This window comes from Mesorhizobium sp. B2-8-3 (genome assembly GCF_006440815.1).
GTDB lineage: Bacteria > Pseudomonadota > Alphaproteobacteria > Rhizobiales > Rhizobiaceae > Mesorhizobium.
Window position 1 is genome coordinate 1 of record NZ_VFTW01000039.1, and the last position, 41,173, is coordinate 41,173.

At 64.4% G+C, this 41,173-nt stretch carries 39 protein-coding genes and 1 pseudogene; 13 read left to right on the top strand and 27 right to left on the bottom strand.

What is annotated here, in order from left to right:
• Positions 1-175: 175 nt before the first annotated feature.
• From FJ418_RS30330 to FJ418_RS30340, 3 genes are read right to left on the bottom strand one after another with little or no spacing between them, the layout of a single operon-like run.
• A complete protein-coding gene (locus tag FJ418_RS30330) occupies positions 176-592 on the bottom strand; it encodes a cupin domain-containing protein (protein ID WP_140871898.1) in 417 nt (138 codons plus the stop codon).
• A gap of 4 nt (positions 593-596) precedes the next feature.
• The gene (locus tag FJ418_RS30335; protein ID WP_246683280.1) at positions 597-1,499 is read right to left on the bottom strand and encodes a phosphoenolpyruvate hydrolase family protein; all 903 of its coding nucleotides are present in this window, start codon (positions 1,497-1,499) and stop codon (positions 597-599) included.
• Between the two features lie 12 nt (positions 1,500-1,511).
• Complete coding sequence (locus tag FJ418_RS30340) at positions 1,512-2,708, bottom strand: Tm-1-like ATP-binding domain-containing protein (protein WP_140871900.1); 1,197 nt, start codon at positions 2,706-2,708, stop codon at positions 1,512-1,514.
• Between the two features lie 156 nt (positions 2,709-2,864).
• Between FJ418_RS30340 and FJ418_RS30345 the strand changes: the two genes are divergently transcribed.
• The 7 genes from FJ418_RS30345 to FJ418_RS30375 all read left to right on the top strand — a co-directional run bounded on the left by FJ418_RS30345 (position 2,865) and on the right by FJ418_RS30375 (position 9,594).
• Positions 2,865-3,548: a TetR/AcrR family transcriptional regulator gene (locus FJ418_RS30345; RefSeq protein ID WP_140871902.1), complete on the top strand. Its 684-nt coding sequence runs from the start codon at positions 2,865-2,867 to the stop codon at positions 3,546-3,548.
• A gap of 354 nt (positions 3,549-3,902) precedes the next feature.
• Positions 3,903-5,219 carry an ABC transporter substrate-binding protein gene (locus FJ418_RS30350; protein ID WP_140871904.1) on the top strand — a complete coding sequence of 439 codons (1,317 nt, stop codon included), beginning with the start codon at positions 3,903-3,905 and terminating at the stop codon, positions 5,217-5,219.
• 70 nt (positions 5,220-5,289) lie between these two features.
• Entirely contained in the window at positions 5,290-6,195 is a 906-nt protein-coding gene (locus FJ418_RS30355) for a sugar ABC transporter permease (protein WP_140644644.1), read from the top strand.
• A gap of 3 nt (positions 6,196-6,198) precedes the next feature.
• Positions 6,199-7,158 (top strand): carbohydrate ABC transporter permease, encoded by a 960-nt coding sequence (locus FJ418_RS30360; RefSeq protein WP_140644643.1) that lies wholly within the window; start codon positions 6,199-6,201, stop codon positions 7,156-7,158.
• Positions 7,155-7,391 carry a hypothetical protein gene (locus tag FJ418_RS30365; protein ID WP_140644642.1) on the top strand — a complete coding sequence of 79 codons (237 nt, stop codon included), beginning with the start codon at positions 7,155-7,157 and terminating at the stop codon, positions 7,389-7,391. The genes FJ418_RS30360 and FJ418_RS30365 overlap by 4 nt, the downstream gene beginning before the upstream one ends.
• The gene (locus FJ418_RS30370; RefSeq protein ID WP_140644641.1) at positions 7,388-8,491 is read left to right on the top strand and encodes an ABC transporter ATP-binding protein; all 1,104 of its coding nucleotides are present in this window, start codon (positions 7,388-7,390) and stop codon (positions 8,489-8,491) included. Before FJ418_RS30365 ends, FJ418_RS30370 begins: the two co-directional genes overlap by 4 nt.
• Complete coding sequence (locus FJ418_RS30375) at positions 8,491-9,594, top strand: ABC transporter ATP-binding protein (RefSeq protein WP_140871906.1); 1,104 nt, start codon at positions 8,491-8,493, stop codon at positions 9,592-9,594. Before FJ418_RS30370 ends, FJ418_RS30375 begins: the two co-directional genes overlap by 1 nt.
• On the opposite strand, the pseudogene FJ418_RS30380 reads toward FJ418_RS30375, so the two are convergent.
• Both FJ418_RS30380 and FJ418_RS30385 read right to left on the bottom strand, forming a co-directional pair.
• A pseudogene (locus FJ418_RS30380) lies at positions 9,572-9,990 on the bottom strand (DUF4437 domain-containing protein). The gene FJ418_RS30375 and the pseudogene FJ418_RS30380 sit on opposite strands and share 23 nt — an antisense overlap.
• Positions 9,991-10,094: 104 nt before the next feature.
• Positions 10,095-11,063 carry an AraC family transcriptional regulator gene (locus FJ418_RS30385; protein WP_140871908.1) on the bottom strand — a complete coding sequence of 323 codons (969 nt, stop codon included), beginning with the start codon at positions 11,061-11,063 and terminating at the stop codon, positions 10,095-10,097.
• Positions 11,064-11,234: 171 nt separating this feature from the next.
• Between FJ418_RS30385 and FJ418_RS30390 the strand changes: the two genes are divergently transcribed.
• On the top strand, positions 11,235-12,452 hold the full coding sequence (locus FJ418_RS30390) for an MFS transporter (RefSeq protein WP_140871910.1): 1,218 nt from the start codon (positions 11,235-11,237) through the stop codon (positions 12,450-12,452).
• A 69-nt stretch (positions 12,453-12,521) separates the two neighbouring features.
• Here the strand turns inward: FJ418_RS30390 and FJ418_RS30395 are convergent, their stop codons facing one another.
• Complete coding sequence (locus FJ418_RS30395; RefSeq protein WP_140871912.1) at positions 12,522-12,869, bottom strand: GFA family protein; 348 nt, start codon at positions 12,867-12,869, stop codon at positions 12,522-12,524.
• A 118-nt stretch (positions 12,870-12,987) separates the two neighbouring features.
• Here FJ418_RS30395 and FJ418_RS30400 point away from each other — a divergent pair, with 118 nt between their 5' ends.
• Entirely contained in the window at positions 12,988-14,283 is a 1,296-nt protein-coding gene (locus FJ418_RS30400) for an amidase (RefSeq protein ID WP_140871914.1), read from the top strand.
• 72 nt (positions 14,284-14,355) lie between these two features.
• Here FJ418_RS30400 and FJ418_RS30405 read toward each other — a convergent pair whose 3' ends face one another.
• The 4 genes from FJ418_RS30405 to FJ418_RS30420 all read right to left on the bottom strand — a co-directional run bounded on the left by FJ418_RS30405 (position 14,356) and on the right by FJ418_RS30420 (position 18,232).
• On the bottom strand, positions 14,356-15,336 hold the full coding sequence (locus tag FJ418_RS30405) for a hydroxyacid dehydrogenase (protein ID WP_140644635.1): 981 nt from the start codon (positions 15,334-15,336) through the stop codon (positions 14,356-14,358).
• Positions 15,337-15,398: 62 nt separating this feature from the next.
• Positions 15,399-16,115 carry a FadR/GntR family transcriptional regulator gene (locus tag FJ418_RS30410; RefSeq protein ID WP_140644634.1) on the bottom strand — a complete coding sequence of 239 codons (717 nt, stop codon included), beginning with the start codon at positions 16,113-16,115 and terminating at the stop codon, positions 15,399-15,401.
• 2 nt (positions 16,116-16,117) lie between these two features.
• Positions 16,118-17,287 (bottom strand): mandelate racemase/muconate lactonizing enzyme family protein, encoded by a 1,170-nt coding sequence (locus FJ418_RS30415; RefSeq protein WP_140871916.1) that lies wholly within the window; start codon positions 17,285-17,287, stop codon positions 16,118-16,120.
• A gap of 57 nt (positions 17,288-17,344) precedes the next feature.
• Complete coding sequence (locus FJ418_RS30420; RefSeq protein ID WP_140654407.1) at positions 17,345-18,232, bottom strand: sugar phosphate isomerase/epimerase; 888 nt, start codon at positions 18,230-18,232, stop codon at positions 17,345-17,347.
• 399 nt (positions 18,233-18,631) lie between these two features.
• On the opposite strand from FJ418_RS30420, the gene FJ418_RS30425 reads away from it, so the two are divergent.
• The 3 genes from FJ418_RS30425 (at position 18,632) to FJ418_RS30435 (ending at position 22,091) form a co-directional block, all read left to right on the top strand.
• Positions 18,632-19,687, top strand: a complete 1,056-nt coding sequence (locus FJ418_RS30425) for a sugar phosphate isomerase/epimerase (RefSeq protein WP_140644631.1) — start codon at positions 18,632-18,634, stop codon at positions 19,685-19,687.
• 145 nt (positions 19,688-19,832) lie between these two features.
• A complete protein-coding gene (locus FJ418_RS30430) occupies positions 19,833-21,020 on the top strand; it encodes a Gfo/Idh/MocA family oxidoreductase (protein WP_140784563.1) in 1,188 nt (395 codons plus the stop codon).
• Positions 21,021-21,239: 219 nt separating this feature from the next.
• Entirely contained in the window at positions 21,240-22,091 is an 852-nt protein-coding gene (locus FJ418_RS30435; RefSeq protein WP_140871918.1) for a sugar phosphate isomerase/epimerase, read from the top strand.
• Between the two features lie 224 nt (positions 22,092-22,315).
• Here the strand turns inward: FJ418_RS30435 and phnE (FJ418_RS30445) are convergent, their stop codons facing one another.
• The 12 genes from phnE (FJ418_RS30445) to phnG all read right to left on the bottom strand — a co-directional run bounded on the left by phnE (FJ418_RS30445) (position 22,316) and on the right by phnG (position 33,042).
• Positions 22,316-23,674: a phosphonate ABC transporter, permease protein PhnE gene (gene phnE, locus FJ418_RS30445; protein ID WP_181167153.1), complete on the bottom strand. Its 1,359-nt coding sequence runs from the start codon at positions 23,672-23,674 to the stop codon at positions 22,316-22,318.
• A 7-nt stretch (positions 23,675-23,681) separates the two neighbouring features.
• The gene (phnE, locus tag FJ418_RS30450; protein WP_140803369.1) at positions 23,682-24,635 is read right to left on the bottom strand and encodes a phosphonate ABC transporter, permease protein PhnE; all 954 of its coding nucleotides are present in this window, start codon (positions 24,633-24,635) and stop codon (positions 23,682-23,684) included.
• A gap of 58 nt (positions 24,636-24,693) precedes the next feature.
• Positions 24,694-25,602 carry a phosphonate ABC transporter substrate-binding protein gene (phnD, locus tag FJ418_RS30455; protein WP_140644626.1) on the bottom strand — a complete coding sequence of 303 codons (909 nt, stop codon included), beginning with the start codon at positions 25,600-25,602 and terminating at the stop codon, positions 24,694-24,696.
• A 140-nt stretch (positions 25,603-25,742) separates the two neighbouring features.
• Entirely contained in the window at positions 25,743-26,600 is an 858-nt protein-coding gene (phnC, locus tag FJ418_RS30460; RefSeq protein WP_140654418.1) for a phosphonate ABC transporter ATP-binding protein, read from the bottom strand.
• A gap of 116 nt (positions 26,601-26,716) precedes the next feature.
• Positions 26,717-27,427 carry a DUF1868 domain-containing protein gene (locus FJ418_RS30465; protein WP_140871922.1) on the bottom strand — a complete coding sequence of 237 codons (711 nt, stop codon included), beginning with the start codon at positions 27,425-27,427 and terminating at the stop codon, positions 26,717-26,719.
• 115 nt (positions 27,428-27,542) lie between these two features.
• Positions 27,543-28,154 (bottom strand): DapH/DapD/GlmU-related protein, encoded by a 612-nt coding sequence (locus tag FJ418_RS30470; protein ID WP_140871924.1) that lies wholly within the window; start codon positions 28,152-28,154, stop codon positions 27,543-27,545.
• Positions 28,151-28,858, bottom strand: coding sequence for a phosphonate C-P lyase system protein PhnL (gene phnL, locus FJ418_RS30475; protein ID WP_140871926.1), 708 nt, complete (start codon positions 28,856-28,858; stop codon positions 28,151-28,153). Before phnL ends, FJ418_RS30470 begins: the two co-directional genes overlap by 4 nt.
• Before the next feature lie 68 nt (positions 28,859-28,926).
• Positions 28,927-29,703 carry a phosphonate C-P lyase system protein PhnK gene (gene phnK / locus FJ418_RS30480; RefSeq protein ID WP_140544515.1) on the bottom strand — a complete coding sequence of 259 codons (777 nt, stop codon included), beginning with the start codon at positions 29,701-29,703 and terminating at the stop codon, positions 28,927-28,929.
• On the bottom strand, positions 29,700-30,599 hold the full coding sequence (locus FJ418_RS30485) for an alpha-D-ribose 1-methylphosphonate 5-phosphate C-P-lyase PhnJ (protein ID WP_140871928.1): 900 nt from the start codon (positions 30,597-30,599) through the stop codon (positions 29,700-29,702). Before FJ418_RS30485 ends, phnK begins: the two co-directional genes overlap by 4 nt.
• A gap of 253 nt (positions 30,600-30,852) precedes the next feature.
• Positions 30,853-31,968: a carbon-phosphorus lyase complex subunit PhnI gene (locus tag FJ418_RS30490; protein ID WP_140871930.1), complete on the bottom strand. Its 1,116-nt coding sequence runs from the start codon at positions 31,966-31,968 to the stop codon at positions 30,853-30,855.
• Between the two features lies 1 nt (position 31,969).
• On the bottom strand, positions 31,970-32,581 hold the full coding sequence (gene phnH / locus FJ418_RS30495; protein WP_140871932.1) for a phosphonate C-P lyase system protein PhnH: 612 nt from the start codon (positions 32,579-32,581) through the stop codon (positions 31,970-31,972).
• Positions 32,581-33,042, bottom strand: a complete 462-nt coding sequence (gene phnG, locus FJ418_RS30500; RefSeq protein WP_140709566.1) for a phosphonate C-P lyase system protein PhnG — start codon at positions 33,040-33,042, stop codon at positions 32,581-32,583. The genes phnH and phnG overlap by 1 nt, the downstream gene beginning before the upstream one ends.
• Before the next feature lie 135 nt (positions 33,043-33,177).
• Between phnG and phnF the strand changes: the two genes are divergently transcribed.
• Complete coding sequence (gene phnF / locus FJ418_RS30505) at positions 33,178-33,912, top strand: phosphonate metabolism transcriptional regulator PhnF (RefSeq protein WP_181167154.1); 735 nt, start codon at positions 33,178-33,180, stop codon at positions 33,910-33,912.
• Positions 33,913-34,207: 295 nt separating this feature from the next.
• On the opposite strand, the gene FJ418_RS30510 is transcribed toward phnF, so the two are convergent.
• The 5 genes from FJ418_RS30510 to FJ418_RS30530 all read right to left on the bottom strand — a co-directional run bounded on the left by FJ418_RS30510 (position 34,208) and on the right by FJ418_RS30530 (position 40,810).
• Positions 34,208-35,227 (bottom strand): zinc-binding alcohol dehydrogenase family protein, encoded by a 1,020-nt coding sequence (locus FJ418_RS30510; protein WP_140871936.1) that lies wholly within the window; start codon positions 35,225-35,227, stop codon positions 34,208-34,210.
• A gap of 70 nt (positions 35,228-35,297) precedes the next feature.
• Positions 35,298-36,263, bottom strand: a complete 966-nt coding sequence (locus tag FJ418_RS30515; protein WP_140644615.1) for an ABC transporter permease — start codon at positions 36,261-36,263, stop codon at positions 35,298-35,300.
• The gene (locus FJ418_RS30520; protein WP_140871938.1) at positions 36,260-37,813 is read right to left on the bottom strand and encodes a sugar ABC transporter ATP-binding protein; all 1,554 of its coding nucleotides are present in this window, start codon (positions 37,811-37,813) and stop codon (positions 36,260-36,262) included. The genes FJ418_RS30515 and FJ418_RS30520 overlap by 4 nt, the downstream gene beginning before the upstream one ends.
• Before the next feature lie 159 nt (positions 37,814-37,972).
• Complete coding sequence (locus tag FJ418_RS30525) at positions 37,973-38,968, bottom strand: ABC transporter substrate-binding protein (protein WP_140871940.1); 996 nt, start codon at positions 38,966-38,968, stop codon at positions 37,973-37,975.
• A gap of 336 nt (positions 38,969-39,304) precedes the next feature.
• Positions 39,305-40,810 carry an altronate dehydratase family protein gene (locus FJ418_RS30530; protein ID WP_140871942.1) on the bottom strand — a complete coding sequence of 502 codons (1,506 nt, stop codon included), beginning with the start codon at positions 40,808-40,810 and terminating at the stop codon, positions 39,305-39,307.
• Positions 40,811-41,173: the final 363 nt, after the last annotated feature.

Here is a 41,173-nt window from a genome sequence, read left to right on the forward strand (position 1 = left end):
AGCCATCGCATCAAGAAATGCGCCTGGAACGACGACTATCTCATCAATGCGATCACTCATATGCGATAGCCCTGCCCCGAGGGGAGAGGTGCGGGTGGCGCCGGCGCCACCCTCTTCTCCCCTCGGGAGAAGGTGGCCGCGAAGCGGCCGGATGAGGGGGCTGCGACGCTGAAGATTATTTGCCCGCCGGCAGCAGCTTGAAGTCCGGCAGGTCGCGTAGCGCGAGTTCCGGTCCGGCTGGGGAATAGACGACGAAAAGCTGCATCGGCTGGTCGCCGGTGTTGAGCGTCGAGTGGAAGCGGCTTTCCGGCACGTAGATGGTGCAGCCGGGACCGACCTTGGCCACCACAGGATTGCCGTTCTCGTCCTCGACCATCTGCTCGCCATTGCCGGAGATGACGAAGATGATTTCTTCGGCGCCCGGATGGTTGTGCCGGGTGTGACCCTTGCCCGGCGGCAGGTCGACGACGCCGCCGGAAAAGCGGGCGGCGCCGTTCACTTCCGGCGCGACGGTCAGCGACAGCTTGCCCCAGTCGAAACCGAAGGCGCTGACATCCTTCGGGTAGACGAAAACCTTGCTCTTGTCGGCCATTGCTTCATCCCTTCCTTTTCGTTTTTGTCGGGGCATCGGATTTCCCCAAAACCGGCTTCCACTTTTGGGTCCGATGCCCCAGCGCGACCGCCTTGAAGTCCGCCGTCTGCCTGGCGATTGCTGCCTCGGCCGGCAGCCGCTCCATCGAGCTTGCGCCATAGAAGCCGTGCAGCCCCTCGCAGCGCTCGAGGATGTAGCGCGCATCGTCGGGCATCGAGATCGGCCCGCCATGGCAGAGCAGGATGACGTCCTTGCGCACCGAGCGCGCGGCGTCGGCGATGGCGTCGATCTCCTTCACGCAGGCGTCGAGCGTTTTCGCCGAGGTGGCGCCGATCGAGCCGCCGGTCGTGACGCCCATATGGGCGACGACGATGTCGGCGCCGGCCCGCGTCATGGCGCGCGCTTCGTCCGGATTGAAAACGTAGGGCGTGGTCAGGAGATCGAGCTTGTGCGCCTCGGCGATCATGTCGACCTCGAGGCCGAAGCCCATGCCGGTCTCCTCGAAGCTTTGGCGCATGGTGCCGTCGAACAGGCCTACGGTCGGAAAATTCTGCACGCCGGAAAAACCCATCGTCTTCAGTTCGACCAAAAGCAGCGGCATGATGACGAAGGGGTCAGTGCCGTTGACTCCGGCCAGCACCGGCGTCTTCTTCACCACCGGCAGCACTTCATAGGCCATCTCCTTGACGATCTCGTTGGCGTTGCCATAGGCAAGCAGGCCGGCGGCCGAGCCGCGCCCGGCCATGCGGTAGCGACCGGAATTGTAGATGATGATAAGGTCGATGCCGCCGGCTTCCTCGGCCTTGGCCGACAGGCCGGTGCCGGCGCCGCCTCCGACGATCGGCACGCCGTCGGCGATCATGTTGCGGAATTTTTCCAGGATCGTTTTGCGGGGAATGGCGGCCATGCTTGTCGTCTTTCAGTTTTGGGCGATGTTGAGGAACGCCTCGGCGGCAGCCTTGGCGAATGCGGGGTCGTTGATGTGCAGCGGCAGGCGCGTCACGGTGCGGTCCGTGGTCGGCTCGATCGTGCGCTCGATGGCGTCGAACAGTGTCGCGTCCGCGTCCGGATCGAAGAAGGCGCCGCCTTCTATATCCAGCGCCGACACGCCCTTTTCCGGGATCAGGAAACGGACCGGGCCGTCGCACCGGGCGAGGCGGCCGCCGATCCATTCACCGATCCTGCGGCATTCCTCGGCCGTGGTGCGCATCAGCGTGACGTTGGGGTTGTGCTCGTAGAACAAGCGTCCGCGATAACGATCGGGGATCGTGGCCGGCGCCCAGAAATTCACCATGTCGAGGGCGCCCACCGAGCCGACATAGGGCAGCTTCGCGCGGGCAATCGCGCCGAAGCGATCCTCGGTCGCGGGCAGCACGCCGCCGAACAGGAAGTCGCAGACTTCGGTCGTGGTGATGTCGAGGACGCCGGCCAGCAGACCGCTGTCGGCGAGCTTCTCCATCGAGCGGCCGCCGGTGCCGGTGGCGTGGAAGACCATGCAGTCATAGTCGGCGCGCAATCGATCGACGATCGCGGTCACGCAGGGCGTGGTGACGCCGAACATGGTGAGCCCCAGCGCCGGCTTGCCGGCGGCGGCCGGGGCGGGCTTCGCGGCCATGCCGGCGATAGCCTGGGCGGCATTGTGCAGCACCGTGCGGGAGAGCCTGTTCAGTCCCGCCATGTCGGTCACCGACGGCATCATGACGATGTCGGAGACGTCGACGTAAGGCGCGGTATCGCCGGAGGCCAGCGTCGAAACCATGAGCTTCGGCAGGCCGAGCGGCAGCGCGCGCATGCCGGCGGTGACGATCGACGTGCCGCCGCCGCCGCCGATGCCGATGATGCCGGCGATGTCGTTGCGCGACCGGATGAAATTGACGAAGGCGGCGCCCATGCCGGCGACGGCGGCGCCGCGGTCATCGAGGCCGAGAACCGCGCCGGCTCCCTTGGCATGATGCGTGGCGACCTCGCTTGCGGGGATGTCGACCGGGACGGTCGCGCCGCGCGTGCCGATATCGACACGCATGACCGCGCCGCCGGCCTTGGCGACGGCATCGGCCAGGAAGACGAGTTCCTCACCCTTGGTGTCGGCGGTGCCGACCACATAGATGCGCCCCATCGGTGGTTCCCCGTCATCCGGCATGTCCGGCATCGCCGTCCGCCTCTTTTGCCCCACCCTTAAGCTCCTCGGCAAAAGCCTCGTCGCTGGTGGGGACCCCATTATCGCCTGGCGTTGCGCCATTGCAAATTTTTGAGACGCGCGTATCGTATTGATATGGATGTCTCACGTCAACAAGCCACCTCCAACGATGATGCCGCCCAGGCGCCGGCCGTCGAGAAGGGGCCGCGCGCCCGCACAAAGCGACTGATGCTGGAGACGGCGACGAGGCTGATGCAGTCCGGCATGACCCCGTCGGTCAGCGAGGTCGCGGAGGCGGCGGAGGTGTCGCGCGCGACCGCCTACCGCTATTTCCCGAGCCAGGCGGCGCTGGTGCAGGCCGTGGTCGACGAAGGGCTCGGCCCGATCCTGACCTGGAAGTCGGCGTCCGACGATGCCGAGCGGCGCGTGGCGGATCTCTTCGCCACCGCGATGCCGCGCATCGAAGCCTTCGAGGCGACCTTCAAGGCGGCGCTGAAACTGTCCCTCGATCAATGGGCGCGGCGCGAGGCGGGCACGCTCGGATCGGAACCGGCCTTAAAGCGCGGCCATCGCGTCGACTTGCTGAAGGATGCGATCGCGCCGCTCAAGGGGCGCTTGAAGCCGCGCCAGCTCAAGCGCCTTGCCCAGGCGCTGTCGCTGGTGTTCGGCGTCGAGGTGGTCACGGTGTTGAAGGATATATGGGGGCTGGACAGCGCCGAGATGATGTCGGTCGCGCAATGGGCGGCGGGCGCGCTGGTGCGCGCCGCGATGGCGGAATCGGAGGCGAAATCGGCGATGTCCAAGGCAACAGCGGCCTAAATCTGGTTCGACCAGATTAAGGGGACAGTTTGGAATGTTAATTGTGATGGGCAGCCTGTGGCAAGGGCCCTGCATATCAAGGAGTAGGAAAAGCAAAGGAAAACAGGCAGATATCGTAATGTTTCGCTTTTTCGGCTACCGCTGGCCGCTCAAGAAAGCGCTTGACGCCAAGCCGGAATTGGTAATACCAGATCAAGACAGATAAAGCGGATCAAAAAGTGAAGGCTGCGATCCATTTCCGGCAGGGCGACGAGGCCTGGAACCGGAGAGGCGCCATCACAGGAGGAACTACCAGGGCCGGCTTTCGCTGCCAGCCCGCATGAGACGGTAGAATGCGCACAAGGGAGGTAAACTATGCGCAAGTTAGTGACCAGCGTGCTTGCTGGTGTCGGCCTGGCGCTTGCCTGCGGGACATCCGTGCACGCGCAGGAAAAGTCGCTCACCATCTTCTGGGCGGAATGGGATCCGGCCAACTACCTGCAGGAACTCGGCAACGAGTATGAGAAGGAAACCGGCGTCAAGATCACGGTTGAAACCACGCCGTGGTCCGACTTCCAGACCAAGGCATTCACCGAGTTCAACGCCCATGGCGACGCCTATGACCTCGTGGTGGGCGACTCGCAGTGGCTCGGCGCGGGCTCGACCGGCGGCCACTATGTCGACCTGACCGACTTCTTCAACAAGTACAACCTCAAAGAAGTCATGGCGCCGGCGACGGTCAAATACTACGCTGAATATCCCGGCAACAGCGGCAAGTACTGGGCAATCCCGCTCGAGGGCGACGCCGTCGGCTGGTCCTATCGCAAGGACTGGTTCGAGGACCCGAAGGAAAAGGAAGCCTTCAAGGCCAATTATGGCTACGACCTCGACGTGCCGAAGGATTTCAAGGCGCTGCGCGACATCGCTGAATTCTTCTACCGGCCGGACCAGAAGAAATACGGCATCGCCATCTACACCGACAATTCCTATGACGCGATGGCGATGGGCTTCGAGAACGCCCTGTTCTCCTACGGCGGCGAGCTCGGCGACTACTCCACGTACAAGGTCGACGGTATCGTCAACTCCGACAAGGCCGTCGCGGCACTGGATGCCTACAAGGAACTCTACAAGTTCACGCCTCCGGGCTGGGCCAAGTCGTTCTTCGTCGAGGACAACCAGGCGATCACCGAGAACCTCGCGGCGATGAGCATGAACTACTTCGCCTTCTTCCCCTCGCTGATCAACGAGTCGTCAAACCCGAACGCCAAGAACACCGGTTTCTTCGCCAATCCTCCGGGACCGAATGGCGACCAGTTCGCGGCTCTCGGCGGCCAGGGCATCTCCATCGTCTCCTATTCGCAGAAGCAGGACGAGGCGATGAAGTTCCTGGAATGGTTCATCAAGGACGACACCCAGAAGAAATGGGCGGCTCTCGGCGGCTATACCTGCAGCGCCGCGGTGCTGAAATCGCCGGAATTCCAGAGTGCAACGCCGTACAACAAGGCCTTCTACGAGACCATGTTCAAGGTGAAGGACTTCTGGGCTGTGCCGGAATATGCCGAACTGCTGCAGCAGCTCAACCAGCGCGTCTATCCCTACATGATCGGCGGCTCGGGCACGGCCAAGGAAACGCTGGACGCGCTTGCCGCCGACTGGAACGCGACCTTCAAGAAATACGGCCGCGTGAAGTAACCGACATGCCTCACGGAGGAGGCTTCTCATGCCTCCTCCGTTTGCTTTTTTGAGAATCCGGAGCAGGGTTTTGGCGAGCACGATGATCACTACGCTGGACAGGTCCTCGCGGGCCGCAGCGCGCGGCCTCAGCGACATTTCGATCCGCAATCTCTTCATCATCCCGACGATCCTGTTCCTGATCGTCTTCAACATCTTTCCGTTGATCTATTCGCTTGGCTATTCCTTCACCGATTTCCGCGCGTCGACCAACGCGCCGGCTAATTTCGTCGGACTGCAGAACTATCGCGATCTGCTCAACGACCCCTATGTCTGGTCGAACTTCGCCATCACCGCGAAATACGTGATTGTCTCGGTCGTCGGACAACTGCTTGTCGGCTTTGGCGTGGCGATGCTGCTCAACCGGGATATTCCGCTCAAGGGCCTTATCACTACGCTGCTGTTACTGCCGATGATGCTGTCGATGGCCGTCGTCGGCCTGTTCTGGAAACTGCTTTACGACCCGTCATGGGGCGTCATCAACTATGCGCTCGGGCTCGGCAATTTCGAGTGGCTGGCAGACCCGAAGATGGCGCTCTATGCGGTCGCCTTGACCGATATCTGGATGTGGTCGCCCTTCGTCATGCTGCTGTCGCTGGCCGGCCTCTCGGCGGTGCCGAAACATCTCTACGAGGCGGCGGCGATCGACCGCGCCGGCCCGTTCTACACCTTCTTCCGCATCACCCTGCCGCTGGTCGCGCCGATCCTGATGATCGCGGTCATTTTCCGCACCATGGAAGCGTTCAAGACCTTCGATCTCGCCTACATCCTGACCAGCCAGCCGACGGCCGAACTTATCTCGATCCGGCTCTACAAGATGGCTTTCCAGGAATGGCAGACGGGGCGCTCCTGCGCCATGGCCTACATCGTGCTGATCATGGTGCTGGCGATCACCAACATCTACGTCAAATACCTCAACAAAGTGAAGGAGCGCTGACAGATGGCCGCCGTCCGCACTTCTTCAGAAATCACCTTCAACCGCATCGCCATCGTCATCGTTCTGCTGGTGACGATCATTTTCCTGGCGCCAATCTACTGGATCGCCTCGACGGCATTCAAGCCGCGCGCCCTCGCCACCACCATCCCGCCGACGGTCATCTTCCAGCCGGAGATATCGCCCTTCGTGAAGCTGTTCACCAAGCGGTCCCAGATGCGCAATCCGCCGACGCCGGAAGAATATGCGGCCGCCCCATGGTGGGAGCGCGTCGTCTTCGACGGCGGCGAAAAGATCGTGCGCGACGGCAAGGGTGAGGTGCAGTGGTCGGGCTATCCGAGCCGCTTCCTGAACTCGCTGATCGTGGCGATCACCTCGACCGTGCTCGCAGTCGGCATGGGCACGTTCACAGCCTACGGCTTCTCGCGCTTCAAGGTGAAGGGAGAGGCGGACCTGCTCTTCTTCATCTTGTCGACGCGCATGCTGCCGCCGGTGGTGGTCGCGATCCCGATGTTCCTGATGTACCGGGCCGTGGGGCTGAACGATTCCCATCTCGGGCTGATCATCCTCTACACCGCCTTCAACCTGTCCTTCTCGGTCTGGCTGATGAAAGGCTTCATCGACGAGATCCCGAAGGAATATGAGGAGGCGGCGCTCGTCGACGGCTACACGCGCATGGAAGCCTTCTTCAAGATCGTGCTGCCGGAGGCCGCCACCGGCATCGCCGCCACCGCCGTGTTCTGCTTCATCACGGCGTGGAACGAATATGCCTTCGCGCTGATCATGACCAACCGCCGCGCGCAGACCGCGCCGCCCTTCATCCCGAGCCAGGTCGGCTCCGGCCTGCCCGACTGGACGGTGATCGCCGCCGGCACGTTCCTGTTCCTGCTGCCGGTCGCGATCTTCACCTTCCTGCTCCGCAACCATCTGTTGCGCGGCATGTCCTTCGGAGCGATCCGCAAATGAGCTTTCGCGCGATCAACGAGAAATATCTGGAGCCTGGATCGCAGATCCTGATGGTGCTCGGCATTGTCGCGCTCTGCCAACCCTGGAACATGCCGCTCCACACTTACGGCGTGACGATCATCCTGATCGGCCTGATCGGCTTCAACGTCACCTCCAAGATCCCACGCGAGGAGCAGGCCGGCACCGGACACGGAGCCGACCAGCAGGCGCGCAACGCGGGGGCACAGCATTGACCCAGATCGAGCTTCGCGGCGTCCAGAAATTCTTCGGCGCCGTCCAGGTCATCAAGGACCTGAACCTCAAGATCGACGACAACGAGTTCATCGTGCTGCTCGGACAGTCGGGCTGCGGCAAGACGACGACGCTGCGCGCCATCGCCGGGCTGGAGACAATCGACCAGGGCGACATATTGATCGACGGCAAGCCGGTGCAGCATCTCAAGGCTGCCGACCGCGACATCGCCATGGTGTTCCAATCGTTCTCGCTCTATCCGCATATGAACGTCTACGAGAACATCGCCTTTCCGCTGCGCGCGACGCGCAAGAGCAGGAGCGAGATCGACACCGAGGTGCGCTCGGTAGCCAAGACGCTGCAGATCAGCGATCTTCTCAACAAGAAGCCCTCGGCGCTGTCGGGCGGCGACATGCAGCGCGTGGCCATCGGCCGGGCGCTGGTGCGGCGCCCGAAGGCGATGCTGATGGACGAGCCGATCGGCGCGCTCGATGCCAAGCTGCGCGAGGAAATGCGCGCCGAGATCAAGCGGCTGCATATCAAGCAAGGCTCGACCAGCATCTATGTCACGCACGACCAGATCGAGGCGATGAGCCTCGCCGACCGCATCGTCATCATGCATGAGGGCGTGCTGCAGCAGGTCGGCACGCCGGACGAGGTCTATTCGCATCCGGCCAATCTGTTCGTCGCGCAGTTCGTCGGCAGCCCGGTGATGAATGTGGCTGAGGCGACGGTCGCCGAGAATGCGTCGGCAGCTTCCGTCTCCGTCGGCGGCGCGGCCACCGGCTTCGAGTTTCCGCGCGCGCTGCTTTCCAAGCTCAACGGTCATGCCGGCGGCCAGCTGACGCTCGGCATCCGGCCGGAAGGCGTGCTGGTGCGCCGCGAGGCGACGGACGGCTTCCTGCCAGTCGAAACGCAGATCGTCGAGCCGCTGGGATCCTTCGATATCGTCGATCTCAAGGTCGGCTCCAAGATGCTGCGCGCCCGCACCAAGAGCGGCTTCATCGGCGGTGCGGGCGAAAAGGTCTATGCGCGGATCGATCCTTCGCAGGCGCATTTCTTCGACGCCGCGAGCGGCAAGTCGCTCGGAGTGAGATTGTAATGGCCCATATCCAGCTGAAGAACATCTCCAAGACGTTCGGCACCCACACGGCTCTGTCCAATCTCGATCTCGACATCGCCGACGGCGAATTCTTCGTGCTGCTCGGCGAGACGGGCGCCGGCAAGACGACGACGCTGAGGATGGTCGCGGGCCTTGAGAAGCCGACCGAGGGCCAGGTCTTCATCGACGGCGTCGACGTCGCCGACTGGGGCGCTGCCGAACGCGACGTGGCGCTGGTGCTGCAGCAATATTCGCTCTATCCGCGCTACACGGTGCGGCAGAACCTCGAATTTCCGCTAAAGCCGAAGATCCGCCGGCTGCCGGATGCCGAGATCAAGGACCGCGTGGCGCGCGCGGCCCGCACGCTCAGGATCGAGCACCTTCTCGACCGCAAGACGGACCGGCTTTCCGGCGGCGAGATGCAGCGCGTGTCGATCGGCCGGGCGATCGTGCGCAAGCCGCGCGTGTTCCTGATGGACGAGCCGCTGTCGGCGCTCGACGCCAAGCTGCGCGAGGCGCTGCGCACGGAATTGAAGAACCTGCAAATGCAGCTCGGCGCCACATTCCTGTTCGTCACGCATGACCAGATCGAAGCCATGTCGATGGGCGACAAGGTCGGCGTGCTCAACCATGGCCGCATCGTCCAGACGGGCACGCCGCATGAGATCTACAACAATCCGCGCGACACCTATGTCGCGAGCTTCGTCGGTTCGCCGCCGATGAACCTCATCGACGGCAGGCTGGTCAACGACCGCGCCGTGATGGCGCCGATGAATTTCGAGCTGCCGCTGACAGTTGGGGCCAAGACTTTTGGCGGGGGCAGGACGAGTGGCGCGACCGACGGTCGGCCACTCGTCTTCGGCATCCGTCCGGAGGACGTCTACCTGGAGAGCGGCGCGCCGGTCGAGGCGCGCGTCCACGACGTCGAGAACCACGGTGTGGAGAAGATCCTGACGCTTAGGGTCGGCGAAACGATGCTGCGGGCAACCGTGCCGGCCAGGACCGATGTCGCGATCGAACAGCCGGTGCGCTTTGCCTGGAACCCGGACAAGGTGGTGCTGTTCGACAAGGGCAGCGGCGTCAGCCTGCGGCACGCCGGATAGCGGTCAGCAGGATCACGCGTTCGGTGTCCGACAGGCAGGCATCGTCATGCATTTCGTCGGCCTTCTGGGTCCAGTAGGAGCCGGCGGCAACTCGACCCTGTTGGCTTCGCCGCCCTGCATCTGCCAATGCGCCCAGAGGCCCTTGATGACCACGGCGCGGTAATCGGCGGTGTGGGCTTGGACGGGCGCGCGCCAGTTGCCGGGAACCTTCAGCAGCGTGCCGGCCGGGCCTTTCGTTCGTTCGCCCCATAGCGGACCGAGGCGCTGTGGCTGGCCCGGCGCTTCGACGGCGTAAGGGATCTTGTCGGCGGGCAGGTAGCTGTCCTCGAGCGCGAAAGCCGGGCTTGGCAGGATGGCGAGCGCGGCAAGCGCAAGCGATGCAAGACGATTGGGCATGGCGGTTTCCTCCGCCAGCCAGCTTATGCGGCCTCGGCCGTCGGGGAATGGCGAGTTGTCCAAAAGACTTGGCATTCCTCCAGCTCGGCGGCCGGTTAACTGCTCTAGGAGTGTTCTTCACTGCTGCTGTTGCGGAAATGACTTGGCGCCACGCCCATCACCCGCTTGAAGGCGCGGCTGAAGGAGGCCTCCGAATCGTAGCCCAGCCTCGATGCCGCCACCGAAACCCGCATGCCGTCGCGGGTGAGCCATTGCCGCGCCTGGTGCATGCGCACACGCAGCACATATTTGGCCGGCGTCTCGCCGACCACGATGGCGAAGCGCTGCGCAAAGGCGGAGCGTGAGGCGCCCATCATCCTGGCCAGCGCCTCGACCGTCCAGTCGCGCTCCGGCTGCAGGTGGATAGCGGCAAGCACCTTGCCGACATCCGGGTTGCGCACGGCGGCGATCCATCCGGTGGCATCGCCGCAGCCATTCTCCACCCAGGAGCGGATGATGGTGGCCGCGAGCACGTCGGCCAGGCGGGCGAGGATGCCGCCGGAGCCGACGCGGTCCATCGTCACCTCGCCCGCCATCGCGTCGAGCAGATGCTGGATGCCGGGCGCGTTGGCCATCAGCTTATGCGCCTGCATCAGGTCGGGCATCATCTCCAGCAGCGGATGCGAGCCGTCGAGGTTGAAATGCATGCTGCCGCAAAACAGCAAGGTCTTGCAGCCGTCGCAGCCGTTCGAGACGTCGTAGATGTTCTCGCACACCGGCTCGATCGTGTAGCGGCCGATCGGCACCGGCGGCACGCCGGGCGCGCTCGCCAGCACATGCTCGTCGCCGCGCGGGATCAGCAGCGCGTCGCCCACCGAGAGCTTTATCCATTCCTTGGCCGGCGAGAACAGCCAGCAGCCTCGCTGTCCGATGAAATGGAAGCGCGCCGCCTTCTGCGCGGGGAAGGAAACGGCCCACGGCTCGCCAAGCACGCAGCGGCCGTAATCGACGCCGTCAAGGCGCAGGCCGCGCAACATGTCGGTCAGCGGGTCGCCGGAAGCCTGCAGAATGGTTTTGGACGAATTGTAATTCATTTCGGCGTTTCTAGCATGGAAACTCCAGCCGGTCACTCCCTATGTTGCGCTGCAGCCAAATGTTGCGCCGCAACCAAATCGAACTGACAGAGCCGCCCGCCGGCATGTAACGGGTGGAGTCCGATCTGGTCATCTCTTGCGTGGCGCCGCAAACAGATCGGAGATTTTGCCATGACCGAACCCGCAACGGGCGCCGTCGACGCCACTATTCTCGACGCAAGCGAGCCGGACGAACGAACCGAACCGGCCTGGGGAGCGGTGGTCTCGCTGGCGCTCGGCGTTTTCGGCCTGGTGACCGCCGAATTCCTGCCCGCCAGCCTGTTGACGCGGCTGGCGCAGGACCTCGGCGTCAGCGAAGGCGCCGCCGGCCAGGCGGTGACGGCGACGGCCGTCGTCGGCGCGATCGCGGCGCCGACCATGGCGATCGTCACCAAGCGGCTCGACCGCCGGCTGGTCATGTGGATCCTCTCCGTCCTTTTGATCGTCTCCAACCTCGTCGCCGCCTTCGCGTCCTCGCTCACCATGCTGCTTCTTGCCCGCGTGGTGCTCGGCGTTGCGCTTGGCGGTTTCTGGTCGATGTCGGCGGCCATGGCGCTGCGGCTTGTGCCGATGCGGCTGATGCCGCGCGCCATGTCGATCATCCTGACCGGCGTCTCGGTCGCCACGGTCACGGCGGCTCCGGTCGGTGCCTATGTCGGCGATATCTGGGGCTGGCGCACCGCCTTCATGATCGCGGCGGTCGTCGGCGGGCTGGCGCTGCTGGTGCAACTCGCCACCTTGCCAAGCCTGCCGCCGACGGCAGTCGCGAGCTTCCGCACGCTGGCCGAGGTGCTGAAGCGGCCGATGATCCGCATCGCGCTGCTGGTCGTTCTCTTGGTCGCGTCCGGACAGTTTGCCGGCTTCACCTATGTGCGGCCGTTCCTGGAGACGGTGCCGGCGATGCCGATCGAAACCATCTCGCTGGTGCTGCTCGCCTATGGCATCGGCGGCTTCTTCGGCAATTTCGCCGGCGCCTTCCTGGCCGAGCGCAACCTGAAGATGGCGGTCGGCCTGGCGCCGCTGCTGATCGCCTTGTCGGCGGCGGCGCTGCTCGTGCTCGGCGCCTCGCCGATAACGGCGGCGGTCGCGGTCACCGCCTGGGGCTTTGCCTTCGGCGCCGTTCCGGTCGGCCTGCAGACCTGGCTGGTGCGCGCCGCGCCTGACCAGGCCGAGAGCGCCGGCGGTCTGATGGTCGCGACCTTCCAGGTGGCGATCGCGCTTGGCGCCGTCGTCGGCGGTCTTCTGGTCGATCATGCCGGTGTCGCCACAGCCTTCGCCTATAGCGGCGTGGCGACCTTGCTCGCGGCGCTGGTGGCCTTCCTGATGGGACCGAAGCAGGCTGCCGAGTAGCTAAGATTGCTTGCCTCCCAGGCATCGGCCCGGCGGCCCTCACGGGCGCCGGGCCGATAATTTTCAGCTTCAGGCCGAGCGGCCGTCGAACTCGAACACTTCGACGGTCTTGAGGTCGACGCCGTCGAGGCAGTTGATGTTGACATAGGCGGATCGTTCGTTGCCCTCGCTGACATCCTCGGCGAAAGGGTGCATGCCGCAGGTGCGGCAGAAGCGATGCGTGATCGCGCCTTTGCCGAATGTGTAGCGGCCGAGGTCGTCGCCCCAGGCGACCAGATTGAGCTTCTCATGCGGCACGGCCCACAACAGCGCGCCCTTGCGCCGGGAGATCGAGCAATTGCAGCGCACGGCCATGCCGAGCTCGCCCTCGACCTCGAACGCCACCTTGCCGCAGTGGCAGCTGCCTTTGTACAGCATCAGCATCTTCCCATCGCTGGCAGGGTGCAAAGGCACGCTTGCCGGTTTATCTCTTGGCTGGCCCAACATCAGGCCGTGCCTAAAAGACGTTGCAACTTTGCAGGGCCCGACATCGAAAATGCAATCCGTTCGCGACCGTCTTGAAATCATCCTGTCACGTCTTGCCAATCGCGCGGCCGACGAGAAGGTCTATACGAAGCTCTACGCCGAGGCGGCGCGCGCAGCCGCTGATGCGGCCGATGCCCGCCGCAAGGCCGGTGTGAGCCTCGGACCGCTCGACGGGCGCATCGTCTCGATCAAGGACCTGTTCGATGTCGCAGGGGAGCCGACGACGGCCGGGTCGCTGATCCATGCCGAGGCCTCAGCCGCTGCGCGAGATGCGGCGATCGTGCGGAGGCTGCGCCAGGCGGGAGCCGTTATCCTCGGCAAGACCAACATGACCGAGTTCGCCTTCACCGCGATCGGCGACAATCCGCATTACGGCACGCCGGGCAATGCCGCCGATGCAAGCCTGATCCCGGGCGGGTCGTCATCGGGGGCGGGCGTTGCGGTAGGCGAGGGCACGAGCGACATCTCGATCGGTTCGGACACCGGCGGCTCGGTGCGCATCCCGGCCTCGCTCAACGGCGTTGTCGGCTTCAAGCCGACGGCGGGGCGCGTGCCTTTGGTAGGCGCTTTTCCGCTGTCGATGACGCTGGATTCGATCGGGCCGCTTGCCCGCAGCGTCGCCGATTGCGCGATCACCGATGCGATCATGGCGGGACAAGAGCCAACGGCGCTTCGGCCGGTCCCACTCGCCGGCCTGCGCATCGGCATCCCGCGCGGCATCTTGTTCGGCGAGACGCAAGCGGAGGTCGCCGCGGCCTTCGAGGGCTGCATCGATCGGATCGGGCTAGCAGGCGCCCGCGCTGCCGATTTGTCCATCGACGATCTCATCGCCGAGATGCGCGCCGCCACCAAACGCGGCACGATCGCCTCCATGGAAGGCGCGGAAGTGCATGCCGACTGGCTGGCGAGCGGCGCTTCGGTACCGGCCGATCCGCATGTCACCGGGCCGTTGTCGCGCGCGCTGGCCGTTCCCGCTTCCGCCTATATCCGCACGATCCGCCGTCGCGGCGAGCTTGTGGCAGCCATGGCGGAACGGCTGGAGACAGTCGATGTGCTGGCCTTGCCGACCGTGCCGATGGTCGCGCCTTCCATTGCCGCAATGGCTGGCGACGAAGCGCTGCGCGACAAGACGGAAGGGCTGCTCCTGCGCAACACGCAGGTCGCCAACCAGTTCGCCCTGTGCGCGATCTCGCTGCCGATGCCCGGCATGAAGCTGCCGGCTGGTTTGATGCTGGTGGGCAAGCACGGGCACGACAGTCATCTGCTGCGCATTGCTGCCGCGGTCGAGACCTTGCTTGGCCGTTGATAGGGCGCGGCGAACCGGGGGGCGCTGTCCCGCTGTCATCTCTGGCTGCATCGTCGCGATGGTCGCCGGGAACTAACCGTCGGCCGGAAAGCGCCGCCGGTAGTGCTCGACGACTTCCGGATTGCGCAGATTGACCGGCAATTTGCCGGCGAGCACCAGCAACGCCTCGCCGGCGGCGCCGACCCCCATGCGCATCATCGATTCTTCGGTGATGCCGGCCATATGCGGGGTGACGATGACATTGTCGAAGCCGAAATAAGGATGGTTGGGCGGCAGCGGCTGCGTGGAAAAAACGTCCAGCGCGGCGCCGCCGATGCGGCCCGCTCGCAACGCTTCGATCAGCGCCTCGTCGTCGACCACCGGGCCGCGCGAGACATTGATCAGCAGCGCGTTGGGCTTCATGCGGGCGATGCGCTCGCGGCTGATCAGGCCGCGCGTCTCCTCCGTCAGCGGGCAGCAGAGCACGATGATATCGCTCTGCTCGACCAGCGCGTCGATCGACAGGAAGCCGACACGTTCGGGCGCCGGACGCAGGCTTCGCGTGGTCGCCACGACATTGAGGTCGAAGCCATGCGCGGCGATATGGCCGACGGCCTGGCCGACCGCGCCGAGGCCGACGATGCCGATGGTCTTGCCGGCAAGCTCGCTGGTCGAATTGGCATGTTCGCGCCCAGCAAGCCAGCCCTTGGCGCGCAGGTCGCGGTCCATCGTTCGGAAGCGCCGCAGCAGCGCAAGGGCCACGAACATCACATGCTCGGCGACCGAGCGGGCATTGACGGCGGGCACATTCGCCACCAGCACGCCGGCGGCGGTCGCGGCCTCGACGGGGATCATGTCCAGCCCGGCGCCGTGGCGGATCGCGGCGCGCAGGTTCGAAGCACCCGCAAACAGCTCCGGCGGCAGCGGCGCGCGCACGATGACGATGTCGGCGTCGCTCGCTTCGGCGGTCAGAGTCTTGGGATCGAGCGCGGAAGCGACGGCCAGCCGCCCGGCGCCCGCCAGCATGGCCGTGGCGCGCGGATGCAGCGGATGCGTCGACAGGATCTTGCGCATGAGGTTTTGTTTTTCTCCGCATTTCTGCGACGCCAAGCGATAACGCTTGGCTGCAAAATGCTCTAGGCCTTTTCGAGCGCCGGGCTTTTCGGCTCCATTCCGCGGCCTTCGATGATCCCCTTCCAGTAGCTCTCGGCGCCCTGCAAATGGGCGTTCATCAAGGCCTGGGCGAGGTTGCCGTCGCGGCGCAACAGCGCCTCGTAGATCTGGATATGCTCGGCATGTGAGCGCACGCTGCGTTCGGGATCGTTGAAATAGATCGGCAGGCGCTGCTCGCCCATCAGGTAGTAGACGCTGCAGATGTTGTGGAAGACGCTGTTCTTGGTCGCGCGCACGATCTCGAGGTGGAACTCGCGGTCCTCCTTGGCGAGGCCTTCGCCGGCGGCGATGCGCTCTTCGGAGGCTTTCAGGATCTCGCGCAGGCGTTCGAAGTTTTCTTCCGTGGCGCGCGAGCAGGCAAGCTCGGCCGCCTTGATCTCGTGGATCTTGCGCAACTCGACCGTCTCGTAGATCTGCACCGGATCGAGCGGCAGGCCGGCGCGGGCGAAAAGCGCCAGCGCTTCCACGCTCGCCTGCTTAGTGTCGATATAGATGCCGGACTTGGCGCGTCGCTCGACGATGCGCATGGCTTCCAGGATGGCCAGCGCTTCGCGGATCTGGCCGCGGCTGACGCCGAAATGCTCCGCCAGCTCGCGCTCCGAGGGCGTGCGGCCGGACTCCTTGTCCGAGTTGGCGAAGAGGTAGGCGGCAAGTTCCGCGAGAAGGTTCTTTTCTTTCATCGTCAAATACGTTGCGCGTGCGCCTCCAGGAATCGCTCGGAGATGGTGAAACCCAATCCAGGCTTTTCAGGGATCGCTACCATACCGTCCTTCGCTTCGACAGTCTCCTCGACAAGGTCGTGGATCATCGGGTTGGCGCCGAGCGAATATTCGATGATGAAGCTGGCGGGCGAGGCGGCACAGACATGCAGCCCGGCAAAGAAGCAGGGCGCGCCGGCCCACAGGTGCGGCGCGAAGCGCAGGTTGAAGGCGCTGGCGATGGTGCCGATCTTCATCGCCTCGCTGATGCCGCCGCAAAACGCCGGATCCGGCTGGAAGATGTCGGCCGATTTCAGCACCGCCAAGTCGCGGAAGGCGTAGCGCGTCGCCTCGCTTTCGCCTGTCGCGATCGGCATCGCGCCCGAGGCGCGCACTTCGGCCATGCCCGGCTTGTCGTCGGCGATCACCGGTTCCTCGAACCAAGCAAGGTCGAGATCGGCGGTGAGCCTGATGAAGCGCTTGGCCTCGGCGACGGTGTAGGTGCCATGCGCGTCGACCATCAGATCGACATCGGGCCCGATCGCCTGCCTTGCGGCGCGCACGCGCGCGGCCGAGACATGCGGGGAACCGTCCATGGCGCCGACGCGCATCTTCAGCGCCTTGAAACCACCCTTGGCGATATAGGATTTCAACTGCTCGCCGATGGCGTCGGCGGAGGCCCAGCCGCCCGAGGCATAGGCCTGCATCCGCTCGACCTTACGGCCGCCGAGCAGCCGCCATACCGGCTGCCCCAGCGACTTGCCGAGAATGTCCCAGAGCGCGATGTCGACGGCGCTGATCGCCGCGACGCTCATGCCGCGCCGCGCCAGCTGCGGCATGGCATGGCCGGCATGCGCGGCCGTCTCGTACCGCACACCGTTGTAGAGCATTTCCCAGATGATGCCGATGTCGGCCGGATCGTGGCCGATGAGCTGTGGGCCGATCTCGTGGTTGAGCATATGGACGAGCGCGCCATAGCTGCCGGCGCTGCCGGCGGCGTTCTTGCCCTCGCCCCAGCCGACCAGGCCATCGTCGGTTTCGATGCGCAAAATGGCGGCGTCGAACGTCGTCACCTGACCGAAGTCGCTGCGATGCTGCTTCGCGACTTCGATCGGGATACGAACCCACCAGGCCTGGACGCGTTTGATGCGCATGTTTTCCCTTCGGCCCCTCCGCCCGCCGGGTGGAAGGGATAGGTTTCAATCGGAGGCCTACTTGATCAGCGGCAGCAGCGTTTCGGCGGTGATGCGCATCTGGTCGGTGTAGAATTTTTCCGTGAGCACGCTGGAGCCGTGGTCCTGGATGAACTTGAGCTGCTCGGGTGAGATGTCGACCGGATTGCGCTCGACCATCTCCGGATAGGGCGCCGCGGGCGTGCGGTCGACGGGCGCGACGAACTCGTTGGTCAGCGCGCCGTCGTAGCCGACTTCCTTCAGCGTGCGTACGATCTTCGGCCAGTCGATCTGGCCAAGGCCGGCGGCGAAGCGGTTGTTGTCGGCGACATGGAAATCGAACAGGCGCTTGCCGACCTGGCGGATCGCGTCATAGACGTTAAATTCCTCCATGTGGATATGGTAGGCGTCGAGGCAGACGCCGCATTCGGGGCTCACCGCATCGGCGAGCGCCAGCGCCTGGGCGCCGCGGTTGAAGAGATAGGTCTCGAAGCGGTTGAGCGGCTCGACGGCGATCCTGACGCCGACCTTCTTGGCATGGGTGAAACACTCGCGCGTGGCGTCGACCACCCAGCCCCATTCCTCCGCCTCGGTGCCGTCCGGCACGACCTTGCCGACAGTCGCGGGCACCAGCGTGATGATCTCGCCCTCGAGCTCGCTCACCATGGTGAGCACGTCCTTGACATATTGGACCGAGCGCTCGCGCTGGCCCTGGTCCTTGGCGGCGAGGTTGCGCTCGCCCAGCATCAGCGTCACCGAACCCCAGCAGCGGATGCCGTGCTCCTTGAGCAGCGCACGCGTCTCCTTGGTCTTGTACTGCTCGGGCTCGCCGGAAATCTCGATCGATTCGTAGCCGAATTTCTTGATGCGCTTGAGCGTCACCTCCAGCGGCTCCGCCCGCATCCAATTGTGCGTCGAAAGATGCATGGTCTATCCTTCCCAGAATTCGCCTGTCACGTTTTACCCGCGACGGCTCCGATAGAAGCGGTCGCACGTTTCCTCCCCAAGGCGTTGCCAGCATTTTTCTTGAAACTGGTTCGACCAATTGGGCCTTCCATGACCTCTACAGCAAATTTTCATGCACGGCAAGAAGTGGACGACGGAAGCCGTGCAGGTTAAGCAATAGGCTGATTTCATAAGGTAATTTGGCTCGCTTGTTTCAAAACCCGGCCCATCTTCGCGGTTTTCGACCGCTTGACCGAATTACGGGATTTGGTAATACCAGAATGGCGCAACGCATAGACGCCGACAGTATTGACCAAACAGGCTGGCCCTCACTTCAATCGGCGCTATGCTTGGTCGCGAAAACAATGAGGGAGGATGCCGATGCCGACGACGATGAAGGGCCCCGGCCTGTTTCTGGCGCAGTTCGCGGGCGATGCCGCGCCGTTCAATTCGCTGGCTTCGATCACCAAATGGGCGGCCGGGCTCGGCTACAAGGGCGTGCAGATCCCGACCTGGGACGGGCGCCTGTTCGACCTCAAGAAGGCGGCGTCGTCGAAGGCCTATTGTGACGAGGTGAAAGGCATCTGCGCCGATGCCGGCGTCGAGATCACGGAATTGTCGACGCATCTGCAGGGCCAACTGGTCGCCGTTCATCCAGCCTATGACGCGCAGTTCGACGGCTTCGCGCCGGCCGAGGTGCACAACAACCCCAAGGCGCGCCAAAAATGGGCGGTCGAGCAGATGAAGTTCGGCGCCAAGGCATCGAGGAATCTCGGGCTGAATGCTTCGGTGTCGTTCACCGGCTCGCTGGCTTTCCCCTACCTTTATCCGTTCCCGCAACGGCCGGCCGGGCTGATCGAGGAGGCCTTCTCCGAACTCGGCCAGCGCTGGAAGCCGATCCTCGATGTCTACGAGGACAATGGCGTCGATGTCGGTTATGAGATCCACCCTTCCGAGGACGTGTTCGACGGCGCCACCTTCGAGATGTTCCTCGACGCGGTCGGCGGCCACAAGCGCTGCAACATCAACTACGACCCGTCGCATTTCCTGCTGCAGCAGCTCGATTATCTCGAGTTCATCGACATCTACCACGAGCGGATCAAGGCGTTCCACGTCAAGGATGCCGAGTTCAATCCGACCGGGCGACAAGGCGTCTATTCCGGCTACCAGGGCTGGGTGAACCGGGCGGGCCGCTTCCGTTCGCTGGGCGACGGGCAGGTCGATTTCAGCGGCATCTTCTCCAAGCTCACCCAGTACAACTACGATTCCTGGGCGGTGCTGGAGTGGGAATGCTGCCTGAAACATCCCGAGGACGGGGCGGCCGAAGGTGCGCCCTTCATCCAGCATCACATCATCCGGGTGACCGAGAGGGCCTTCGACGATTTCGCCGGCGGCACCAGCGACAAGAAGCTGTTGCGGGCGATGATGGGGATTTGACCTACGAACTCTGCTTGAGGAGGTTCGGCCACAGGTCCGGGTGGGTTGGATCCCAAGTCGCAGCGGACTCTTATACCCCAACCCCGACGCTGCGCGTCGACCTTCCCGCAAGGGGGAGGGTGAGGAGCTAAAGAGAGGACAAGAAATGGTCGGCGCATCGAAGTCGGAAGCGGGAGGCGGCCCGATCCGCTATGGCATGGTTGGCGGCGGGCAGGGTGCCTTCATCGGCGCGGTGCATCGCATCGCGGCGCGCATGGACAACGACTTCGTGCTGGTGGCCGGCGCGCTGTCGTCGGATCCGGTGCGGGCGAAGGCATCGGCCGAAGAACTCGGACTCGATCCCGCGCGCAGCTACAGCTCCTACGCCGAGATGGCGAAGGCCGAGGCCAAGCGCCCCGACGGCATCGAGGCGGTGGCGATCGTGACGCCCAACAATGTGCATGTGCCGGCGGCCAAGGCCTTCCTCGAGGCCGGTATCCACGTCATCTGCGACAAGCCGCTGGCGACTTCGCTGGCCGAGGCGAAGAAGCTCGCGGCCCTTGTCGAGAAGACCGGCAAGGTATTCGTGCTGACGCACAACTACACCGCCTACCCGATGATCCGGCAGGCCCGCGAGATGGTGGCCAAGGGCCAACTCGGCGACATCCGCATCGTGCAGTCCGAATATCCTCAGGACTGGCTGACCGAGGACCTCGCCGCCACCGGCCAGAAGCAGGCCTCGTGGCGCTCCGACCCCAAGCAGGCAGGCGCCGGCGGCGCACTGGGCGACATCGGCACGCATGCCTACAATCTCGCCCGCTTCGTGTCCGGGCTGGAGCTAGATTCACTTTCGGCCGATCTCGATGCGTTCGTGCCGGGGCGCCAGCTCGACGACAATGTCAACGTCATGCTGCGCTTCAAGCCGGTCGGCAACAAGCATCCGGCCAAGGGCATGATCTGGGCAAGCCAGGTGGCGCCCGGCCACGAGAATGGGCTGAAGCTGCGCATCTATGGCTCCAAGGGTGGGCTGGAATGGGTGCAGGCCGACCCGAACTATCTCTGGTACACGCCGTTCGGCCAGCCGAAGCAGTTGCTCACCCGGGCCGGCGCCGGCGCGATGCCGGTCGCGGCCCGCGTCAGCCGTGTGCCGTCTGGCCATCCGGAGGGCTATCTCGAAGGTTTTGCCAATATCTACCAGGAGGCCGCAAGGGCCATCCGCGCGGCGCGCCGGAAGGGCGGCAAGCCAGGCAAGGACGTCGTCTTCCCGACGATCGCCGACGGCGTCGAAGGCATGGCCTTCATCGAGGCCTGCGTGAAGTCGTCGAAGAAGAATGGGGCGTGGACGAAGCTCTAGGGACGGCCGCGTCGTCCAAGGGAGTCCCCCCTCACCCGGATTGCCAGCCGAATTGCGAAGAGCAATTCGGGGCAATCCGACCTCTCCCCGAGGGGAGAGGAGACAAGCGACGCCGGCGCCGACCTCCCCTCGGGGAGAAGGTGGCGGCGAAGCGGCCGGATGAGGGGGAGTGTGGCCGGCCAACGCAAAGGGTTGGCCGCAAGCGGGGAGGGGGCGTCGATGAAAATCGGCATGTGCATGTTCTTGTGGACGACCAGCGTCTCGAAGAAGCACGAGGCGCTGCTGAAGGACATCAAGGCGACCGGCTTCGACGGCGTCGAGATACCGGTCTTCGTCGGGGTGCCCGACGACTACAAAAAGCTCGGCGAAATGCTCGACCGAATCGGCCTTGAGCGCACCGCGGTCTCGGCGATGGGCGATCCGGCGATGAATCTGATCTCGCCGGATGCGGCGACCCGCAAAGCTGGCATCGACTATATGAAATGGGCGGTCGACTGCAGCGCCGCGCTCGGCGCGGACACCCTCAGCGGGCCGCTGCATTCGACGCTGGGCGCCTTTTCCGGCAGCGGGCCGACGGCGGCCGAGAAGAAGCGCTCGGTCGCCTCGCAGCGCGCCATCGGCGACCATGCCGGCAAGAAGGGCGTGACCATCGGGCTCGAAGCGCTCAACCGCTTCGAATGCTATCTCGTCAACACCATGGCCGACCTGTCGGAGCATATCGACGCGATCGACCGGCCGCATATCAAGGCGATGTACGACACCTTCCACGCCAACATCGAGGAGGCCGATCCGATCGGCGCCTATACGAAGCATCGCCGAAACGTCGTCCATATCCACATTTCGGAGAATGACCGCGGCGTGCCGGGGCGCGGCAACATCCCCTGGAAGGAGACTTTCGCGGCGATCCGCCGGACCGGTTACGACGACTGGCTGACGATCGAGTCGTTCGGACGCTCGCTGAAGGACCTGGCTGCGGCGACGAAGGTGTGGCGCGATTTCGCGGAGAGCCCGGAGGCGGTTTATCGCGAGGGGTATAAGCATATCAGGGACGGGTGGAAGAAGGCGGCTTAGGGTGCACCGTCCGGCGGGCGTCGCGATCCTTCGCGCCCCCCTCTGTCCTGCCGGACATCTCCCCCACAAGGGGGGAGATTGGCGGCTTCGGCGTTCCGCTCAATCCTGTTGGGCGATTGGCGAAAGCCGCGATGACGGCTGATCTCCCCCCAAGTGGGGGAGATGCCCGGTAGGGCAGAGGGGGGCGCTGTCCCGCCGACCTCTCCTTAGAAGCAGCAGTCCAACTACCCCCGCTCGGCCTGCAGCCTGTTGTAATCATGCAGCGTGCGGCTCAGCCTTCGGCGCAGGAAATTCGAGATGTTGTCGAAGATGAAGACGACGAGCAGCGTCAGCAGCACCATGTAGAAGACGTTGGCCCAGTTCGAGTTGGTGCGCATCGCTTCCCATAGTTTCAGACCGATGCCGCCAGCGCCGACGGCGCCGATGATGGTCGCGCCGCGGGTGTTGGATTCCCACTGGTAGAGCGTCTGGCTGATGAAGACCGGCACCACTTCCGGCATCACGCCGTAGCGCTGCACGAGCAGGCCGTTGGCGCCGGTCGAGAGTACGCCTTCGCGCGGCTTGTCGTCGATGTTCTCCAGCGCCTCGGAATAGGTTTTGCCCAATGTGCCGATCTCGGTGAAGAAGATCGCGGCACTGCCGGCCAGCGGTCCGGGGCCGAAGGCGCGGGTGAAGAACAGTGCCCAGATCAGCATGTCGACCGAGCGCATGAAGTCGAAGAAGCGTTTCAGCACCTGGCTGAGCAGGCCGCTCGGCGTGATGTTGCGGGCGGCGAAGAAGGCGAGCGGGAAGGCGACGATACCGCCGAGCAGCGTGCCGAGGAACGCCATGACGATGGTCTGCAGGAGTTTCGTCCAGACATCGCCGTGCTGCCACTGCGCGTTATTCCAGATGTTGTCGGCGGCCAGAGCGAGGTTCGACGTGCCGGGCTGAAGCTCAGGCCCGGAGACGATCAGCGAGATGACCTCGCCGGCCGATTTGCCGAAGAAGGGCGAGCGCGTGTCGAAGACGAAATTGGCCCAGCCGAGGAAGCGCTTGCGAACCTTGACGCGGTCGACGGTGACGCGCACCTCGCCGGCGAAGCCCATCTTGGCGACGATCTCGTCGTCATGGACGGTCACCCAGTCGGGCACCGGACCTGTGACCACCGGCTTGCCGGCGGTCAGCGCTATCGGCACGGTCACGCCATTGGCCGTGATCGCCGCTCTGGTCTTGTCGAAGGTAACGGATTTCGCATCGCCGTCGATCCGGACCGTGAAGGTGCCGTCGGGGTTCCTGACCACCCAATCGGGATTGGGGTTCTCGCCGAGCGCCGAAAAGCGCGGATATTTCGGCGTGATCTGCGGCTGGTCGAGACGGAATTCCGGCTGCAAATCGTAGCTGATCCATTGCGACAGGAAGAGCGGCAGGCGTTCCCAGTGCGACTCGCGCAGCACCTGCGGCAGGCTGAAGAACCAGAGCGCATAGGCAAGATAGAATACCGTGCTGGCGATCAGGAGCAATGGCCAGAAACGCTTGTAGGCCGGACGATGGAACACCTGCGGGTAGCGGCTTTCGATGGCGCTTAGTTCGTCGGCGGTCATAGCCATATCAGGCGCTCATCAGGAAAGCCTGCTCGCCGACAAGCTTGCGGCGCAGCCAGGCGGAGAACTGGTCGACGAGGAAGATGGTGATGAAGAGCAGGAGCACCAGCGCCAGCGTCTTGGCGCCGAAGCCGCGCGAGATGGAAAGCTTCAGCTCTTCGCCGATACCGCCGCCGCCGACCGCGCCCATGATGGTCGAGATGCGCACGTTGATCTCGATCCGGAGCAGCGTGTACGACATGAAATTGGGCAGCACCTGCGGCAGGTCGGCGAAGCGCACGCGCTCGAACCAGTTGGCGCCGACGGCGCGCAAGCCCTCCTCCGGGCGCATGTCGATGTTCTCGTTGATCTCGTAGAACAGCTTGCCCAGCGCGCCGATCGAATGCAGGCCGATGGCGATGATGGCGGCGACCGGACCGATCGAGACGATGGCCGCGAACAGGCCGGCAATGACGATCTCGGGGAAGGCACGCAGCAGTTCCATGAAGCGCTTGACGACGAGCCGCAGGATCGGGTTCGGCGTCAGGTTGCGCGCGGCGATGAAGGAGAAGGGAACGGCGAAGACGAAGCCGATGAAGGTCGAGACCAGCGCCACGTTCACCGTGGTCAGCATGAGCTCGAAATATTCGGGGATGTAGAAACCGCCCCAGACATAGACGCGGCCGAGCGGGAAGTTGAATTCCTGCGTGCCCTTGTCGTTGGGTGAGGCGATGTCGAACAACGCCCGCCAGACGTCGTTCCAGTCCTTCGGGACCAGCCAGCTCAGGAAATCGAGGATATGCGGCAGCCGGTCGAAGAAGTGGCCGGCATTGGCCTCGTCGGCGAACCACATGGTGGCGAACATGGCGACAAGCAGCAGCCCGACGCCAAGCGCGGTGTAGAAGCGGCGCAGCGAGGTCTGGCGCCGCCAGGCGTCGGCCTGCTGGCGGGTGGCGTCGGAATGGAGTGTCGCTGATGTCATGATCGGGACATGCAAAAAGGGCGGTGCTGGAGGCACACCGCCCTTTCTGATCTTGCCATTAGCCGCCGATGGCGGCTTTGCGGGCTTCGACGATGACGTTGTAGAATTCCGGCTTCACAGGCACGTAGCCGGTGAAGTCGCCACCCTCGACGCCTTCGAAGCAGGCCTTGTCCTTGGCCGGCAGGGCGGTGAAGAAGGCGGTGAGCTTGGCGGTCATGTCGTCGCCCAGCGCGGTGCGCACGACCAGCGGACCGTTCGGGATCAAGCCCGAGCGCCACACTTCGACGAAGTCGTTCGGGTCGACGGCGCCCTTGGAGACTTCCTTGTGGAAGGTGCCGGAGGTGTAGCCGTTCTTGAAGTCGCCGATACCCGAGGAATCGTCCACGGCAACGTCGACCTTGCCGTCGCGCACGGCCAGCACGTTGTTCTCGTGGCCGCCGTTGAACTGGGTCGAGGCGAAATAGGTCTCGTTGGAGGCGCCGGTGTCCTTCGGAATCTGGGTCAGCGGGATCAGGTAGCCCGAGGTCGAATCCGGATCGGCGTAGCCGAGCTTCTTGCCCTTTGCCGACTTGATGTCGGTGATGCCGGAAGTCTTGAGCGCCAGGCCGATCGAATAATAACCGGTGGACCCGTCGGTCTGCTTGGTCGTGAGGATCGGGGTGACAGCCTTCGGATCCTTGAGATAGACGCTGGCATAACCGGACGCGCCGAGTTCGGCGAAGTCGAGCGTGCCGCCGAGCAGGCCCTGGATGACGCCGTCATAGTCGGCGGCGGGGAACAGCGAGACCTTCTCGAAGCCGAATTCCGACTTCAGGTGGTCGGCCAGGCATTGGTAATTGCGCAGGCGGTCGGTCTCGTTCTCGCCGCCGAGGATGCCGACGCGGAATTCCTTGATATCAGCGGCATGCGCGGCGCTTGCCGCCATGGCGAGCAGCGAAACCGCCCCAAAAACCATCTTCCTGAACATTTCGATCTCTCTCCTGTTGTTCCGGCTGCGCCGGCTGCGTTCTGATTTTTCAAGTCTTGCCTTTGACGCTGGCGGGCGATCCGGGTTGCTCTGCTGAAATCCACGATTTGCCCGCACCGGCTGGGCCCGGGACGGTGGACTCAGTAGCCAGGGAAGGCTGGTTCGAGCGGTCCGGCGGATGCGGTCATCTTCGGCTTGATGGTCACGCTGGTCGACGTGATGGCTTCGGAGATCTCGGCGCCGCTGGCGTCGGCGCCATAGACCGTGCGCACGGCGTCGCGGTCGAGGTCTTCCGGGGCGCCGTCGAAGACGACCTTGCCGGCGGCCATGCCGATGATCCGGGTGCAATAGGCGCGCGCGGTGTCCAGCGTGTGCAGGTTGGTGACGACGGTGATGCCTTCGCGCAGATTGATGTCGCGCAGCGAGTCCATCACCACCTTGGCGTTGAGCGGATCGAGCGAGGCGATCGGCTCGTCGGCCAGCAGCACTTTCGGCTGCTGCATCATGGCGCGGGCGATCGCGACACGCTGCTGCTGGCCGCCGGACAGCGTGCCGGCCGGCTGCAGCGCGGTGCGGGCGATGTCGAGGCGCTCGAGCGCGGCGACCGCCTCGGCGCACTCGGTGCGCGTGAACATGCCCAGCAGGTTGGAAACCGTCGAGCGATGGTTGAGGCGGCCGAGCAGCACATTGGTCAAGACGTCGAGGCGCGGCACGAGGTTGAACTGCTGGAAGATCATGGCGCAGTCGCGCTGCCAGCGGCGCAACGGCGGACCCTGCAGGCTGGAGACCTCGGCGCCGTCAAAAAAAATCGACCCCCGGCTGGGATCGATGAGACGGTTGATCATGCGCAAAAGCGTCGACTTGCCGGCGCCCGAACGGCCGATAATGCCAACCATCTGGCCGCGCGGGATCGAGATGTTGATGTCGCTGACGGCGGTGTTCTTGCCAAATCGTCGGGTTACGCCGCGGATCTCAAGCGTGGCCGATGATGCTGACATACCAAAACTCCAGTCCGTCGCGCTTTTGCAGGTCTGTTAACCTTCGCTAGCGCAGGCCGATGAAGCTGGGGTGTCGGATTGATGTCAGTTTTGTTACGTCCCACAGGCTTGGGGATTCAACCAAGCACCAGCAATTCCTCGAAATGCTTCATGTCCTTGAAGCTGCAGAAGGCCGGGGGCCTGAGCTCGATCACCGGAGCCCCGCGCTCGAGGAATGACAGGCAGTCATCGAACAGGTGCTGCCAGGCAGCGGCCCGCTCGTCGGCGAGGCGGCGGATCTGGTAGGCGAAGGTGATGTGGAAGGCATAAGTCTCGTGGTCCGGATGGCGGTAGCCGAACGGCACTGAAAGGGCATCGCGCCACGCTTTCAGGACGCGGCGGTCCTCGTCGGTGGCGCCGGCGACGGTGAGGCCGGTCGGCACGACTTCGACAATCTTGACCTTGAAGGGGCCGTGGCCCTCGAAGCCTTGCAGGCGACCGAGATAGAGCCGGGTCATGTCGTCGATGCCGGTGTCGAGCGGCACGTCCGATGGCCAGTAGGGAAGGCGGCGCCGGTATTCGATGATGCCCTGAAAGAGCGTCATGTGAAGGCTGGAGATCGGCGTGAAGGCGAGCCGATCGGCGTCGGGCATGGCCAGCATGCGCTTGCGCACCTCGATGATTGCAGCTTCGGAAGTAGAGCCGCCGACGAGGTGACTGACGACCGTGTTGCCGGGCTCGAGGAGGAAATTGCCCGACGTGTCGTAACGAGTGCCGAGATACACTGGCGCCATCGGATTGGTGCCTTCGAAAAATCCGGCGAGCGAAGGTCTGACTGTGGCGAGCATCGCGATCTCCTTGGGGGAGATGGCGTCCTGTCCGAGTCATGTGTCAACGGTGTGAATGGTGAAGAGGATTTCCCTGGCCGGGACCTTGTCTTCCGCCATTCGCCATTCACCGTACCTAGCCGCCATATTTCTCCAGGAAAGCCTCGGCCTCCAGCTCGCGAAAATCGTCGAGGGCGGCGCGCAGCTTCGCGTGGTCCCAATCCCACCAGGCTAAAGCCTGGTAGCGCTCCGCGGTGCGGCGGTCGAAGCGCTCGCGGATCGGCTTTGCCGGTACGCCGCCGACAATGGTGTAGGGCGAGACATCTTTCGAGACGACGGCGCCGGCGCCAACCGCGGCGCCGTCGCCGACGGTCACGCCGGGCAGGACGGTCGAGCCATGGCCGAGCCAGGTATCGTGGCCGATGGTGACGCGCCTGGCGCGACGCTCGGCGAAGAACGCGCTCTCATGCTCGGCGTCGTCCCAATAGTCGGACGCCCGATAGGTGAAGTGATGCAGCGTCGGCCGCCATGTCGGATGATTGGTGGCGTTGAGGCGGACGCTCGCCGCGATGTTGGAGAATTTGCCGATGGTCGCGCACCACGCGGCACAGTCCTGCATCATGTAGGAATAGTCGCCGAGTTCGCATTCGGCGACGCGGCTGCGCTCGGCGATCTCGGTCCAGCGCCCGAGCGTCGAGTTTTCGACCTGCGCTGTCGGATGGATCAGCGGCGTCTCCGAAAGCTTCATGCGGCGATCTTTCCGGCGGCGAAAGCGGTGACGTCGATGACGCGATCGGCCACCGCGTCGCGCACGTCGAGGTCGTGGAAGATGCCGAGCAGGGCGACGCCCGCCGCCTTCTTGGCGGCGATGAGCTCGACCACCACATGGCGGTTCTTCGCGTCGAGCGAGGCAGTCGGCTCGTCGAGCAGCAGGATCGGATGCTCGGTGATGAAGCCGCGCGCGATGTTGACGCGCTGCTGCTCGCCGCCGGAGAAGGTCGCGGGAGGCAAGGCCCAGAGTTTTTCCGGCAGGTTGAGCTGGGCAAGCAAAGTGCGTGCTTTCTCCCGTGCGCTTTCCCTATCCTCGCCGCGCTCGACCAACGGCTCGGCGACGACATCGAGCGCGGAGACGCGCGGCACAGTGCGCAGGAACTGGCTGACATAACCTATGGTGTGGCGGCGCACGGAAAGCACGGTGCGCGGGCTGGCGGAGGCGAGGTCGATCAAGCCGCCGCCATGCTGGACGATGATCTGGCCTTCATCCACGGCGTAGTTGCCATAGAGCATCTTCAGGATCGAGCTTTTTCCGGCACCGGAAGGGCCGCCGAGCACGGCGCATTCGCCGGCGCGGATCGAGAAGGAGACGCCTGCCACCACCGGCAGCGTGACGCCGTCGCGCAGATGCATGGTGAAGCTTTTGGCGACATCGGAAACGACGAGAGGAGTGGGCATATCAGAGTCCTTCGTTTTTCCGCATGATCTGATCCGAAAACCGGCTTCCACTTTTCGGGATCATGCGGTCACACCTGCAAAATCGAAGACACGAGAAGCTGGGTATAGGGCGCGCGCGGGTCGTCGAGCACGCGGTCGGTGAGGCCGCTTTCGACGACGCGGCCGTCCTTCATCACCATCATGCGCTGCGACAAAAGCCGCGCCACGGCGAGGTCGTGGGTGACGACGATCGCGGCCAGCCCGAGGTCGGTGACCAGCCCGCGCAACAGGTCGAGCAGTCGCGCCTGCACCGAGACGTCGAGGCCGCCGGTCGGCTCGTCCATGAAGACGAGCCGCGGGCCGGTCACCAGATTGCGGGCGATCTGCAGGCGCTGGCGCATGCCGCCGGAAAAGGCGCGCGGCTCGTCGTCGATGCGGTCCTCGTCGATCTCGACGCGCGACAGCCAGTCGACGGCGGTGGCGCGGATCTTGCCGTAGTGGCGGTCGCCGACCGCCATCAGCCTTTCGCCGACATTGGCGCCTGCCGACACTGTCATGCGCAGCCCATCGGCCGGGTTCTGATGGACGAAACCCCAGTCGGTGCGCATCAGGAAGCGGCGCTCGGCCTCGCTCATGCGGTAGAGCTCGCGCCACTGGCCGTCGCGCATGCGGTAGCTCGCGGTACCGGAGGAGGGCAGCAGCCTGGTCGACAGGCAGTTAAGCAGCGTCGTCTTGCCGGAGCCGGACTCGCCGACCACCGCCAGGACCTCGCCCGGCCAAAGGTCGAAGGTGACGTTCTCGCAGCCGACGCGCGAGCCGTAGAATTTGGACAGCGCCGAAACGCGCAGCAGCGGTTCGTCGGTCATTCTGCCGGCTCCTTTGTTTCCAGGGCGAGATGGGTTTCCGGCGCAAGGTGGCCGTGATGGCCATCTTCGCGACGCTTCTCGCAGTGGTCGGTGTCCGAGCAGACGAACATGTGGCCGCCATGGTCATCGAGGATGACTTCGTCGAGATAGACATTCTCGGCGCCGCAGAGCGCGCAGGGCTGGTCGAAGGTCTGCACCTCGAAGGGATGGTCCTCGAAGTCTAGGCTGACGACGTCGGTGAAGGGCGGCACCGCATAAATGCGCTTTTCGCGGCCGGCGCCGAACAACTGCAGGGCTGGCGAGCGGTGCATCTTCGGATTGTCGAATTTGGGCGTCGGCGAAGGGTCCATCACATAACGGCCCTCGACCTTGACCGGGTACGCATAGGTGGTGGCGATGCGACCGTGCTTGGCGATGTCCTCGTAGAGCTTCACATGCATGAGGCCGTATTCCTCCAGCGCATGCATTTTTCGCGTTTCGGTCTCGCGCGGCTCGAGGAAGCGCAGCGGCTCGGGGATCGGCACCTGGAAGACCAGCACCTGGCCGGCCGTCAGCGGCTGCTCGGGAATGCGGTGGCGGGTCTGGATGATGCTCGCCTTGGCCGTCTCGGTCGTGACGGCGACATTGGCGACCTTCTTGAAGAAGGCGCGGATCGAAACGGCGTTGGTGGTGTCGTCGGCGCCCTGGTCGATGACCTTCAACACGTCGTCCGGGCCGATGATCGAGGCGGTGACCTGCACGCCGCCGGTGCCCCAGCCATAAGGCATCGGCATCTCGCGCGAGGCGAAGGGCACCTGGTAACCGGGAATGGCGATGCCCTTCAAAATGGCGCGGCGGATCATCCGCTTGGTCTGCTCGTCGAGATAGGCGAAGTTGTAGGTGGCGATGTCGGTCATGGCGATCACGTCCGCTTCGTGCTATGGATTTGACGCTCAAGACGCGGAAGCAGATCCACATGGACTCTACCGGTTGGATGCATCTTGGCGTGCTGTTGCTGGTCTTCGCCGGCGTTGCGGCTTTTGCGCTTCGGAAGATGGTTCTTCCGACGCCGAAAGAGCCCCCGCACGGCGAGACCGTTGGCGGCGCCAGTGGCTTTACTGGCCCTTGGTTTGGTGGCGGCGGCGGACATTCCGGTAGCGGGCACTGAACTCATTCCGCCGCCTCCCGCTTTTCCTCGGCGGCCTTGTCCTCGTTTTCCCGCGCCTCGTATTCGGCGCGCATGCGGCGAACCAGGCCGAGCTCGGCCTGGAAGTCGACATAATGCGGCAACTTCAGGTGCTCGACGAAGCCTGTGGCCTGGACATTGTCGGAATGTGAGATGACGAATTCCTCGTCCTGCGCGGCGGCGACGACGTCCTCGCCAAGCTCGCCGGCGCGCAGCGCCCGGTCGCACAGCGCCATGGCCATCGCCTTGCGCTCGCTCTGGCCGAAGACCAGGCCGTAGCCGCGGGTGAACTGCGGCGGCGCCTTGGCCGAGCCCTTGAACTGGTTGACCATCTGGCATTCGGTGACGCGGATGGAGCCGAGCGGCACGGCGAAGGGCAGTTCCGGCACGTCGAGTTCAAGCTCGACCTCGCCGATGCGCACCTCGCCCACGAAGGGATGGTTGCGGGCGTAGCCGCGCTGCGTCGAATAGCCGAGCGCCAGGAGAAAACCCTCGTCGCCCCGTGACAGTGCCTGCAAGCGGATGTCGCGCGCCATCGGGAATTGCAGCGGCTCGCGCGTGATATCGCCAGGCACGTGGTCAAGCGGCATGTCGCCATCGGCCTCGATCAGGCCTTCATGGGCGAGGATCGCCGAAACGCGCGGCATGGCCTCTGGCTCGACCGGACGCTGCGCCGGCGTCTCGACCTCGGCGCCGGCGGCAAGCTCGGGATCGAGCAGGCGGTGGGTGTAGTCGAAAGTCGGACCAAGCACCTGGCCGCCGGGCAGGTCCTTGTAGGTTGCCGACACGCGCCGCTCGAGCTGCATCGTGCCGGTATCGACGGGGTTGGTGTAGCCGAAGCGCGGCAGCGTGGTGCGATAGGCGCGCACCAGGAAGATCGCCTCGATCATATCGCCGCGCGCCTGGACGACGGCGAGAGCCGCCAGCTCGCGATCATAGAGCGAGCCTTCGCTCATCACCCGGTCGACACCGAGCGCCAGCTGCTCGACGATCTGGTCGAGGCGCAGCGCCGGCACCGAGCGGTCACCGCGGCGGCGGTCGGCCAGCAGCCGATGGGCGTTGGCAATTGCGGCCTCGCCGCCTTTCACCGCGACATACATGTCATGCCTCCATCGACTTGATGCGGGTGGTGCGCGGCAGGCAGGCGAGGCTGCCGGGCGCCGCCAGGATGATGTCGACGCCGCGCGGGAAACGCTGGTTGTTCTGCTTCCACTGCTCGACGAAATGGCGCGGCATGCCCGGAGGCGCGATCATCGACGTCTTTTCGATCCCAGGACCGTCGAGCAGCAGCGACGGGCCCGAAGCGAGATCCTCGACCAGGAGGATCAGCGTCGTCGAGCGATCGGGATATTCTTGCGTGCCCTGCGCAAAACCGTCGAGCGCCGCCATCTCTTTCGGATTGGCGATCAGGGCGAAATGCGCGTCGGCGGGCGTGTTGGCCAAAGGCGCGCCGGTGTGAAAGCCGAGCCATGCCTTGACCGAGGCGTCCGCCTGCAGCGGCGGATCGAGCCAGACTGGCGTGTCGTTGTCGCAGAGCGCCAGCGCGACCGCGCCTGCCGTCGCCGACAATGGCGCTGGCGGGCGGGCGAGTTGCGGCAGGTCCTGGACGGTGCCGGGGCGCGCCATCGCGTCCATGATGGCGCGGAAGACGGTCTGCGCGTCGAAAACCGGCTCGGTGAAGCCGCCGTCGATCGATTGCGTGGCGATGTCCATCAGTCCTCTCCGCGCACCATGGTGAAGAAATCCACTTTCGTTGCCGCCGTCTCGACGCGCCGCGTCTCGCGCGCCGCATCGAGCGCCGCGCGCAAGGGCGCGACCAGCTTCGTCTCGACCGCCTCGCGATGCGCCGGGTCCTGCCAGAGCGCGTCGGCGATCGCCGCGAGCTTTGCCTTGCCCTTGTCGCGGCCGAGCGCATAGGAGTGGCCGACCTTGCCGGATGGCAGCCGCACCGTGGCGCGGGTGACTGTCGCCTCGCCGACATTGAACGGCGCGCCGCCGCCGCCGATCCGCCCGCGCACCGTCACCAATCCGGTCTCCGGGCCGCGCAAAAGCTCTGCCTCGGACGGCAGGCCCGCTTCGTTCCACAGACGGGAGATCTCATCGGCTGCGGCATGCGCCAGCGTCGCCATCAAGGCCTTCCGCCCGGCCTGCTCGCGCGCTTCCTGTCCTCGCATGGCATCGATCCTTACATGCATAAAATTTGTCTATTGATATAGACAACTATACAAATTATACTCATCTCGTAACGGGAGTCCATGACGGGTGGATGACAACCCGGGAAAAATGCTTGGGGGCGATGGGTGACTGGACTGGCGGCTAGTATCGAAAGGCGTAACGGCGTGTCGCTGTGGCGGCAGATCGCCGATCGGATCCTGCAGGCGATCGCCAATGGCGATTTCGCGGAGAACGCGGCGCTGCCGCCCGAAGTCGCGCTGGCGGAACGTTACGGCGTCAACCGCCACACCGTGCGCAGCGCCATTGCAGCACTTGTGCAGGAAGGCGTGCTGAAGGCCGAGCAGGGACGCGGCACCTTCGTCTTGTCGCGCAAACGGCTGTCCTATCCGATCGGCGCGCGCACGCGCTTCTCGACCGGACTGCAAGGGCAGACGAGCGAGCGGCATATCGCGCTGTTGTCGTCATCGACGGAGCCGGCCAGCCGGCGCATCGCCGAGGCGCTGGGCATTGCCAAGGGTGCTGCCGTTATCCGCCTGGAGACGCGCGGCGAGGCCGACGGTCATCCGGTGTCGCGCGCGACGACTTGGTTCGACGCCAAGCGCTTCGCCGGCATCGAGGCAGCTATGGCGGAAACGGGGTCGATCACTGCCTCGCTGAAGCGTTTCGGCATCAACGATTATCTGCGCCACTCGACAGTGCTGTCAGCGCGGCACGCCGACGCCGACGACCTTGCAGCACTCGATTTGCAGCCCGGCGCCATCGTGCTGGTCACCGTCGCGGTGAACGTCACGCTCGATGGCCAGCCGATCCAGTTCGCGGAGTCGCGCTTTCCGGCGGAGCGGGTGGAGCTGAGGCTCTCGGCGTCGTAGGAGATGCTGGCCTTGTCTCAGACCCGTGATTGATCTGTCTCACGCTGATGTCAGCCCAGCTCGGCCGCTTAATTGTCAGAGTCTTCGCGTTTGAGAAGCGCCTTCCCCCACTCCGTCGCCGCTTCGCGGCGCCACCTCTCCCCCCTCCGGAGGGAGAGGAAGGGAGCCAGCCGGCATAAGCTCGCACCTTTCCTCTTCCCCCGTCGATCGGGGGAGAGGTGTCGAGCGAAGCTCGACGGAGCGGGGGTCGACCTACGCGGCGGCGTCAATTCGGGTCAGGTTCACCGGCTGCCGTTTATGACCCGACCTCGATGACCGCCTTGATCAGCCCTGATTTCTCATGCGTCCATTGCGCCAGATCGCGCGGCGTTGCGGCGAGCGTCGTGCGATGGGTGACGAGCTTGTTCAGCGGCACGGCGCCGTTGCGGATCGAGGCCGCAACATGGTCGAAATCGGCCTCCAGCGCATTGCGGCTGCCGATCAGCGTCATCTCGCGCTTGTGGAATTCGGGATCGGAGAAGGCGATGTCGTCCTTGACGACGCTGACCAGCACCAGCGTGCCGCCATGCGCGACATGGGCGAAGGCGGACTGCACCGAGGGCGTGTTGCCGGTCGCGTCGAATACGAGGTCGAAACCCTCGCCGGAGGTTGCTTGCCGGACCAGTTCGGCAGCCGTCGCCTTCGAGCCGTCCAGCGGGGTAAAGCCGAGTGCCTTTTCGGCGAAGCCGAGGCGCTCGGCGTTCATGTCGAGCAGGCTGACATCAAGTCCGGCGATGCGCGCGAAGATCGCCGTACCGAGGCCGATCGGCCCGGCGCCGATGACCAGCGTGCGCGCGCCGGGAGTCCCGAGCGAACGGCGCACCGCATGCGCGCCGATGGCCAGGAATTCCACCGCCGCGGCGTCGGCCAGCGACAGGCCGTTTGCCGGATAAAGGTTCTGCGCCGGCACCAGGATCTCGTCGCACATGGCGCCGTCGCGGTGGACGCCGAGCACTTCGATCTTCACGCAGCAATTCGGCTTGCCGTGCCGGCAGGCGATGCATTTGCCGCATGAAAGATAGGGGTTGATGACGACCGGTTCGCCGACGGCGAGATCGACGCCTTCGCCCTTCTCGACGATGGTGCCGGAGACCTCATGGCCCATGATGCGCGGATAGGCCAGAAACGGGTGCTTGCCTTCGAAGATGTGGTAGTCGGTGCCGCAGATGCCGACGTGGCTGACGGCAACCCGCGCCCAACCGGGCGGGGGCGCGCAAGGGTCGGCGCGGTCTTCGAGGACAAGCTCGCCGGGTGAGCGGCAGACAACGGCTTTCATTTCGCAAATCCAATATTCAAAAAAGGACGCCGGCCTCGTACGAACGAGGCCGGCGGAAGTCAGGGAGGATTCATTTGCCGCGACGGCGCAGGCCGTCGAAGTAGACGATGACGATGATCAGCACGCCGGTGATGATGCGCTGCCAGAACGAGTTGACGTTGAGCAGATTGGCGCCGTTGTTGATGGTGGCGAGGATGAAGGCGCCAAGCAGCGGTCCGTGCACCGAGCCGACCGCCCCGAACAACGAGGTGCCGCCGATGACGGAAGAGGCGATCGCCTGCAGTTCCCAGCCTTCGGCCTGGGTCGGATTGCCGATGCCGATGCGGGCGGCAAGCAGCACGCCGACGAAGGCCGCGCACAGGCCGGACAGCGTGTAGGCCATGTAGATGGTGCGCTGGACGTTGACGCCGGACAGGCGCGAGGCCTCGGCATTGGAGCCGACGGAGAAGAGGTAGCGGCCCCAGCGGCTGTGGTGCAGGAAGATGTAGGCGGGCACGCCGACCAGGATCACCATCCAGAACAGGTTGGGAATGCCGATAAAGGAATTTCTGGAGAAGGCGGTGAAGCTGTCGCTGTTGATGTTGATCGAATTGCCGTTGGTCATCAGCAGGCCGATGCCGCGCAGCGAGGTCAGCGTCGCCAGCGTGATGATGAAGGGCGGCAGGCCCATCCTGACGATGCCGAAGCCATGAAACATGCCGATGGCGACACCGACCAGCAAGGTGGCCAGAATGGCCAGCCAGATCGGGACGCCGGCGTTGATCAGCATGGCGACGACCACTGTGCCGAAGCCGACCACTGCGCCGACGGAAAGGTCGATGCCGCCGGTGATGATGACGAAGGTCTGGCCGACCGCCATGATGGCGATCATGGAACCCTGGCGCAGCAGATTGGCGATGTTGTTGCCCGAAGCGAAGCTCGGCGTCGCCACCGACAGGACGATCCAGAGCAGCACCAGCAGCGCCAGCAGCGTCAGGCCGAACAGGACATTGTAGTTGCGCTTCGGCTTTTCTGCGGAGATCGCCTCGGTGCTCATGTCTGTCCTCCCAATTTCTCTTGTTTCTCGGCGAGCGCCTGGGTGAGAATGTCCTCGTGATCGGCGGTGTGGAAGCCATGCGTGGCGACCAGCTTGCCGCGCCGGAACACATGCAGCGTGTCGGCCAGCTCGTAGACCTCAGGCAGGTAGGACGAGATCAGGATGATGCCCGCGCCCTTGGACAGCAGCTCGCCGAACAGGCGGTAGATCTCGGCCTTGGTGCCGACATCGACACCGACGGTCGGCTCGTCGAAGATGAACAGCTTGGCGCCGTGCGCCAGCCATTTGCCGATGACGATCTTCTGCTGGTTGCCGCCCGACAGGCTGGAGGCTAGCGCGCCGCGCGTCGGCGTCTTGATCCTGAGGCCGGCGATCTGGCGATCGGCCTCGGCCTTCTCCTTGGCGCCGGAAATCAAAAAATTGCTGGAGATGCGTTTGTAGATCGGCAGGTTGAGGTTCATGCCGACCGGCAAATTGAGGCAGAGGCCCTGATCGCGGCGGCTTTCCGGCGCCAGCGCCATGCCGAGCCGGATCGCGTCGTGCTCGGAATTGACCTGGACCTCCTTGCCCTCCCACAGGATCTGGCCGGCCGACTTCCTGTGGCGGCCGTACAGCGTGGTGACGAATTCGCTGCGGCCGGCGCCGATCAGGCCGTAGAGGCCGACGATCTCGCCGGCGCGTACGGTCATCGAGATATTCTCGAAGCCCTTGCCGGACAGGTTCCGTGCTTCGACGATGGTCGCGCCCGGCGTGAAATGCTCCTTGTGGTAAACCTGCTCAATCGAGCGATTGATCATCATCTTGACCAGTTCGGCGTCGTTGGTCTCGGCGATGTTGCGGGTGCCGACCAGCGTGCCGTCGCGCAGCACCGAGACGCGGTCGGCGAGCTCGAACACTTCCTCCATGCGATGGCTGATGTAGATGATGGTGACGCCTTCGCCCTTCAGCCGTCGGATCAGCGTGAACAACTGGTCGGCTTCCTTGCGGGTGAGGTAGGCGGTGGGTTCGTCGAAGATCAGGAATTTGGTGCCGCGCACGGTGGCGCGGGCGGCGGCGATCAATTGCTGCTGACCAATGGTGAGGTCGCCGAGCACGACATGCGCCGGCAGGTCGAAGCCGAGATCGTCGATGATCTTCTGCGCTTCCCTGACCATGGCGCGCTGCTGGAGGATGCCGAAGCGCGAATCCTCTTCGCCAAGGAACATGTTGGCGGCGACCGTCAGGTGACGGCAAAGCACGACCTCCTGGTGCACGGCGTTGATGCCGAGCGCCATCGCCTCATGCGGTGTGGCCAAGGCTGCCGGCTTGCCTTCCCAGATGACCTCGCCGGAAGTGCGCGGCATGACGCCGGTGAGAAGTTTGATGAGGGTCGACTTGCCGGCGCCGTTCTCGCCGACGATGGCGTGGATCTCGCCCGCCTTGAACGCGAGATGCACGGGCTTCAGCGCATGCGTGCCGGGATAGCGCTTCTCCAGGCCGTGGAGCTCGAGGATCGTCCGGCCCGGCGCCAGCGTGGGGGCGGGGTGCAGGTCCTGCGCCGTCGACGTCATGACAATCCTCCCAGATTGATCCTAACCGTTGGATACACAGCGATGCGTCTGGCGCGCATCTTGAGGACTGAGCCTAAAGCAAGCCGGCGAATTGCCAAGCCGCTGTGACGGCTGTTTCCGGGGCGCCGAGGCCCCGGAAACGACTGCAAGCGACGTTGCTCAGTTGAGCTTCGGGTTGAGCAGCGCGTCGATCTTGGGATCCTTCATGTTGGCCTTGGTCACCAGATTGGCGCCGGTGTCGACATTGGCCTCGACCTTCTCGCCCTTGGAAGCGGCCAAAGCGGTCTTGATGCCGTCATAGCCCATCCGGTACGGATCCTGGACGACCAGTGCGGAAATGACGCCGTCATTGAGGAACTTGATCAGCTTCTCGTCGCTGTCGAAGCCGACCAACGCCAGCTTGCCGCCAAGGTTGTTCTCGGCGACAGCCTGACCGACGCCCTGCGCCATTATCAGGTTGGACGCGAAGATGCCCTTGAGGTTCGGATTGGCGGTTATCAGGTCGGTGGCGATGTTGAGGCCGGTGGTGGCCTGGCCGTCGGCGTATTTGTCGGCGACCAGCTTCAGGCCCGGATATTTTGCCTTGAGCTGTTCGGTGAAGCCCTGCTTGCGCTGTTCGAGCGAGCCGGCGCCGGGGGCGTTGGTGATCAGCGCGACGTCGCCCTCGATCTTGCCGCCATTGGCGGCACCGATCGCCGCGGCGAGACCGTCGGCGGCGACGCGGCCGCCCTGGACGTTATCGGTGGTCAGGAAGGAGGTGAAGGCCTTGGAGTCGGCGCCGGAATCGATGCCGATGACCTTGACCTTGGAGGCCGCCTCGTCGATCGGCTTGCCGAGCGCCTTGAACTCGGTCGGCGAGATGACGATCGCGGCCGGGTTGCTGGCGACGGCGTTCTCGAGGATCGAGATCTGGCCGTTGACGTCGGTTTCGGCCTGGGCGCCGAGCTCCGGCACGTTGATGCCGAGATCCTTGCCGGCCTTGCGCGCGCCGGCCAGCACGATCTGCCAGTAGAAGGAGGTGGTATCCTTGACGATGATCGGAATGGTCACGTCGGCCGCCGAAGCGGGCGCGGAATGCATCGCGCCGGCAAGCATCGACGCGGCCGCCAAGGCCACGAAGGCACGGCGGTTGAGAAGGCTGGTCACGAATTTCATTAGGTTCCTCCCTAAAGTCGCCTGGTGAAGGTTGCGGAAGCTCCGTCTGGATAGGCGCGGCCCGAACAGAACTTTATCAATAAAAAACAGATGCCTTTTTTTGATAATGCATCGCCATGGTCGATGCAAGCGGTGTCTGGTGCCGTTTGTGTGATGCCGGGTGAGCTTTGCCCGGCCCCTCCCTGGCAGCACATGGGCGCTTCCGTTCCTCCCTGTCGGTATGGAACGATAATTTCACGATACTGTCAATATGGAATATTCATTCCATCGTGAGGTCGCAATTATGAAGGCAGACTTCCTTGCTGGCAGCGCTTCCTCCACGACAATGGCCTGCGACTAAAGCGTCGCGCCGAGATGCCAGGGCACGAATTCGTTGTCACCGTAGCCGAACGCCTCGCTCTTGGTCTTGCGGCCGGACGCCGTCTCGATGATCAGCTCGAAGATCTCGCGGCCCATGCCGGCGATGGTCTTCTCGCCCGAAGCGATGACGCCGCAATTGACGTCCATGTCCTCTTCCATCTGGTGATACATGGTCGAATTGGTGGCGACCTTGATCGACGGCGTCGGTCGGCAGCCGAAGCAGGAGCCGCGGCCGGTGGTGAAGACGATGACATTGGCGCCGCCCGCGACCTGGCCGGTGGCCGAGACCGGGTCGTAGCCGGGCGTGTCCATGAACACCAGGCCGCTGCCCGACACCTTCTCGGCATAGCCGAAGACGCCGTTGAGCGGTGTCTGGCCGCCCTTGGCGACGGCGCCCAGCGATTTCTCGAGAATCGTGGTCAGGCCGCCGCGCTTGTTGCCGGGTGAGGGGTTGTTGTCGATCGAGGCGCCGTGCTTGGCGGTATGGTCCTCCCACCATTTCACATAGCCGTCGAGCTTGGCGGCGATCTCGGGCGAGGCGGCGCGATAGGCAAGCAGATGCTCGGCGCCGTAGATTTCGGTCGTCTCCGACAGGATGCCGACGCCGCCGCAACCGGCCAGGATATCGACGGCGGCGCCCAGCGCCGGATTTGCCGTGATGCCGGACATGCCGTCCGAGCCGCCGCATTGCAGGCCGACGACGATCTCCGAGACCGGGATCGGCTCGCGCTGCAAGTGGCCGACCTCGTCGGCGATCTCGGCCAGCACGCCCATTGCCCTCTCGACGGATTTGCGCGAACCGCCGGCTTCCTGGATGTTGAAATGGCGTTTTCCGGCGGCCACGCCCTTCTGGCCGTAAAGGGTGAGCTGGTTGACCTCGCAGCCCAGCCCCACCATCAGGATGCCGCCGAAATTCGGGTGGCGCGCATAACCGGCAAGGGTGCGGTGCAGGACCATCATGCCGTCGCCGGTGGCGCTCATGCCGCAGCCCTGGCCGTGGACGATCGGCACGAAGCCGTCGATGCCGGGATATTTCGGCAGAAGCGTGCGGTTGGCTTCGTCCGCAATGGCGTGGCAGACGGTCGACGAGCAATTGACGCTGGCGATGATGCCGATGAAGTTGCGCGTGCCGGCTCGCCCATCGGCGCGGCGGTAGCCCATGAAGGTGCGCTTGCGGTCGGCCTCGGTGGCGTGCTCGGCCTCGCTCGGCGGCACCACCGGCAAGCGGCCGCTCTCGAAGACCAGATTGTGCGAGTGGACATGCTCGCCTGCCGCGATGGCTTGCGTGGCGCGGCCGATCGCCTGCGCGTATTTCACCACCGCTTCGCCCGCGGCGATCGGCTTGATCGCCACCTTGTGGCCAGGCTCGATCACGGCGGTCGCGGCGGCGCCGCCCGGCAATAACGTTCCAATTTCGATGCGCCCGTTGGCGACGGCGACATTATCGGAGGGCGAGAGGAGGATGGTGTTTGCAATGGTCACGGGCGGCTGTCCTGGGTGATCCTGGGAATGCGGGCGGATTGACTTGCGCCCATTTAAAGATAATGTCTTTTATCGGGAAAAAACAATTCTGCGTCAATTGTTTTCTCGCCCGGGCGGCGCGCGTCTTTGGACGCTCGCGCCCACCCGTTTGGCAAGCCGGCGAAAACGTTCCGCTTTTCGGAGGCTTGCGCTAGAGCCGGATGGTTTCAGGTCCGTTTGACCCGAAATCTGAATCCGGCTCTAAATCAAAGAGATAGAGCATGATGTGGCCCGAAAAGCGCTTCATACTTTTCGGCATCATGCTCTAGGGCTTGTTGAGATTCATCGTGAGTTTATGACGGCGGCAGCGAGATGGATGATGGC

What these genes read in the sequence shown, in the direction of transcription:
- FJ418_RS30410 (WP_140644634.1), bottom strand. Translation starts at nt 16,115, where the DNA reads ATGAAAGAAAAGAACCTTCTCGCGGAACTTGCCGCCTACCTCTTCGCC.
- FJ418_RS30510 (WP_140871936.1), bottom strand. Translation starts at nt 35,227, where the DNA reads ATGAAAGCCGTTGTCTGCCGCTCACCCGGCGAGCTTGTCCTCGAAGAC.
- FJ418_RS30360 (WP_140644643.1), top strand. Translation starts at nt 6,199, where the DNA reads ATGGCCGCCGTCCGCACTTCTTCAGAAATCACCTTCAACCGCATCGCC.
- phnC (WP_140654418.1), bottom strand. Translation starts at nt 26,600, where the DNA reads ATGTCAGCATCATCGGCCACGCTTGAGATCCGCGGCGTAACCCGACGA.
- FJ418_RS30395 (WP_140871912.1), bottom strand. Translation starts at nt 12,869, where the DNA reads ATGCTGTACAAAGGCAGCTGCCACTGCGGCAAGGTGGCGTTCGAGGTC.
- FJ418_RS30490 (WP_140871930.1), bottom strand. Translation starts at nt 31,968, where the DNA reads ATGTATGTCGCGGTGAAAGGCGGCGAGGCCGCAATTGCCAACGCCCAT.
- FJ418_RS30345 (WP_140871902.1), top strand. Translation starts at nt 2,865, where the DNA reads ATGGATGTCTCACGTCAACAAGCCACCTCCAACGATGATGCCGCCCAG.
- FJ418_RS30375 (WP_140871906.1), top strand. Translation starts at nt 8,491, where the DNA reads ATGGCCCATATCCAGCTGAAGAACATCTCCAAGACGTTCGGCACCCAC.
- FJ418_RS30405 (WP_140644635.1), bottom strand. Translation starts at nt 15,336, where the DNA reads ATGCGCAAGATCCTGTCGACGCATCCGCTGCATCCGCGCGCCACGGCC.
- FJ418_RS30365 (WP_140644642.1), top strand. Translation starts at nt 7,155, where the DNA reads ATGAGCTTTCGCGCGATCAACGAGAAATATCTGGAGCCTGGATCGCAG.
- phnG (WP_140709566.1), bottom strand. Translation starts at nt 33,042, where the DNA reads ATGCGAGGACAGGAAGCGCGCGAGCAGGCCGGGCGGAAGGCCTTGATG.
- FJ418_RS30435 (WP_140871918.1), top strand. Translation starts at nt 21,240, where the DNA reads ATGAAAATCGGCATGTGCATGTTCTTGTGGACGACCAGCGTCTCGAAG.
- FJ418_RS30330 (WP_140871898.1), bottom strand. Translation starts at nt 592, where the DNA reads ATGGCCGACAAGAGCAAGGTTTTCGTCTACCCGAAGGATGTCAGCGCC.
- FJ418_RS30525 (WP_140871940.1), bottom strand. Translation starts at nt 38,968, where the DNA reads ATGAAATTCGTGACCAGCCTTCTCAACCGCCGTGCCTTCGTGGCCTTG.
- FJ418_RS30465 (WP_140871922.1), bottom strand. Translation starts at nt 27,427, where the DNA reads ATGCTCGCCACAGTCAGACCTTCGCTCGCCGGATTTTTCGAAGGCACC.
- FJ418_RS30350 (WP_140871904.1), top strand. Translation starts at nt 3,903, where the DNA reads ATGCGCAAGTTAGTGACCAGCGTGCTTGCTGGTGTCGGCCTGGCGCTT.
- phnL (WP_140871926.1), bottom strand. Translation starts at nt 28,858, where the DNA reads ATGCCCACTCCTCTCGTCGTTTCCGATGTCGCCAAAAGCTTCACCATG.
- phnD (WP_140644626.1), bottom strand. Translation starts at nt 25,602, where the DNA reads ATGTTCAGGAAGATGGTTTTTGGGGCGGTTTCGCTGCTCGCCATGGCG.
- FJ418_RS30420 (WP_140654407.1), bottom strand. Translation starts at nt 18,232, where the DNA reads ATGCATCTTTCGACGCACAATTGGATGCGGGCGGAGCCGCTGGAGGTG.
- FJ418_RS30515 (WP_140644615.1), bottom strand. Translation starts at nt 36,263, where the DNA reads ATGAGCACCGAGGCGATCTCCGCAGAAAAGCCGAAGCGCAACTACAAT.
- FJ418_RS30470 (WP_140871924.1), bottom strand. Translation starts at nt 28,154, where the DNA reads ATGAAGCTTTCGGAGACGCCGCTGATCCATCCGACAGCGCAGGTCGAA.
- phnE (WP_140803369.1), bottom strand. Translation starts at nt 24,635, where the DNA reads ATGACATCAGCGACACTCCATTCCGACGCCACCCGCCAGCAGGCCGAC.
- phnH (WP_140871932.1), bottom strand. Translation starts at nt 32,581, where the DNA reads ATGGACATCGCCACGCAATCGATCGACGGCGGCTTCACCGAGCCGGTT.
- FJ418_RS30415 (WP_140871916.1), bottom strand. Translation starts at nt 17,287, where the DNA reads ATGCGCATCAAACGCGTCCAGGCCTGGTGGGTTCGTATCCCGATCGAA.
- FJ418_RS30400 (WP_140871914.1), top strand. Translation starts at nt 12,988, where the DNA reads ATGCAATCCGTTCGCGACCGTCTTGAAATCATCCTGTCACGTCTTGCC.
- FJ418_RS30390 (WP_140871910.1), top strand. Translation starts at nt 11,235, where the DNA reads ATGACCGAACCCGCAACGGGCGCCGTCGACGCCACTATTCTCGACGCA.
- FJ418_RS30425 (WP_140644631.1), top strand. Translation starts at nt 18,632, where the DNA reads ATGCCGACGACGATGAAGGGCCCCGGCCTGTTTCTGGCGCAGTTCGCG.
- FJ418_RS30335 (WP_246683280.1), bottom strand. Translation starts at nt 1,499, where the DNA reads ATGGCCGCCATTCCCCGCAAAACGATCCTGGAAAAATTCCGCAACATG.
- phnK (WP_140544515.1), bottom strand. Translation starts at nt 29,703, where the DNA reads ATGACCGACGAACCGCTGCTGCGCGTTTCGGCGCTGTCCAAATTCTAC.
- FJ418_RS30430 (WP_140784563.1), top strand. Translation starts at nt 19,833, where the DNA reads ATGGTCGGCGCATCGAAGTCGGAAGCGGGAGGCGGCCCGATCCGCTAT.
- FJ418_RS30340 (WP_140871900.1), bottom strand. Translation starts at nt 2,708, where the DNA reads ATGGGGCGCATCTATGTGGTCGGCACCGCCGACACCAAGGGTGAGGAA.
- FJ418_RS30485 (WP_140871928.1), bottom strand. Translation starts at nt 30,599, where the DNA reads ATGACCGACATCGCCACCTACAACTTCGCCTATCTCGACGAGCAGACC.
- phnE (WP_181167153.1), bottom strand. Translation starts at nt 23,674, where the DNA reads ATGACCGCCGACGAACTAAGCGCCATCGAAAGCCGCTACCCGCAGGTG.
- FJ418_RS30520 (WP_140871938.1), bottom strand. Translation starts at nt 37,813, where the DNA reads ATGACGTCGACGGCGCAGGACCTGCACCCCGCCCCCACGCTGGCGCCG.
- FJ418_RS30385 (WP_140871908.1), bottom strand. Translation starts at nt 11,063, where the DNA reads ATGAATTACAATTCGTCCAAAACCATTCTGCAGGCTTCCGGCGACCCG.